Consider the following 53832-nt stretch of genomic DNA (forward strand, 5'->3'; position numbering starts at 1 on the left):
GCGCCGCGGACGACCCGCATGGGCTCAAGCGAAGAAGGAGACACACCATGGCACTCACCCGTCAAACCATGACCGACGAGCAACGCAAGTCGGTGGCGCTCGAATACCTCAAGGCCTACGACAACGGTGGCGTCACCTCCACCGGCGGCTCGATCCTCGACCTGTTCGCGGATGACGCGCAGGTGTACTTCCCCAAATGGGGCCTGGCGAACGGCAAGGAACAGATCGGCAAGCTGTTCGGCGACGTGGGCAGCCGCGGCAAGTCCATCCGGCACGACTACGCGGGCTTCAACTGGATCTTCACGGGCACCGATCTGTTCGCCTGCGAAGGCACGAGCTTCGGCGAGCATGCCGACGGCCCGTGGCGCGCGGGCGTGCCCGAGTGGGGCGCAGGCCGCTGGTGCGACGTCTTCGAGATCCGCGACTTCCTGATTCAGCGCTGCTTCATCTACCTCGACCCGGACTACGCCGGCAAGGACACGGCCCGCTACCCCTGGCTGGCCGGCAAGACCCCATGACCCCAATGACCAACGAAACGACACGGCAGGGAGCCCGTCCATGACCCTCGCAGACATCCAGCAGGCCGCCGGCCTGACATCACCCATCCGCCACCAGCTCTTCATCGACGGCCGCTTCGTCGACGCGGAGTCGGGCGAGACGCTGGCCACGCTGAACCCGCACGACAACTCGACCATCGCCGACGTGGCGCTGGCGGGCAAGGCCGACGTCGACCGCGCGGTGGCCGCGGCGAAGCGCGCCTTTCCGGCCTGGAGCCGCATGGCGGCAGCCGACCGCGGCCGCATCCTGCTCAAGCTCGCCGATCTCATCGAGGCCAACACCGAGGATCTGGCCCGCCTCGAGTCGCTCGACACCGGCCACCCGATCCGTGATTCGCGCAAGCTCGACGTGCCGCGCACCGCGGCCTGCTTCCGCTACTTCGGCGGCATGGCCGACAAGTTCCAGGGCGAGACGATTCCCGTCGAGGCCGGCTTCCTCAACTACACGCTGCGCGAGCCGGTCGGCATCGTCGGCCAGGTGGTGCCGTGGAACTTCCCGCTGATGTTCACGAGCTGGAAGATGGGGCCCGCGCTCGCGGCCGGCAATTGCATCGTGATGAAGCCGGCCGAGATCACGCCGCTGAGCTCGCTCAGGATCGTCGAGCTCATGGCCGAGGCCGGCATGCCCGACGGCGTGGTCAACATGGTGCCCGGTCTCGGCAGCGTCGTGGGCCAGTACATCGCCGAGCACCCCGAGATCGCGAAGATCGCCTTCACCGGCAGCACCGCGACCGGCCGGCGCGTGGTGCAGGCCAGCGCCGGCAACCTCAAGAAGGTGCAGCTCGAGCTCGGCGGCAAGGGGCCCAACATCGTGTTCGAGGACGCCTTCCTGCCGGCCGCCGTCAACGGCAGCGCCTGGGCCATCTTCCACAACCAGGGGCAGGCCTGCATCGCGGGCTCGCGGCTGATGCTGCACGAGAAGATCGCCGACGCCTTCCTCGAGCAGTTCATTCCGCTGGCGCAGTCGATCAGGCTCGGCAACCCGCTCGACGACGCGACCGAGATGGGCCCGCTCACGAGCGCGCTGCACCGCGAGCGCGTGCTGAGCTATGTCGAGGTGGCCAAGGGCGAGGGCGGCGAAGTGCTGGCGGGCGGCCGTTCGCCGGGCGGCGACCTGGCGCGCGGCTGCTATGTCGAGCCGACGGTGGTGCGCGCGAAGTCGTTTCGCGACCGTGTCGCGCAGGAAGAGGTGTTCGGCCCCTTCGTCACGGTGCTCACCTTCAAGAACGACGCGGAGGCGATGGAGATCGCCAACGGCACCGACTACGGCCTGGGCAGCGGCCTGTGGACCCGCGACCTGCAGCGGGCCCACCGCGTCGCGCGCGACCTGCACGCGGGCATGGTCTGGATCAACAGCTACAAGCGCGTGAACCCCGGCTCGCCCTTCGGCGGTGTCGGCCAGAGCGGCTATGGGCGCGAAATGGGTTTCGATGCGATGCGCGAGTACACGCAGGTCAAGAGCGTGTGGGTGAACATCGACGCCCAGATCCCGCCGCACTTCGTGCGCTGACCTTCGAGCGAAAGAGAACATGCCTCCAGTTGCGATCAAGTCTCTCATTGCGTGTGCCATCCTGGCGGGCGCCGCCGTCACGCTCCATGCCCAACAAGCCTGGCCGACCAAGACCGTGCGCGTAGTGGTGGCGTTTCCGCCCGGCGGCATCGTCGACAACGTCGCGCGCCAGTTGCAGCCTCGCCTGCAGGCGGCGCTGGGGCAGCCGGTCATCATCGACAACCGCAGCGGCGCCGGCGGCACCGTGGGCGCGGCAGAGGTGGCCAGGGCCGCGCCCGACGGCTACACCCTGCTCATGGTGTTCGACAGCTATGCGACCTATCCGCTGGTCTATCCCAAGCTGAGCTTCGACATCGCGAAAGACCTGCAGCCGGTGACGCAGATCGCGAGCAATCCGCTGGTGCTGGTCGTGAATCCCAAGGTGCCGGCCAATGACTTCAAGAGCTTCGTCAGTCTGCTCAAGTCCCAGCCCGGCCAGTACAACTACGCGAGCGTCGGACCGGGATCGAGCAACCACCTGACGGCCGAACTCTTCAAGGCACAGACCGGCACCTTCGTCACCCACATCCCTTACCGGGGCGGCGGCCCGGCGCAGCAAGACCTGCTGGGCGGTCAGGTCGAGATGATGTTTCTTTCCGCTGTGCTCGCGCAGCCGCACGTGAAGGCCGGCAAGTTGCGCGCGTTGGCCCAGACCGGCGCGCAGCGCGTCCCCGCCTATGCCGACACGCCGACCGTGGCCGAGAGCGGCTACCGCGGATTCGAAGTCAATTCCTGGGTCGGTCTGCTGGCGCCGGCCGGCACGCCGCGCAGCGTGGTCGATCGGCTGCAAACCGAGGTGCGCAAGATCGTGGCCGATCCGGCCTTCGATCAACGTCTGCGCGAACAGGGGCTGACGGGAATCGCGGGCACGCCCGAGCAGTTCGTCCTCGCGCTGCGCGCCGAACAGGACAAATGGACACGGCTGGTGCGCGAGCGCAGCCTGAGCCTTGAGTAGGACATCGGCGATGCACGACTTCGTCTACACCAGCCATCCGCAGCGCATCGTGTTCGGCGCCGGCTCGCTGCGGCACCTGGCGCGCGAGATCGAGGCGCTGGGCGCGCGGCGCGCGCTCGTGCTCTCGACGCCGGGGCAGCGCGGACAGGCCGAGCGCGTGGCCGACATGCTCGGCGCGCGGGCGGCCGGTATCTTCGACCGCGCCGTGATGCACGTGCCGATCGAGACCGCGCGCGAAGCCCGCGAGGTCGCGCGGCGGCTGGGTGCCGACTGCGCCGTGGCCATCGGCGGCGGCTCGACCACCGGGCTGGGCAAGGCCATCGCGCTCGATTCGGGCTTGCCGATCCTCGCCATCCCGACCACCTACGCCGGCAGCGAGATGACGCCGATCTACGGCCTCACCGAAGCCGGCCTCAAGAAGACCGGCAAGGACCCGCGGGTGCTGCCGCGCACCGTGATCTACGACCCCGAGCTGTCGCGCGGCCTGCCCGCGGGCCTCAGCGTGACCAGCGGCATCAATGCGATTGCGCATGCGGCCGAGGGGCTCTATGCGCAGGACAGCAACCCGGTGATGGACCTGATGGCGCAGGAGGGCATCGCCGCGATCGCGCGGGCCCTGCCGGCGATCCGGCGGCAGCCCGGGGGCATCGAGGCGCGCGCCGACGCGCTCTACGGCGCCTGGCTCTGCGGCAGCGTGCTCGGCAGCGTCGGCATGGCGCTGCACCACAAGCTCTGCCACACGCTGGGCGGCAGCTTCAACCTGCCGCATGCCGAGGTGCACACCGTGGTGCTGCCGCATGCCATCGCCTTCAATGCCGAGGCGGCGCCGCGTGCCATGGAGCGCATCGCGCGGGCGCTGGGCACCGCTTCCGCGGCGCAGGGACTCTACGCGCTCGCACGCGACAACGCGGCACCCGTCGCCCTCAGGGACATCGGCATGCGCGCCGAGGACCTCGACCGTGCGGCCGATCTTGCGGTGAGCAACCCCTACTGGAACCCGAGGCCCTTCGGGCCGGCCGAGCGCGACGCGATCCGCGCGCTGCTCCAACGCGCGTTCGACGGCGACCCGCCCGGCTGACGCTGCCGGCGATTCCTTGTGCAGCAAGAGAAAGAAAAGGAGACAACCATGACATTCAATCGCAGGCAGTTCACCCAGGCCGCGGCCGCACTGGCCGCCGCCGGCGCCGCGCCGCGGGTCTTCGCGGCCGACACGCTCAAGATCGGCTACGTGTCGCCGCAGACCGGCCCGCTCGCGCCGTTCGGCGAAGCGGACAAGTGGGTCATCGACCAGATGAAGATCGCCTTCAAGGACGGCATCGGCGTCGGCGGCAAGAAATACGCGGTGCAGATCGTGCTGAAGGACAGCCAGTCGAACCCGAACCGCGCGGGCGAAGTCGCCAATGACCTGATCCTCAAGGACAAGGTCGCGCTGGTGCTCACCGCCGGCACGCCCGAGACCGCCAACCCGGTGAGCGACGCCTGCGAGCTCAACGAGGTGCCCTGCATCTCCAGCGTGGTGCCGTGGCAGCCGTGGTTCTTCGGCCGCAAGGGCGATCCGGCCAAGGGCTTCGCGTGGACCTACCACCTGTTCTGGGGCCTGGAAGACGTGATCGCGAACTTCACCAGCGGCTGGAAGACGATCCCGACCAACAAGAAGGTCGGCGGCCTCTTCCCCAACGACGGCGACGGCAACGCCTGGGGCGACAAGGAACTCGGCTTCCCGAAGCCGCTCTCGCAGATGGGTTTCACGCTGGTCGACCCGGGCCGCTTCCAGAACGGCACGCAGGACTTCAGCGCCCAGATCGCGGCCTTCAAGAAGGACGGCGTCGAGATCGTCACCGGCGTCGTGATCCCGCCCGATGCCAAGACCTTCCTGACGCAGGCGCGGCAGCAGGGCTTCAGGCCGAAGATCATCACGCTCGGCAAGGCGCTGCTGTTCCCGGGTGCGATCGATGCGCTCGGCGAACTGGGCGACGGCCTGTCGACCGAAGTCTGGTGGAGCCCTTCGCATCCCTTCACCTCCAGCCTGACGAAGCAGAGCGCGAAGGCACTGGCCGAGGCCTACGAGACCGGCGCGAAGAAGCAGTGGACGCAGCCGATCGGCTTTGCGCATGCCCTGTTCGAGGTGGCCGCAGACGCGCTGTCGCGGGCCAAGTCGTCCAAGGCTGCGGATGTGCGCGATGCGGTGGCCGCGACGTCGCTCGCGACCGTGGTCGGGCCGGTCAAGTGGGGCGGCCAGGGTCCCTTCAAGAATGTCAGCAAGACGCCGCTGGTGCTGGGCCAATGGGGCAAGGGCAAGAAGTACAAGTACGAGCTGACCATCGTGAGCAACGAGGCCGCGCCGGACATCCCCGTCGGTGGCGCCCTCAGGCCGATGCCGGGCTGAACGCCATGACCCTGCTCGCGCTCCACGCCGTCAGCAAGTCCTACGGCGCGCTCAAGGTCACCGACGGCATCACGCTCGCGGTGACCGAGGGCGAGACCCTGGGCATCCTCGGGCCGAACGGCGCCGGCAAGACCACGCTGTTCAACCTGATCTCGGGCGACGTGCGGGTGGATGCGGGCAGGGTGGAGTACGAGGGGCGCGACGTGACCACGCTCAAGCCGCACCAGCGCTGCCACGCGGGCATCGGCCGCAGCTACCAGGTGCCGCAGCCCTTCGGCCACATGAGCGTGTTCGAGAACCTGGTGACCGCGGCCTGTTTCGGCGCGCAGGAGCGCGAAAAGGAAGCCTGGCAGACCGCGCACGAAGTCCTCGCGCAGACCGGGCTGATGGCGCGGGCGAACCAGCCGGCCGGCGGCCTCACCCTGCTCGACCGCAAGCGTCTCGAACTGGCCCGCGCGCTCGCCACGCGGCCGAAGCTGCTGCTGCTCGACGAGATCGCGGGCGGGCTGACCGAGCCCGAGGCGCGCCAGCTGGTCGAGGAGTTGCAGCAGATCAAGGCGCGCGGCGTCACGATGATCTGGATCGAGCACGTGGTGCATGCGCTGCTGTCGCTGGCCGACCGGCTGTTCGTCATCAACTTCGGGCAGAAGCTGGCCGAGGGCGAGCCGCGCGCGGTGATGAACGATCCCGAAGTGCGGCGGGTGTACATGGGGATGGAGATATGACGGCACTGCTTTGCGCCGAGGGCCTCCAGGCTTTCTACGGCGATGCCCAGGCCCTGTTCGGCATCGACTTCGAGCTGCACCCCGGCGAGCTGCTGGCGATCATCGGCGCCAACGGGGCCGGCAAGTCGACCTTCCTGAAGTGCCTGACCGGCCTGGTGCGCGCGCCGCGCGAGGCGATCCGGTTCAAGGGCGAGGCGATCGGCGGTTTGCCGCCCGGCGAGATCGTGCGGCGCGGCCTGGCGATGGTGCCCGAGGGCCGGCGCCTGTTCGCCAGCCTCAGCGTCGAAGAGAACCTGTTGATGGGCGCCGCGAGCGGCCGGGCCGGCCCCTGGAGTCTGAAGCGACTGTACGAGATGTTCCCGATCCTTGCGCAGAAGCGGCGCGAGCCCGCGATGGCGCTGTCGGGCGGCCAGCAGCAGATGGTGGCGCTGGGCCGCGCCCTCATGAGCAACCCCGAGGTGCTGCTGTGCGACGAGCTCTCGCTGGGCCTGGCGCCGATCGTGATCCGCGAGATCTATGCCGCCATGCCGCGCATCACGTCCGAGGGCATGACGGTCGTGATCGTCGAGCAGGACGTGGGCATGGCCCAGCAGGTCTCGCAGCGCGTGTACTGCCTGCAGGAGGGGCGGGTGTCGCTGACCGGGCGCTCCCGCGAGCTCACGCGCGAGCAGATCTCGCAGGCGTACTTCGGCCTCGACACGCACGCGGAGGCGGCCGCGCCATGATCGAGACCCTGATCCAGGGCCTGCTGCTCGGCGGCCTCTACACGCTGTTCGCGCTCGGCCTGTCGCTGATGTTCGGCGTGATGCGCCTGACCAATGTCGCGCAGGGCGATTTCATCATCCTGGCGGCCTTCGCCGCCATCGCCGGCGTCTCGCTGACCGGCAGCGCGCCGATCTGGGTGGTGCTGGCGGTGCTGCCGATCGCGTTCGGCTTCGGCTACCTGCTGCAGCGCCACGTGCTCAACCGCACGCTGGGCAAGGATCCGCTGCCCTCGCTGGTCGTGACCTTCGGCCTCTCGATCGTGATCCAGAACCTGCTGCTGGAGCTGTTCTCGGCCGATCCGCGCGCCCTCGAGATCGGCCCGCTGGCCACCCGGTCGCTGCAGCTCACCGATTCGCTGGCGCTCGGCGTGCTTCCGCTGGTCGTGCTGGCCGTCGCGCTGGCGGCCACGGCGGCCATGCAATGGATGTTCGCGCGCACGCCGCTGGGCCGGATCTTCCGCGCCGTCTCGGACGATCGCGAGATCGCCGAGCTGATGGGGCTCAAGGCGAACCAGGTCTACGCGCTGGCCACCGGTATCGCCTTCGTGCTGATCGCGATCGCCGGTGCGCTGCAGGGCATGCGCACCACGGTGTCGCCATCGGACGGGCCGCTCCTGCTGCTGTTTGCCTTCGAGGCGGTGATCATCGGCGGCATGGGCTCGTTCTGGGGCACGCTGGCCGGCGCGATGATCCTCGGCATCACGCAGCAGATCGGCTTCCGGCTCGATCCGGGCTGGGGCATCTGGATGGGCCACCTGGTCTTCCTGGGGGTGCTCGTGCTGCGGCCGCAAGGGCTTTTCCCCAAGACGCGTGGCTGAGGCCCGCAACCATGGAACCGGTCATGACGAACAGGACTTTCGACGTGGTGCGCAGCACCCCTGCGAGCCGCGCGGCGCTGTGGGCAGCGGGCGCGCTGGTGGTGCTGGCGGCCAGCCTGCCGTTCTGGGGCGAGTCGAGCTGGATGCGCGAATTCGTCGAGATCGCCTGCTACTTCATCTTCGCGATGATGTGGAACCTGCTGGCGGGCTACGGCGGCATGGTGAGCATCGGGCAGCAGGCCTTCTTCGGCTTCGGCGGCTACGTGATGCTGATGCTCGGCAACTTCGCGGGGCTGAATCCCTTCCTCGCGATTCCGTTGGGCGCACTGGCGGCGGGCCTGATCGCGGTGCCGGTGTCCTTCGTCGCCTTCCGCCTCTCGGGCGGCTACTTCGCCATCGGCACCTGGGTGATCGCCGAAGTGTTCCGGCTGAGCTTCGCCAACGTGTCGGCGGTGGGCGGCGGCTCGGGCACCACGCTCACGGCCCTGCGCGGCATCGAGCGCGCGACGCGCGAGAGCGTCACCTACTGGATGGCGCTGGCCTGCGTGGTGGCGGCGATCGCGCTGGTCTACCTGTTCCTGCGCAGCAAGCGCGGGCTGGCGCTGCTGGCGATCCGCGACAACGAGGTCGCGGCCGAGTCGCAGGGGATCCCGGTCGTGCGCATGAAGCTCGCGGTGTACGTGGTCGCGGCCTTCGGCGCCGGCCTGGCGGGCGCGCTGTACTTCGTGGGCAACCTGCGCATCAGCCCCGACGCGGCCTTCAGTGTCAACTGGACGGCGTTCGCGATCTTCATGGTGGTGATCGGCGGCATCGGCCGCATCGAAGGACCGATGCTCGGTGCCCTGATCTTCTGGGCGCTCAACAAGTTTCTGAGCGACTACGGCACCTGGTATCTGCTCGGGCTCGGCCTGCTCGCGATCCTGGTCACCATCTTCTTCAAGCAGGGCCTGTGGGGTTTCGCCCAGCAGCGCTGGGGCTGGTCGCTGTTTCCCACCCAGCGCCGGCTGTCGGCCCACCCGGTGGCCCCGAAGCGCTCCCTGCCCGCTGCACGTCCCCCCGAACTGGAGCTCCATCCCCATGCGAAACATCAATGAACACACCATCACCGCCGCCGTGCTCGACCGCATGGCGGGCTGCGAAGACCCGCGGCTCAAGGAGGTGCTCTCGGCGCTGGTGCGCCACCTGCACGACTTCGCGCGCGAGGTGAAACTGACCGAAGCCGAGTGGGCGGCCGGCATCGAGTTCCTGACTGCGACGGGTCAGAAGTGCAGTGACAAGCGGCAGGAGTTCATCCTGCTGTCGGACACGCTGGGCCTGTCGATGCTCACGGTGGCGCTCAATCATGCGAAGAGCGCGCAGGCCACCGAGGCGACCGTGTTCGGCCCCTTCCATGTGCAGGGGGCGCCGCGTCTCGCGCTCGGCGACGACATCTCGGGTGGCGCCAAGGGCGAGCCGCTGTTCGTGCAGGCCACCGTTCGCGGCCGCGACGGCGAGCCCGTCGCCGATGCCGAGGTCGATGTCTGGGAGGCCGACGCCGAGGGTTTCTACGACGTGCAGCGGGCCGGGCTGGACCGGCCGCAGGGCCGGGCCGTCTTCCGCACCGATGCCGAGGGCCGGCTGTGGTTCCGTGGCGTGATGCCGGTGGCCTATCCGATTCCGACCGACGGCCCGGTGGGCGCGATGCTGCGGGCGACCAGGCGCCATCCGTGGCGGCCCGCACACGTCCATTTCATGATCCAGGCGCCGGGCTACGAGACGTTGATCACGCACGTGTTCCGCGATGGCGATATCTACCTCGACAGTGACGCGGTCTTCGGCGTGCGCAGCTCGCTGATCGGCGACTTCGCCTCGCACCCCGAGGGCAGCGCGCCGGACGGCAGCCTGCAGACCCGGCCGTTTCACACGCTGGCCTTCGACTTCGTGCTGGAGCCCGCCACGAACCCCTGAGCTGTGGCCATAATCGCCGATGCAAAGCCACAGCCCGTCGCCCCCTCCGACCGAGGCGCTCGCGCCGCACACGCCGCTGCCGGCCTACTACGGGGACGAGGCCGAGCACCAGCAGTTCCTGCGCCGCATCTTCGACGACACCGCGCCCGACTACGACCGTATCGAGCGGGTGCTCGCGCTCGGCTCGGGGCCGTGGTATCGGCGCAAGGCGCTGGAGCGGGCCGGCCTGGTGGCCGGCGCGCAGGTGCTCGACGTCGGCATCGGCACCGGGTTGGTCGCGCGCGAAGCGCTCACGCTGATCGGCCCGCGCGGGTTGCTGGTGGGGGTCGACCCCAGCCCCGGGATGATGGGGCAGGTCACGCTGCCCGGTGTCGAACTGGTTCGCGGCCGGGCCGAGGCGCTGCCGCGGCCCGACGCCAGCAGCGATTTCATCAGCATGGGCTATGCGCTGCGCCACATCGCCGACGTGAACGCCGCCTTCGCCGAGTTCTTCCGGGTGCTGCGGCCGGGCGGCCGGCTGCTGGTGTTGGAGATCAGCAAGCCTGCGGGGCGAGCCGGCACGGCCGTGCTGAAGGCCTACATGCGCGGCGTGGTGCCGTTGATCGCCCGCGTGGTGGCGCAGGGCCATGACACGGCCGAACTCTGGCGCTACTACTGGGACACGATCGAAGCCTGCATCGCGCCGGAGTCGGTGCTGGCGGCGCTGCGTGCCGCCGGCTTCGAAGGGGTGAAGCGGCACACCGAACTCGGCATCTTCTCCGAGTACAGCGCGATCAAGCCCTCGGCCTGAGGGTCGGCGCGGCCGGCCGGAATGCGGCCAGAATCAGGCTCCCCAACCCAGCCTCCGGCACCCGGCATGAAGTCACCCGCATCGTTCGTCCTGCCCTCCCGCCGCCGCTTGCTGTACTGGATCCTGGGGGTCGCCGTCCTCACCGCCCTGGCGTGGGCGGTCGTGCGCTACGTCAGCCCGGCGCCGCCGCGATCGCTCGTGATGAGCACCGGCGCGGCCGACGGCGCCTACCACCACTTCGGCGAGCGCTATCAGGAGATCCTGCGCGCCAACGGCATACGGCTCGACCTGCGCACGTCGAGCGGCGGCGTCGAGAATCTGCAGCGGCTCAACGACGGCACGGTGTCCGTCGGCTTCGTGCAGGGCGGCATCGGCCTGCTGGCGCAGGACCCCGACGCCCCGCCCGAGTCGACGCCGTTGCGCTCGCTGGCTACCGTCGCCTTCGAACCGGTCTGGATCTTCACCCACACCCTCGACCTGACAAAGGGGCTGGGACCCCTGGCCGGCAGGCGCATCGCCATCGGTGTCCCGGGCAGCGGCAATCACAAGGTCGCGACCGAACTGCTGGCGGCTTACGGCGTGGTCCCCGACGGCCCGCAGGGCACGACCTTCGTGAGCGAAGGCGGCATGGCGGCGGCGGACCTGCTCGCCGGCCGCCAGGTCGATGCCGCGATCATCATCGCCGCGGCGCAGGCCCCGGCGGTGCAGAAGCTGCTCGCGGACGACCGCGTGCGGCTGGCTTCGCTGGACCATGTGGATGGCCTGGCGCGGCGCTTTCCGTACTTCCAGCCCGTGACCCTCAAGCGCGGCTCGGTCGATCCGAGGCGCGACCTGCCGCCCCAGGACATCCACCTGCTTGCCACCACCGCCAACCTGGTGGTGCGCGACGAACTGCATCCGGCGCTGGCCTACCTGCTGCTCGAGGCGGCGCGGCAGGTGCACCGGCCGCCCAGCATCATCGACCGGCCCGGCGATTTTCCGAGTCCCACCGGCACCGATTTCCCGCTCGCGTCCGAAGCCGAGCGCTACTTCAAGAATGGCCGGCCGTTCCTGCAGAGCTACCTGCCCTTCTGGGCCGCGAACTATGTGCAGCGCCTGCTGCTGCTGCTGGTGCCGCTGGCGGCGATCCTGCTGCCGTTGGTCCGCGTGCTGCCCGAGTTCATCGCCTGGCGCCGCCAGAGCGGGCTGTACCGCCGCTACGGCGAACTGAAGTTCCTCGAGCAGGACCTGGCCTCGCGCAAGCTCGATGACCAGGAGCGGCTCGAGGCCCGGGCGAAGCTCGACCGGATCGAGGACGAGGTCGTCCGGACCAAGTTCCCGCTCGATTTCACGGACCGGGTCTACACGCTGCGCCAGCATGTGGACTACGTGCGCGCGCAACTGCAGCGGCAGGCAGAGAGCAAGGGCGGCTAGGGCCTGTTCACACTATTTCTGGCATGCCTTCCCTTCGCGTGGCAACGCGATCCCCGGAAATAGTGTGAACAGGCCCTGGCCTACAGCAGCCGCGAGATCTCCCGCGCCGAGGCCAGCAGTGCCGGCAGCATCGTGTCCTGCATCACCTTGGCACTGGTGCGGTTGGCCTGGCCGCTGATGTTGAGCGCGGCCACGGTGCGGCCCGCGCGATCGACGATCGGCGCGGCGATCGAGATCAGCCCTTCTTCCAGTTCCTGGTTGACCAGGCACCAGCCTTGCCGCCGCGCCTGCGCCACCTTGGCGAGCAAGGCGTCGATGTCGGTCACCGTGTGCTTGGTGAAGGCCTCGCGGGTCGAGGCCGCGAGCCGCGCATGCAGTTCTTCTTCATCGAGGTCGGCCAGCAGCAGCCGCCCCATCGAGGTGCAATAGGCCGGCAGGCGCGAACCGACGCCCAGGTTGATGCGCATGATCTTGTGGGTCGGCACCCGCATCACGTAGACGATGTCGGTGGCGTCGAGTACCGCGGCGGAGCACGACTCCTGCACCTGCCGCACCAAGGCCTCCATGACCGGCTCGGCCCGGTTCCAGATCGGCATCGACGACAGATAGGCGAAGCCCAGGTCGAGGATGCGCGGCGTCAGGCCGAAGTGCTTGCCGTCGCTCGTCACATAACCCAGCGTCTGCAGCGTGAGCAGGATGCGGCGCGCGCCGGCGCGCGTGAGGCCGCTGGCGGCCGCCACCTCGCTGAGCGTCTGGCGCGGCGCGCCGGCGCTGAACGAGCGGATCACCTGCAGCCCGCGCGCGAAGGACTGCACGTAGCTGTCGCCGGGCGCGGGTGCAACGGGTTGTTTCTGCTGGGTTGCCATGGCGTGGTATCGTCCTTAGAATTCATTATACGAACAATTGTTCGACATGCGAACAAATTCCGTGCCCTCGCCGACAGATCGCGGGGCAAGGCGTTCGGCTTCTTCCCCTTCCCGGAGACAGATTCCATGATCAACAAGATCGCACGCTCGGTCGCCGATGCCATGGCCGGCATCAAGGACGGCGCCACGGTGCTGATCGGCGGCTTCGGCACCGCCGGCATTCCCATCGAACTCATCGACGGCCTGATCGAGCAGGGCGCCCGTGACCTCACGGTGGTCAACAACAACGCGGGCAATGGCGAGACCGGCCTGGCCGCGCTGCTCAAGGCCGGCCGCGTGCGCAAGATCATCTGCAGCTTTCCGCGCCAGGCCGACAGCCAGGTGTTCGACGGCCTCTACCGCACCGGCCAGCTCGAGCTCGATCTGGTGCCGCAGGGCAACCTGGCCGAGCGCATCCGCGCCGCCGGCGCGGGCATCGGCGCCTTCTTCTGCCCGACCGGCTTCGGCACGCAACTGGCCGGCGACCGCGAGACGCGCGAGATCGACGGCAAGCCCTACGTGCTGGAGTACCCGATCCGCGGCGACGTCGCACTGATCAAGGCCGAGCAGGGCGACCGCTGGGGCAACCTGGTCTACCGCAAGGCGGCGCGCAACTTCGGCCCGGTCATGGCGATGGCCTCCGACCGCACCATCGCCACCGTGCACGAGATCGTGGAGCTCGGCGCGATGGACCCCGAGCACGTCGTCACGCCGGGCATCTTCGTCCACAGCATCGTCAAGATCGACCGCGTTGCCACCGAGGGCGGCGGCTTCAAGAAGGCAGCATGACCATGAGTACCTACATCCGCCGCACCAAGGACCAGCTCGCCGCGCGGGTCGCCCAGGACATCTTCGACGGCGCCGTCGTCAACCTCGGCATCGGCCAGCCGACGCTGGTCGCGAACCACCTGCCGGCCGGCCGCGAGGTCATCCTGCACAGCGAGAACGGGATCCTCGGCATGGGTCCCGCACCCGCCGCGGGCGCGGAGGACTACGACCTGATCAACGCCGGCAAGCAGCCCGTGACGCTGCTGCCGGGCGGTGCCTTCTTCCACCACGCCGACAGCTTCGCAATGATGCGCGGCGGCCACCTCGACATCTGCGTGCTCGGCGCCTTCCAGGTCTCGGCCACCGGCGACCTCGCGAACTGGAGCACCGGCGAGGAAGGCGCGATCCCCGCGGTCGGCGGCGCCATGGACCTGGCCATCGGCGCCAGGCAGACCTGGGTCATGATGGATCTCCTGACCAAGAAGGGCGAGAGCAAGATCGTCGCGCAATGCAGCTATCCGCTGACCGGCCTCGGTTGCGTGAAGCGGGTGTATTCCGATCTTGCTACCCTCGAATGCACGCCCTCGGGCCTGAAGCTGATCGACAAGGTCGAGGGCCTCGGCCACGCGGAACTGGAACAACTGGTCGGCCTGCCGATCGCCATCTGAACCACAGGAGACTTCACCATGAGCAATCAAGCCTTCATCTGCGACGCCGTTCGCACGCCCTTCGGCCGCTACGGCGGATCGTTGTCCAGTGTGCGCACCGACGACCTCGGCGCGGTGCCGCTCAGGGCGCTGATGGCTCGCAACAAGAACGTCGACTGGCAGGCGGTCAGCGACGTGCTCTACGGCTGCGCCAACCAGGCCGGCGAAGACAACCGCAATGTCGCGCGCATGGCCGCGCTGCTCGCCGGCCTGCCGGTCGAAGTCGGCGGCGGAACCATCAACCGCCTGTGCGGCTCGGGGCTCGATGCGCTCGGCACGGCGGCGCGCGCCATCAAGGCCGGCGAGTCCGGCCTGATGATCGCGGGCGGCGTCGAGAGCATGAGCCGCGCGCCCTTCGTGATGCCCAAGGCCGAGAGCGCCTTCAGCCGCAACAACGCGGTCTACGACACCACCATCGGCTGGCGTTTCGTCAACAAGCTCATGAAGGCGCAGTACGGCGTCGACTCGATGCCCGAGACGGCCGAGAACGTCGCCACCGACTACAAGATCGAGCGCGAGGCGCAGGACCGCATGGCGCTCGCTTCGCAGCAGCGCGCCGTGGCGGCGCAGAAGTCCGGCTTCTTCGATGCCGAGATCGTGCCGGTGAGCGTGGCGCAGAAGAAGGGCGACCCGATCATCGTCGACAAGGACGAGCATCCGCGCGAGACCAGCCTGGAGGCGCTGGCCAAGCTCAAGGGCGTGGTGCGGCCCGACGGCACCGTCACCGCCGGCAATGCCAGCGGCGTGAACGACGGCGCGGTCGCGCTGCTGCTGGCCGACGAGGCCAGCGCGGCGAAGCACGGCCTGACGCCGCGCGCGCGCGTGGTCGGCATGGCGGTGGCGGGCGTGCCGCCGCGCGTCATGGGCATCGGTCCGGCGCCGGCGACCGAGAAGGTGCTGAAGCTCACCGGCCTGAAGCTCGACCAGATCGACGTGATCGAACTCAACGAGGCTTTCGCCGCCCAGGGCCTGGCCGTGCTGCGCCTGCTGGGCCTGAAGGACGACGATGCGCGCGTCAACATCAACGGCGGGGCGATCGCGCTCGGCCATCCGCTGGGTGCCAGCGGGGCGCGACTGGCCACCACCGCGGTGAACCAGCTGCACAAGGGTGGCGGGCGCTATGCGTTGTGCACGATGTGCATCGGCGTCGGCCAGGGCATCGCGCTGATCCTCGAACGCGTCTGAGCGCGTTCCCCCTCGGGCCGCGCCCCTGCGGCCCGCTTTGAAATCTGGAAAGCAAGATGAGTCAACAAGAAGCCGCCCTGGTCACGGGCGGCAGCTCTGGCATTGGCCGGGCCACCTGCGAAGCACTGCTCGCGCAAGGACGCACAGTCGTCAATCTCGATCACAAGAAGCCTGACTGGAGCCACGAGAATCTCGTCTCTTTCCAGGCCGATCTGACGCAGGAAGGGGAAACCCAGGCGATCGCGCAGAGGATCACGTCGACCTACGCCGTCACGGCGCTGGTCAACAACGCCGGCGCCACGCGCCCGGGCACGATCGACAGTGCGACCATGGCCGACCTCGACTACGTCGTCGGGCTGCATTTCAAGGCCAGCATGATCCTGATCCAGGCGGCGCTGCCGGCGTTGCGCGCATCGGGCCGAGGCCGGATCGTGAACGTGTCGTCCCGTGCGGCGCTGGGCAAGCCCGAGCGCATCGTGTACTCGGCCACCAAGGCCGGACTGATCGGCCTCACGCGGACGCTGGCGATGGAACTCGGCGGCGACGGCATCACCGTCAATGCGGTCGCGCCGGGCCCGATCGCGACGGAACTTTTTCGCCAGAGCAACCCCGAAGGGGCACCGCAGACCCGGCGCATCATCGACAGCATCGTCGTGAAGCGCCTGGGCTCGGCGGACGACGTGGCCCGAGCCACGATGTTCTTCCTTTCGCCCGACAACGGATTCGTCACCGGCCAGGTGCTCTACGTCTGCGGCGGCACCACGCTGGGCGTCGCACCGGTCTGATCCGAATGCCGTCCTTTTCGATTCAACTTTCTCCCAGGCTTTCCATGTCACGTTTCCCTTTCCACGCCGCGCCGAAGCGCCGCACCTTCGTCCTCGCCGCTGCAGCCGCAGCCGTGTCGCTGGCGCCCTTCGCCGCTTCGGCGCAGGCCCAGTTTCCCGCCAAGCCCATCACGATCATCGTGCCCTTCTCGGCCGGCGGCACCACCGACATCCTGGCGCGCGTGATCGGCCAGTACATGGGGCGCGACCTCGGCCAGACGGTGGTGGTGGACAACCGCGCCGGTGCCGGCGGCAACATTGGCGGCCAGGCAGCGGCGCGGGCCCCGGCCGATGGCTACACGCTGTTCATGGGCACCGTCGGCACGCACGCCATCAACCAGAGCCTCTACCGGAAGATGCCCTTCGATCCGATCAAGGACTTCGCGCCGCTTTCGCGCGTGGCCATGGTGCCGAACCTGCTGGTGGCCAATCCGTCGCAGCCGTTCAAGAGCGTGAAGGAAATGATCGCCTTCGCCAAGGCCAACCCGGGCAAGATCAACTTCGGCTCATCGGGCAATGGCAGCTCCATTCACCTGTCGGGCGAGCTCTTCAAGCAGATGGCCGGCGTCGACATGCAGCACGTGCCGTACCGCGGCAGCGCGCCTGCGGTGTCGGATCTGCTGGGCGGGCAGATCTCGGTCATGTTCGACAACATGCCTTCCGCCATTCCGCACGTGAAGGGCGGCAAGCTCCGCGCCCTCGCGGTGACCACGGCCAAGCGCTCGCCGGCGCTGCCCGACGTGCCGACCATCGCCGAGGCCGGCGTGCCGGGCTACGAGGCCACCTCGTGGTTCGGCCTGCTGGCGCCGGCCGGCACGCCGGCACCGGTGGTCGCCAAGCTCAATGCATCGATCCTCAAGGCCCTGGCCGACCCGGAAGTGAAGAAGAAACTGGCCGAGCAGGGCGCCGAGCCCCATGGCGAGAAGCCGGAGCAGTTCGCGGCCTTCATCGAGAGCGAGACGGTGAAGTGGGGCAAGGTCGTGAAGGAGTCGGGCGCCAGCCTCGACTAGCCAGCGCAGGCACGCCAGACGAGGGTCGCGGCCGCGAGGTCTTCGAGCGCGCTGCCGACGGCCTTGAAGACCGTGCGCTCGCCCGCGGAGAGGCGGCCCTGCCGTTCGCCCTTGCAGAGCTGTGCCAGCGTCCCCTGGATCGTCTCCAGCGACACCGCACCCGCTGCGATGGCGTCGAGCAGGTCGCCGGCCTTGGTCGGCGCCTCGTCGGTGTCGACGTACACGCGGGCGCCGGCGAAGCAGTCGGCATCGGCCTCTTTCATCGCCGGCGTGAAGCTGCCGATCAGGTCCAGATGGGAGCCCGGCGCCAGCCATTCGCCACGCACCAGTGGCGCGGTCGCGAGCGTGGCGCAGCAGACGATGTCGGCGGCCGCGACCGCCGCCGCGAGATCGCCGACCGCCTGCGCGTTCCAGCCCTGTTGCCGCCATTCGGCGGCCAGCGCCTGCGCGCCTTCGGGGCGATGGTTCCAGACGCGGATCTCGCGGATCGGCCGCACGCTCGCATGGGCCGCCGGCAGCAGGCGTGCCACGCGCCCGGTGCCGAGCACCAGCAGCGTCGACGCTTCGTCGCGGGCGAGGAAGGATGCGCCCAGCGCCGAAGCGGCGGCGGTCCGGTGGGCCGTGATCTCGTTGCCCTCCATCTGCGCCAGCGGCACGCCCGTGTGGGCGTCATAGAGCACGTAGGTCGCATGCAGCCCGGGCAGGCCCCGAGCGCTGTTGCCCGGGAAGATGTTGATGGTCTTGATGCCGAGGAAGCCGGCTTCGCTCCACGCCGGCATGATCAGGACGGTGCCGCGGTCGGCGCCGGCCGCCACCGCATGGACGTGGCGCGGCGGCACCGTCGCATCGCTCGCGAAGGCCGCGCGCAGGGCCGGGACGAGGCGCTCGAAATTCAGCTGGGCACGGGTCTGGTCGGCGTCGAGGATGATCATGGCGGAAGTTGGGATGCGGCGTGGACAATGTAGCGCTCACGCACCCCCGGTTCCCCCGCCTTGAATCTCCCGATCATCACCGACCTGCATTTCTATGCGGTCGCCGTTCCTGCCGTGCTGCTGCTCGGCGTCAGCAAGAGCGGCTTCGGCGCCGGCTTCGGCTCCCTCGCAGTCCCCTTCATGGCCCTGGTGGTGAGCGTGCCGCAGGCGGCGGCCATCCTGATGCCGGTGCTGCTGCTGATGGACCTGCTGGGCCTCGCCGCCTTCCGCCGCGACTTCGATCGCCGGCTGCTGCGCTTCCTGATTCCGTATGGCCTGGCGGGCACGGTGATCGGCGCCCTTCTTTTCAAGGCGCTGCCGGCGGACAAGGTGGCTGGCATCGTCGGCGTCTTCACGCTGCTCTTTCTCGCCCAGCGCCTGCTGTTCCCCCCGCGTCCGGGCGATCCGCCGCCCTCCAGGGCGGGCGGTGCCGTGCTGACCACCCTCAGCGGCTTCACCAGCTTCATCGCCCATGCGGGCGGGCCGCCGGTCAGCGCCTACGTGATTCCGCTGCGGCTCGGGCCCGTGGCCTATACGGCGACCATGGCCTACTTCTTCTTCGTCGTGAACCTGAGCAAATGGGTGCCCTATGCCTGGCTCGGGCTGCTGGACTGGCGCAACATGGCGACCTCGCTGGTGCTGCTGCCGATCGCGCCACTGGGCGTGTGGGTGGGCATTCGCATCGCGCGCCGCATCGATCCGGTCTGGTTCTACCGCTTCGTCTACCTCGGCATGCTGCTGACCGGGCTCAAGCTGAGCTGGGATGCTTTCCTGGGTTGACAGGGCCCCCACGCTCCCCCACTTCGTGTGGGTCGCTGCCCCCCGAGGGGGCCGCAGGCCGCCTTGGGGCGGCCCGGCGCCGGCCTGGCCCCCACGCTCCCCCACTTCGTGGGGGCGCTGCCCCCGGGGCGGCCCGGCGCCGGCCTGAAGCCGGGTGGCGATGTAAGCCAAAGCTATACGATTGCCGCCGGCGTCGGCTGTGGGCAGAATTTCGGTATGCCCGAAACCCCGATGTCGCCCGCCACCTTGCAGGATCAAGAGCTCCAGAGCCTTGCGACGGAGTGGCGAATGCGTGCGATGCAGGGAGACCAGCTGGCCCACCGCATGGCCCAGGCGCTGGAAGCCGAGCAGCGTCGCCGCATTCGCGATTCGGGCCTGCAGCTCCTGGCGCCCGCCTCCTCGCCGATGCGGGGACCCTGGTGGAAGTTCTGGTGAGCCGCGGCGCCGGCGGCATGCCATTCACGGGGCGCTTCTAGCCTTCGTCCGGCCGTCGGTCTCCGCGGGGACGCCCGGCGCCTGGTGGTACACCTTCTGCAGCAGCCGGATCAGCGTCTCGCGCTCGCGCGCCGTCAGGCGGGCGCTGGTTTCGGCTTCGAGCTGCATCACGGTTTGTTCGGCCTCGCGCACCAGTTGTTCGCCGGCCGGCGTCAGGTACAGGCCGATGGCGCGGCCGTCATGCGGATGGGGCCGGCGCTCGATCAATCCGCGAGCATCCATGGCGGCAATCAGGCTCACCAGGTTGGGCGGCAGGATGTCGAGGGTCGAGCACAGCTGGCGCGACGTTGCGCCCGGGTTGTGCGCGAGCAGCGACAGCACCGAGAAGTCCACCTGCTTGAGCCCGTAGACCGCCATGCGCTCGGCAAAGACCTGGCTGACGATCAGCCACGCGCGGCGCGCGTTGTAGCCGACGAAGGTCTCGAGCACCCGCGTGTCGAGACGATCGGACCGCGGCGCCGGGTGGTGCACCGCGGAGGGGGGTTTCTTGTGCAGGATTGCCATGGCGCGAGGGTAACTGCTCGGCGGTCCGTCGTGTGTGGCTCAGGCGGAAACCTGCTGCGCCTCGCAGGCCCGCTTGACGATGCCGAGCCGCATCTCGAACTCCGGCAGCACCCAGCGGCGGAAGGCCGCTTCGGGGGCCGACCCGCGTGCGGGGTCGGGCGAAGTGCGCCCGATGCGCGCCCAGGCCCAGGCCAGCAGCGCGAGCATGACCACCCGCAGGTAGTCGTCGGCGACCTCGAAGGGCAGGGCGGCGTTGGCCTGCGAAGCCATGGCGACGGTGGTCGTGAGGTAGCGCAACTGTGCCAGGCGGCGCTGAACGTCGGCATCGATGTCGCGCGCGGCGTCGAGCTCGTCGCGCAGCTCGATCAAGAGGCCCGACATGCCGGCGCCGCCATCGGCCAGCACCTTGCGCACCAGCAGGTCGATCGCCTGGATCTCGTTGGTGCCTTCGTAGATCATGGTCACGCGCGAGTCGCGCACCACCTGCTCGATGCCCCATTCGCGCACATAGCCATGGCCGCCGAAGACCTGCAGGCACTCGCTGGCGCCGTGGAAAGCCTGCTGCGTGCAGGCCGCCTTGAGCACCGGCGTGACCAGCGCGCACCAGCGCTGCGCGCGTTCCCGCGCCTTTGGATCGCTGTCGTGGCGCGCCACGTCGAGCTGGATGGCCGTGCGGTAGGCGATCACGCGGGCGCCGTCGATCCAGGCGCGCTGCGTGTCGAGGATGCGGCGGATCGCCGGATGCTCGGCCACCAGGTCGGCGGCCTCGCTGCCCCGGCTCGCCGGTGCCGGGCCGGGGGCGCGCATCTGGCGCCGTTCGTGCGCATAGGCGTCGGCCTTCTGCCAGGCGGCGTCGAGCAGGCCGATGCCCTGCAGCGCCACGTGCAGCCGGGCCGCGTTCATCATCACGAACATCGCCGCCAGCCCGCGGTTCGGCTCGCCGATCAGCCAGCCGGTGGCGTCGTCGAAGCGCATCACGCAGGTCGAGCTGCCATGCAGGCCCATCTTTTCCTCGATGCGCTCACAGTGCACCGCGTTGCGCGCGCCGTCGGGCAGCCGCTTGGGCACCAGCACCAGCGACAGGCCCTTGGGCCCGGCCGGTGCGTCGGGCATCCGGCACAGCACCAGGTGCACGATGTTGTCGCTGAGGTCGTGCTCGCCGCCCGAGATGAAGATCTTGCCGCCCGCGACGCGCAAGCTGCCGTCGGCCTGCGCCACGGCGCGCGTGCGCACCTGGCCCAGGTCGCTGCCGGCATGGGCTTCGGTCAGGCACATGGTGGCCAGCCATTCGCCGGTGGCGATCTTCGACAGGTAGCGCTGCTTGAGCTCGTCGCTGCCGTAGTGCCGCAGGCACTCGTAGGCGCCGTGCAGCAGGCCCGGCGCCATCGTGAGCCCGTGGTTGGCGGCGCTGAGCCATTCGAAGAGCACCGCCTCCAGCACGGCGGGCAGGCCCTGGCCGCCGTCTTCGGGCGCGGCCGAGAGGGCGGGCCATCCGCCATCGACGAAGGCCCGGTAGGCCTCGCGGAAACCCGGCGGCGTGATGACCTCGCCGTCGACGAAGCGGCAGCCGATCTCGTCGCCGTCGCGGTTCGGCGGCGCGATGACTTCGGCGACGAACTTGCCGGCCTCGTCGAGCACCTGGGCCTGCAGCGCCTCGTCGACATCGGCGAAGGGCGCCAGTGCGCGCAGGCGTGGCGTGGCGCCGAGCACGGTGTTCAACACGAAGCGCACGTCGTCGGGGCGGGGCTGGTAGTTCATCGCAAACAGACTCAGGTTGCGCGGCAGGCGAAGCTGGCCGCGCTTTCGGTGTCGCCGCCGGTGTAGACCGCGACCTTCGGATAGGGGCATAGCGGGCGCGTGCGCCGCGCCGACCAGCTGGCGGGGACTTCGGCATTGACGCTCGCCGCGCCCGGACCGCGGGCATTCGCGGCCACGGACTCGGGCGCCTGGCCCTGCTCGACCCAGCCGACCAGCGCACTGAGCATGTCGAACTGGTCGGTGGCCGGACCGCCCGAGCAATGGTTCATGCCGGGCACCGGGAAGTAGCGGGCGAAGCGCGCGGCGTCGCCGCCGTTCGCGCCTTGCAGTCGCTCGTACCAGGCGGCCGTGTCGTCGGACGAGAACACCGGATCGCTGGTGCCGTGGTAGACCAGCATCTTGCCGCCGCGATCGCGCAGCACGGCCAGGTTCGCCGCGTCGGGCGGCGCCATGAAGCCCATCGCCGATTCGCGGTAGACGCCGTCGGTGGCGTCGATCAGCGGCGCGTCCCGGTCCATGTCGAAGCCGAGCGCGAAGGCCAGGCCGCCGGGCCGGCCGGCCAGTGGCGGCGAGGTGAAGATGAAGCCGACGGCGCCGGTGTCGCGGGTCTGCGAGCTGCTGAACTTCCACTCGCGCCAGTTGGCGCCGCCGATGCCGGCATCGAATGGGAAGCTGCTGTAGATCGGCTTGCCGGCGCTGTTGCGTGCGCCGGCGAAGACATTGGCGAGCGCCGTCTTCTGCGGCGCCGTCAGGCACTGGCCGTCGCGAGCGCCAGCGCAGGTCGGCAGGTCGCGCTGCAGGTCGAAGCGTGCCTGGCAGGTCTTCACGTCGGAGACGATGCCGTCCGCCAGGCCGTCGATCGCATCGCAGCGCGCGAGCACGCGATCGGACACGAGCTTGAGCTCGGCCGGCGTGAACGCGCTTTGCAGGTCGGGCTGGCCGGCGCTGGTGGTCGCGCTCGCCACCCTGGCGTACTGCTGCGCGCCATAGAGCTGCGCCACGGCGGCGCGCGGCAGGTTGTAGCCGGGGTTGCCGGCGAGGATGCCGTCGTACTGGCCGGGCGAGCGCGCCGCCGCCGCCATCGCGTGCCGGCCGCCGTTCGAGCAGCCGCCGATGTACGAGCGGTCGGGACCGCGGCCGTAGGCCTTGGCGATCAGGTTCTTGGCTATCGGCGTGAGCTGCGCGACCGCGTTGTAGCCGTAGTCGAGCCGTGCCTGCGGATCGATGCCGAACAGCGGGCCGAGCGAGCCCGCGTGGCCGGCGTCGGAGCTGATGACGGCGAAGCCCATCTGCAGGGCGCTGCTGGCCGGCGCGCCGCCGCCGATGCCGCCCAGCGCGGGAACCACGGCGCCGTCCAGGCCGCCGTTCGCCTGGTAGAAGAAGCGGCCGTTCCATTCCGCCGGAAGGCGCATCTCGAAACCGATCGCGTAGCTCTTGCCGTCGACCGCACTGACGCGCTCGTTCATGCGGCCCTGCACCAGGCAGTGGGCCGGCGCCGGCATGCTCGCATTGCCCAGGGTGACCGGGCCGGCCGCCACCGATTCGATGCGGGTGTATGCCGTGCCCGCGACCGCCGCCTTGGCCGCCAGGTCGGCGCAAGACAGCAGCGGGCCGGGACGGGCGGCGGCCAGGCGCGGCGGCGCCGAGCCCGGACCCGTCGACGTGCACGCCGCGAGGCCGATCGCCACCGACAGGCCCAGCGAGCCGCGGATGGCCGCGGTCCGGATCTTGTTGCGCATGCGCGCCTCCTAGGACTCTGCCGTGAACCCGATCTTCTTGACCAGCGGACCCCAGCGCTCGTACTCGCTCTGGATCGATTTCTTCATCTCTTCGGGCGTGGAGCCTTGCGCGACCAGGCCGACCGAGAACAGGCCTTCGACGATCGCCGGGTCCTTGAGGGCGGCGGTGATCGCCGCGTTGGCGGCCTTGATCACGTCCGGCGGGGTCTTCGCGGGCGCGATGAAGCCGAACCACTCCTCGGCCACGATCTCGGGGAAGCCCTGCTCGGCGAAAGTCGGCACGTCCGGCAGATAGGGCGCCCGCGTGTTGCCCGAGGTCGCCAGCACGCGCAGCTTGCCGGCCTTGGCGAAGGGCAGGTAGTCGCCGGCGGGCGTCATGCTCGACGCGATCTGTCCGCCGACCACGTCGTTGACCGCCGGCAGCGAGCCGCGGTAGGGGATGTGCTTGAGATCGGTGCCGCTGTTGAGGCCCAGCAGCGCGCCGAGGAAGTGAGGCGTGGAGCCGGCGCCCGGCGAGCCGTAGCTGGCTTCCTTCGGATTGGCCTTGGCCCAGGCGATGTAGTCCTTCAGCGTCTTCACGCTCGCCGGCACCATCGGGCCGACCGCCAGGCCGTGAGTCATGACCGCGCCGATCGAGATCGGTGCGAAATCGGCGATCGCGTAGTTGAGCTTGCTGTAGATGTGCGGATAGGTCGACAGGGCCGAAGCCTGGCAGACCGCCAGCACCGAGCCGTCGGCCGGCGAAGTCTTGAGGGCCTCGAGCGCGATGCGGCCGCCGGCGCCGGGCCGGTTGTCGACCACCGCGGCGTTCTTGGTGAAGGCGCTGCCGCCAAGCTTGTCGCCGACGCGGCGGGCCACGCTGTCGCCGGCGCTGCCGGCCGGGAAGCCGTAGAAGATCTTGACCTGGTTGAGCGCTTCGGCCGCGAGGGCGGCGAGCGGATGCAGCGCGCCGAGCGCGGCGCTGCCGGCCAGGGCCTGGACGAAGAGGCGTCGTTGGATCATGTGCTTGTCTCCTTGGGTTGTGTTCTTGTTCAGCGCGGCGCCATGCGCAGGGCGCCGTCGAGGCGGATCACCTCGCCGTTGAGGTGGCCGTTGGTGACGATGTGGCAGGCCAGCGCGGCGAACTCGGCCGGATCGCCCAGGCGCGGCGGGAACGGGATCGAGGCGGCCAGCGACTGCTGGATCGGCTCCGGCAGGGTCTTCAGCAGCGGCGTCGCGAACAGCCCCGGCGCGATCGTGCAGACGCGGATGCCGTGCTGCGCGAGGTCGCGCGCCATCGGCAGCGTCATGCCCACCAGCCCGCCCTTCGAGGCGCTGTAGGCCTGCTGGCCGACCTGGCCGTCGAAGGCCGCGACCGAGGCGGTGAACAGCATCACGCCGCGTTCGCCGCCTTCGTTCGGAGCCAGCTTGGCGCAGCGCGCCGCATAGAGGCGGCTGACGTTGTAGGCGCCGACCAGGTTGATGTTGACCACCCGCACGAAGTCCTCGAGCGGCGCGGCCTGGCCGTCCTTGCCGACGATCCGCTTGGCGCTGCCGATGCCGGCCACGTTCATGAGGATGCGGGCCGGGCCGTGCGCGGCCTCGGCCTTGTCGAGCGCGGCGTTGACGCTGTCGGTGTCGGTGATGTCGCAGACGCAGGCGACGCCGCCGATCTCGGCCGCGACCTTCTCCGCCAGGCCGGCATTGACGTCGAGCACCGCCACCTTGGCGCCGAGGCGCGCGAGTTCGCGCGCCGTGGCTTCGCCGAGGCCGGATGCGCCGCCGGTCACGAGTGCGGCTTGTCCCTGGATGTTCATGCTTTGTCTCCTTGGTGGGTTGGGTCTCAATGGGGTTTGAGCGTGAAGGGCAGCGTCCCCGCATGCAGGGCGTCGGCCAGCGCGGCGCGGTGCTTGAGCACGGCGCGCTGGTTGATCGAGCCCTTGTCGGTCACTTCGCCCTTGTCGATCGAGGGCGGCTCGGAAACGATGTAGGCGCGCGCGATGCGGTTGGCGCTGCCGGTGCTGGCGGCCGCGAGCGTGTCCAGCAGGTGCTGCAGCCAGGCTTGCACCGGCGCGCTCTCGGCCACCTGCTGCAGGGTCGCGTCGGGCGCCAGGCCGGCCAGCGTCCGCAGCGCCGGGGTCGGGAAGATCAGCGCGCCGACTTCCTTCAGGTTGATGCCGGTCAGCACCGCGTCGTGCACGTAGGGGGCGCCGGCGGTGTTGATCTTCGCGCGCAGCGGGCCGACGCTCACGAAGGTCCCGGTGGCGAGCTTGAAGTCCTCGGCAATGCGGCCGTCGAAGCGCAGGCCGCGGTGGATGTCGGCGTCGTCGATCCATCGCACGGCATCGCCGGTGCACAGGAAGCCCTCTTCGTCGAAGGCTTCGCGCGTGGCTTCCGGCGAGCGCCAGTAGCCTGGCGTGACGTTGGGGCCGCGGTAGCGCACCTCGACCTTGCCGTCGACATCGATCAGCTTGAGCGTCATGCCGGGCGTCGGCACGCCGACGTCGCCGGCGCGCACGTCCGGGCTGTTGATGAACATCGCCGAGGGGCCCGACTCGGTCATGCCGAGGCCGGTCGCCATCACGATGCGCTCGCCGATCTCGGCCTCCTGGATCTGGTGCAGCAGGTCCCAGATCGGTTGCGCCAGCGCGGCGCCGGAGTAGAAGAACATGCGCACGCGCGACAGCAGCGTCCTGCGCAGCAGTGCATCGGTCTGCATGGCCTGTGCGATGGCCTCGAAGCCGGTCGGCACGTTGAAGTACACGGTCGGCGCGATCTCGCGCAGGTTGCGCAGCGTCTCGCCCATCAGCGCCGGTGTTGGCTTGCCGTCGTCGATGTAGAGCGTGCCGCCGTGGTAGATCGTGATGCCGACGTTGTGGTTGCTGCCGAAGGTGTGGTTCCAGGGCAGCCAGTCGACCAGCACCGGCGGCTCCTCCGCGAGGGCTGGCATCGACTGCGCGATCTGCACCTGGTTGGCGCACCACATGCGCTGGGTGTTGACGACCGCCTTGGGCATCTTGGTCGAGCCCGAGGTGAACAGGAACTTGGTGATCGTGTCCGGCCCAGTGGCTGCCATGGCAGCATCGACCGCGTGGGTGGCGGGCGTGGCGAGCAGGCTGTCGAAGGGGGTGAGGGCGCGGCCGGCCAGCTCGGGCGCGGGCGTGCCCGGGTCGCCGGCCCCGCCGTGGCCGCGCTGCAGCACCACCTCGACATCGGCCGGAACCACCGCGGCGATGGCGCGGCCGAAGCGCGCGGCGTCGCTCGCGAACACCAGGCCGGGGGTCAGCGTGTCGACGATGTGGCGCAGCTTCTCGTAATCCTGGCTGACGGTCGAGTAGGCGGGCGACGCCGGGCAGTACGGAACGCCGGCGTAGATGCAGCCGAGCGCCAGCTGGGCATGCTCGAGGCTGTTCTCGCTCAGGATCATGACCGGCCGCTCGGCGTCGAGGCCGCGGTTGAGCAGCGCCTGGCCGATGCGGCGTGCGTCCTGCAGCGCGCGGGCGTAGCTCAGGTGCTGCCACTCGCCGGTGCTGCCGTCGGGCAACTGTTCGCGCCGTGCCATGAAGCTGCGGTCGGGTGCCGTCTCGGCCCAGTGCATGAAGCGATCGGTGATGCGCTCGGCGTAGCTCTGGAGCGGCTCGGCCGCCTCGAGGTAGCGCACGCCCGCCGCGCCGTCGCGCACGTTGACGCGGCGCACGCCGAAAGTCACGGGTCGATAGCGTGGCGTCTGGGTCGTCGGACGGGGGGCTTGCATGGGAAATCCTCGGTTTGTCTCAGCTCTTCTGGACCTTGGCCGCCTTGCCGTCCAGGAAGGCGCGCACGCGTTCCTTGGCGTCGGGCGCGGCCTGCGCGATGCCGGCCATCAGCGCCTCGGTGAAGAAGCCGTGGTCGGCCGGCTGTTCGGCGATGCGCGGCAGCGCATGCATCAGCGCGTAGTTGGTCAGCGGCGCGTTGGTCGCCACGCGCTTTGCGAGTTCCACCGCCTTGTCGAAAGCGCTGCCCTCGGGCACCAGGTACTGGGCGAAACCGGCGCGCTCGCCGTCCTCGGCGTTGTAGACCCGGCCGGTCATCATCATGTCGGTCATGCGGGCGGCGCCGATCAGCTTGGGGATGCGAACCGAGCCGCCACCGCCGACGAAGATGCCGCGCGAGCCTTCGGGCAGCGCATAGAAGGTGCTGCTGTCGGCGACGCGGATGTGGCAGGCGCTCGCCAGTTCGAGCCCGCCGCCGACCACCGCGCCGTGCAGCGCCGCGATCACCGGCACCGGGCCGAATTGCACGAGGTCGAGCGCCGCGTGCCACATGCGCGAGTGCTGCAGGCCCTGGCCGGCATCGCGCTCCTGGAGTTCGGACAGATCGAGGCCGGCACAGAAGTGCGGGCCCTCGCCATCGATGACGGCCGCGCGCACCGATGCGGGCAGGTTCTCGAAGGTGTTGCGCAGTGCCAGGATCAGCGCATCCGACAGCGCATTGCGCTTGGCGCCGCGCGTCAGGCGGACGATGGCGATGTCGCCCTGGAGTTCGAGGTGGAGATCGGGGTGGGTCATGATTGCATTCCGGAGTACGATCGATTATGGTTATGAAAAATAACCAATTCAAGCCGCTGAAGGGGATGCGGCATAAGGATTTACCCTAGGACTCGAACCGTTCGGAGACAACGCCATGGACCATCAGAACCTGATCGCGATCGACACTCACACGCACGCCGAGGTGAGTTGCTGGAACCCCTTCGACAACTACGGCGAGGAGTACGACCGCGCCGCCGACAAGTACTTCAAGTCGGGCCGCCGCCCGACCATCCAGGAGAGCGTCGACTACTACCGCGAGCGCAAGATCGGCCTGGTGATGTTCATGGTCGATGCGGAGTCGAACATGGGCCGTCGCCGCATTCCGAACGAGGAGATCGCCGAGGCCGCGCAGAAGAACTCGGACATCATGATCGCCTTCGCCAGCATCGACCCGCACAAGGGCAAGATGGGCGCGCGCGAAGCCCGCCGCCTGATCGAGGAATACGGCGTCAAGGGCTTCAAGTTCCACCCCACGGTGCAGGGCTACCACCCGTACGACAAGATGGCCTGGCCGATCTACGAGGTGATCAACGAATACGGCCTGCCGGCGGTGTTCCACACCGGCCACAGCGGCATCGGCTCGGGCATGCGCTGCGGCGGGGGCTTGCGGCTCGAGTACAGCAACCCGATGCACCTGGACGACGTCGCGATCGACTTTCCCGACATGCAGATCGTGATGGCGCACCCGAGCTTCCCGTGGCAGGACGAGGCGCTCAGCGTGGCGACCCACAAGCCCAACGTCTGGATCGACCTGTCGGGCTGGAGCCCCAAGTACTTTCCGAAGCAGCTGGTGCAATACGCCAACACGCTGCTGAAGGACCGCGTGCTGTTCGCGAGCGACTATCCGCTGATCACGCCCGACCGCTGGCTCAAGGATTTCGAGGACGCCGGCTTCAAGCCCGAGGTGATGCCCGGCATCCTGAAGGGCAACGCGGTGCGGTTGCTGAAGCTCGATCAGTAGCCCCGCCCGGGCTCAGGGAAGCTGTTCCTTTTCGGTTCTCTCCGGGTCCCAGTTGGGCCCGGAGCGCCGGCGCCGCTCCTCGCGCTCGCGTGCCATCTGTTCCTGGAACTGCTGCCGGCCCTTCTTCGCGACCGCGATCAGCTTGGCCCGGTCGCCCTTGTAGTGCGGGTAGGTCTCGTGCATCAACTGGATGTTCCGGAAGCGGAAGCGCATCGCGGTCTCGCGCGCCTCGTGCGCCGGCCAGCCCAGCACCTCGAGCACCGAGCGCGCGCTGCGCAATGACGACTCGAAGACCTCGCGTTCGATGAACTCCACCTTGCGATCCAGCAACTGGTAGAGGTGCGTGATGTTGCGCGCGCGCACCACCAGCCGGGCCTGCGGGAAATGCTCCTGTGCCAGGTCGACGATCTTCAGCGACTGCTCCATGTCGTCGACCGCCACCACCAGCACCTTGGCGGCGCCGGCGCCGGCGGTGCGCAGCAGGTCCAGCCGCGTGGCGTCGCCATAGAAGACCCGGAAGCCGAACTCGCGCAGGCTCTCGATGGTGTCGGGGTCGTGGTCGAGCACCGTGACATCGAGGTTCTGCGCAAACAGCATGCGGCCCATGATCTGGCCATAGCGGCCGAAGCCGCAGATCACCACCTTGGCATCCTGCTGCTCGGAGATCTCCTCCATCGTGGTCGGCGCATGCGCGCTGTAGCGCGGCAGCACCCACTTGTCGATCACCACCAGCAACAGCGGCGAGACCAGCATCGAGAGCGCCACCGCGGCGATCAGGAAGGAGGCCACGCCATGCGGAAGCACGTTCGGCCCGGCGGCCTGGAACACCACGAAGGCGAACTCGCCACCCTGCGCCAGCAGCAGCGTGAACACCGGCCGCTGCTGGTAGGGCACCGCCATCGCCTTGGCCAGGGCGTAGATGACGCCGAACTTGATCAGCAGGAAGCCGATCACCACCAGCGCCATGAGGCCGGGCCGCTCGAGCAGAACGCCGAAGTCGATGCTCATGCCGACCGCGATGAAGAAGAGGCCGAGCAGCAGCCCCTTGAAGGGCTCGATGTCGGTCTCGAGCTCGCGCCGGTACTCGCTTTCGGCGAGCAGCACGCCGGCCAGGAAGGCGCCGAGCGCCATCGACAGGCCGATGAACTGCATCAGCGCGGCGATCGCCACCACCAGCAGCAGCGAGGTGGCGGTGAAGATCTCGGGCGTGTTGCTGCGCGCGATCCATCGCAGCAGCGGCCGCAAGGCCAGCCGGCCGCCGACCACGATGGCGGCGATCACGCCCACGATCTTCAGCCCCTCGAGCGTCCGGTCCCATCCGGTCATGGCCGGTCCGGCGTCGGAGCCGACGGCCAGCAGCGGCAGCAGCGCCAGGATCGGGATCGCCGCGACGTCCTGGAACAGCAGGATCGAGAAGCCGGCCTGGCCGCTCGGCGTCAGGAGCAGGTTGCGCTCGCCGAACACCTGCAGCGCGATCGCGGTCGACGACAGTGCCAGCCCGAGTGCCGCCACCAGCGACACGCGCCAGCTCGCGCCGGCGGCCCAGCCGGCCAGGAACAGCACCGCGGCGCAGCCCAGGACCTGGGCCGAGCCCCAGCCGAAGATCGGCCGGCGCAGGCTCCAGAGGCGTTTGGGCTCCAGTTCGAGGCCGACCAGGAACAGCATCAGCACGACGCCGAATTCGGCGAAATGCAGGATGTCCTCGACGTTGGTGACCAGGCCCAGGCCCCAGGGCCCGATCGCGATGCCGGCCACCAGGTAGCCGATGATCGAGCCCAGCCCCAGGGCCTTCGACAGCGGCACCACGAGCACGGCGGCGCCCAGATAGATCAGCGAGTTGACGAGCCAGGCCGGTGCGTGCTCCATGCTCAGGCCTCCTCGTGGCCGGCCGGCCGGTCGGTTTCGGGCACCGGGCAGCTGATGCAGGCGTCGAGCTCCTCGAGTTCCGGCCAGTCGGGGTAGCTCAGCAGCCGCTGCTTGAAGACCTCGACGTGCGCCCCCAGCTCGTCCTCCGACGCACGGCGCGCGCCATGGAACATCAGCGGCGGCAGGAAGCGCATGCCGCACAGCGCGGCGGTCTGCTCGTAGGGCGGCAGGAAGGCGTCGAAGAAGTAGCGGTTGTAGCTCTGTGGGTGGTAGCTGCCCTCGGGCCCGCCGGTGGTCGCGACCAGCCAGCAGTCCTTGCCCTGCAGCGCTTGGCCGCCGGTGCCGTAGGCCCAGCCGTAGTCCAGCACCTCGTCGATCCAGAGCTTCTGCAGCGCCGGCATCGAATACCACTGGATCGGATGCAGCAGCACCAGCAGGTCGGCACGGGCCAGGCGGGCCTGCTCGGCCTTGACGTTGATCGCGTAGTCGGGATAGCTGTTGTAGAGGTCGTTCACCTCGACCCCGGGCGTGGCCTGGGCCGCCTTCAGCAACTGGCGGTTGACGCGCGATTCGCGCCAGTGCGGATGGGCGGCGATCACGTAGACGCGCGCCGAGCTGTTGTTGTTCGTTGGAGTCGACATGGCGCGAACATTAGCGCACTCCGGCGCGCTCCGCGCGCGGCTACCATGGCGCCTTTGTTCAGCCTGTCGGAGCTTCATATGCCGGTAGTCCTGGTCGCCAATCCCAAGGGCGGGGTCGGAAAATCCACGCTCGCCACCCATATCGCGGGCTATTTCGCCAGTCGCGGACACCCGGTGATGCTGGGCGACATCGATCGCCAGCAGTCGTCGCGGCTCTGGCTCGGGCTGCGCGCTCCCGAGGCGCGCGAGATCCGCAGCTGGGAAGCGTCGGAGGACGGCAGCGTGGTGCGGCCGCCGCGCGGTACCACCCATGCCGTCATCGATACCCCGGCCGGGCTGCACGGATCGCGCTTCAAGGAGGTGCTGGCGCTGGCCGACAAGGTGCTGGTGCCGTTGCAGCCCAGCATCTTCGACATCTACGCCACGCGGGACTTCCTCGACAAGCTGCTCGCGAACCGCCATGCGGCCAAGGCGGAGATCGCCCTGGTGGGCATGCGGGTCGACGCCCGCACCCTGGCCGCTGACCGATTGCGCGAGTTCGTCGCCGGACTCGACGTGCCGGTGCTCGGCGAGCTGCGCGACACCCAGAACTACGTGCAGCTCGCGGCCCGTGGGCTCACGCTGTTCGACATCGCGCCGGGCCGGGTGCAGCGCGACCTCGAGCAATGGCAGCCGATCACCCGATGGCTGGACGCCTGAGCCCGTGTTTACCCCGAGCCTCCATGTCACGACGTGGACAGGAGCAGCGCCGGCGCGCCGCTAAAGTGACACGATGAAAAAGACCTTCCAGACCCTTCAGGATCTCGTCGCGTGCGTCGGCCAGGAAGTCGCCGTGAGCGACTGGATCACCATCACCCAGGCCCAGGTCAACCAGTTCGCCGAGGCGACCGGCGACCACCAGTGGATCCATGTGGACGTCGAGCGCGCCAAGGCCGGCCCGTTCGGCGGACCGATCGCGCATGGCTTCCTGACCCTGTCGCTGCTGCCGCGCTTCTACGAGACGGCCTTCGAGGTCGCCGAATCGCGCATGGGCGTGAATTACGGCCTGAACCGCGTGCGTTTCATGTCGCCGGTGCCAGTCGGCGGCCGGGTGCGCGGCCGCATGAAGCTGCTGAGCTCGGAGCCGATCCCCAACGACGGGCTGCAGATGACCTGGGAGACGACCATCGAACTCGAAGGCTCGCCGAAGCCGGCCTGCGTCGCCGAGTCGGTCGTTCGTCGGTACAGGTAGCTCGCCCCCAGGTTGCCCGCACTTCGTGTCGGGCGCCCACCCCCTACCGGGGGCAACACCAGCGGCCTGGCAAAGCCAGTTCCGCGGTGTCACTGTTGCTCGCCCCCAGGTTGGGCTCACTTCGTGTAGCCCGCCCACCCCCTACCGGGGGCAACACCAGCGGCCTGGCAAAGCCAGTTCCGCGGTGTTTCACGAAGAGGACCGGGCTTCGCCGGTCCTCTCTGATCACGTGAAATCGTTCTGGCGCCATGCCTCGAACACGGTCACCGCGACGGCGTTCGACAGGTTGAGGCTGCGCTGGCCTTCCCGCATCGGCAGGCGCAGCCGCTGCGGGGGCGCGAAACTCTCGCGCAGCTCGGGCGCCAGTCCGCGCGTTTCCGAACCGAACACCAGCCAGTCGCCGGGGCGGAAAGCCACGTCGTGCACCCGGCGCGTGCCGCGCGTCGTGAGCGCGAACATCCGATCGGCCGGTGGTTGCTGGCTATCGAGAAGCGCTTGCCAATTGGCATGGCGCAACAGCGTCGCGTATTCGTGATAGTCCAGCCCGGCGCGCCGCAGCAGGCGGTCGTCCATCGAAAAACCCAGCGGTTCGACCAGGTGCAAGGTGCAGCCGGTGTTGGCGGCCAGGCGGATCACATTGCCGGTGTTCGGCGGGATCTCGGGCTCGACGAGGACGATATGGAACATCGCGCGATTGTCGGTCGCATGCGCCTTGCGTTCAGGCCGGTGGGTCCGTGCGGGCCAGCACGATCGCCGTGATGTGGGCGGCGCCTGCCGCGCGCAGCACGCGGGCCGCTGTGAACAGCGAGGCGCCGCTGGTCATCACGTCGTCGACCAGGACCAGGCGCCGACCGTGCAGCGCCGCGGCGCGCAGCGGTTCCACGGCGAAGGCGTCGCGCAGGCTGCGCAGCCTCTGCTTGCGATCGAGACCGCTTTGCGGCGGCGTCTCGCGCGTGCGCAGCAGCAGGCCGGGGGCGCATTTGGCCGGGTCCAGCCGCCGCGCCAGTTCGTGCGCCTGGTTGAAGCCGCGTTCGCGCAGCCGGACAGGCGCCAGCGGCATCGGAAGCACCAGGTCGGCCCGTTCGAGCGCCGGCTCGACCCAGGGCGCGTTGCGCAGCAGGGTGGCCAGCGGCGCGGCGCGCCCCGCGTCGCCGCGGAACTTGAATTCGGCAATGCACTCCGGCCACGGCCAGGCATAGGCGCAGGCGGCCAGGCAGGCGTCGAGCGGCGGCGGGTGCAGCAGGCAGTCGCCGCACAGCGCGGTGCCCGGCGCGACCGGCAGCGCGCAGGTCCGGCAGCGCGGGACCGGCGGCGCGAAGCGCGCGACGCAGGCCTCGCACACCGGCTCCGCGGGCCAGGCGCGGCAGACCACGCACTCGCTCGGCAGGCGGGCAAGCAACGACGAGAAAGGCCGTCCGGTCCAGGGCTTGAACATCCCTCAATATACTGAGCGGCCCATGCCCACCGACCCCGCACAGCGCCCGCCGACCGTCGATGCCATGGCGGCCGACCGTTGGAGCCGGCTCGCGCCGGCTTCGGAATCGCCCTGGCTGCACGAGGAAATCGGTCGTCGCATGGAGGACCGTCTGCAGTGGATCAAGGCGCGGCCGCGCCACTGGGCCGACTGGGCGCCCCTGCGCGGCGGCCTCGAAGCGCATGCCCTGGTCGCGCGCCGCTACCGCGACGCCGCGCCCTTCGTGATCGAGCCCCGGCCCGCGCTGGCCGCCGCGACCGCCCGGTCGCTGACCGCACCGTGGTGGACCGCGCGGCGCTGGCAAGGCGCCCAGCCCAGCTTCGAGCCGCCGCCGGAAGACGGTGTCGACCTGCTCTGGGCCAACATGGCGCTGCACATGGCGGCCGATCCGCAGGCGCTGATCGCGCGCTGGCACCGGCTGGTCGCGACCGACGGCTTCCTGATGTTCTCCTGCTTCGGGCCCGACACCCTGCGCGAGCTGCGCGCCCTGCACCGGCAGCTCGGCTGGCCGCCCGCCAGCCACGAGTTCACCGACATGCACGACTGGGGCGACATGCTGGTCGGCGCCGGCTTCGCGGAGCCGGTGATGGACATGGAGCGCATCGTGCTCACCTGGGCCAGCGCCGATGCCGCCCTGGCCGAGCTGCGCACGCTGGGGCGCAACCTGCATCCGGGGCGTTTCCCAGCGCTGCGCGGCAAGGCCTGGCGGCGTGCCCTGGGCGCGTCCCTGCCCGAACTCGCGCCGGCCGAGGACGGCGGCGGGCGGATCGCGCTGACCTTCGAGATCATCTACGGCCACGCCTTCAAACCCGCGCCGCGGGTCGCGCTGTCCGCAGAAAGTGCAGTTTCCTTGCGCGAAATGCGTTCCATGCTCCAGCGCGGTCGTGTAAGCAACTGAGTCTGCCCCGGCCGACCCGCTACAATCCGGCGCTGCGTGAACTCCCGGGTATTGTCCCGTGATCGAGGCCTGTCCGACCCCTGTTTGGCAGCGCATCGACGCACCGATTTGCAGAACTCGCCCGTGTCGAATTCCGTGTTTCGTTTTGCCACTGTTTCTGGCCAGAGCATCCACTGGTTCCTGAAGCGCAACTGCTCGGTCACGCCGAGCCAGCTCGGCTGGCTCTACGCGTCGCTCAGCGTGGTGTCGCTCGGTATCGGGACGGTCTTCTGGCTGAACGGCGCGCGGCTCGTGTTGCCGTTCGCATGGCTCGAACTCGCCGCGGTCGGGTTTGCGTTCGTGCTCTATGCGCGGCATGCGACCGACGGCGAGAAGATCGCCTTGCAGGGCGGCAGGCTGGTGGTCGAGCTCGAGAGCGGTGGGCACTATGAGCGCACGGAATTCTTGCCGCACCAGGTGCGGGTCGAGCCGCAGGACAGCGATCGTTCGCTGATCGAGGTTTCGGGTCAGGGTCGTTCGGTCAGGGTGGGGCGCTATGTGCGCCCGGAGTTGCGTGCGGCGCTGGCGCGCGAGATTCGCATGGCATTGCGCAGCGCCTGAGGGGGCGAGCGCGGTGTCGCACCGTGGGGACCGGTGGGGTTAACAGGAAATGAAGAAGTGAACACGATGAAGAGCAATTGGCGCAACAAGATCTGGCCGGCGAATCTGCTGCTGGCGGCCGGCGCGGCTTTCAGCGGCGCGGCACATGCGGTCAACGACCTGCCCGGCGGCCCGTCGGTGCGCCAGTTGAACCTGCCCCTGGGCGTCACCAAAATCTCGCAAGAGCAGCACTTCCTGCACAACGTGATGATGGTGCTGTGCACGGTCATCTTCGTGGCCGTGTTCGCGGTCATGTTCTATTCGATCTGGAAGCATCGCAAGTCGGTCGGCCACAAGTCGGCCAACTTCCATGAATCGGTGGTGGTCGAGGTGATCTGGACCATCGTGCCCTTCCTCATCGTGATCCTGATGGCGCTGCCGGCGACCAAGGTGCTGGTGGCCCAGAAGGACACCACCAATTCCGATCTCACGATCAAGACCACCGGCTACCAGTGGAAGTGGGGCTACGACTACCTGAAGGGCGAAGGCGAGGGCCTTTCCTTCATCTCGACGCTCGACAGCTCGCAGCGCGCCATGTCCAACGCCGGCGCCCGTGGCGAGATTCCGGACGACTACCTGTTCAAGGTCGACAACCCGCTGGTGGTGCCGGTCAACGCCAAGGTGCGCATCATCACCACGGCCAACGACGTGATCCACGCCTTCGCGGTGCCGCAGCTCGGCGTCAAGCAGGACGCGATCCCCGGTTTCGTGCGCGACACCTGGTTCCGGGCCGACAAGGTCGGCGACTACTACGGCCAGTGCCAGGAGCTCTGCGGCAAGGAGCACGCCTACATGCCGATCCACGTGAAGGTGCTCGCGGCGGCCGACTACACCGCCTGGGTCGACGGCAAGCGCAAGGAAGCCGCGGCCAAGCAGGACGATCCGACCAAGGTCTGGGCCCTGCCCGAACTGCTGGCGCGCGGCGAGAAGGTCTACGCCGCCAACTGCGCGGCCTGCCATCAGGCCAACGGCCGTGGCGCCGGCCCGATCAAGGCCCTCGACGGCTCGCCGACCGTGCTCGACGCCGATCACCAGAAGCAGGTTCATGTGGTGCTCTTCGGGCAGAACAACGGCGCCATGCCGGCCTGGAAGCAGTTGAGCGACACCGACATCGCAGCCGTGGTGAGCTTCACCAAGAACAGCTGGTCGAACAAGACGGGTCAGTTGGTGCAGCCGTCCGAAGTGCTGGCCGAGCGCGCCAAGCAATAAGCCGGCGCCCACGACGAAGAGTTTGCAAGGAATACCAAGATGAGCGCAGTCCTCGACCCCCACGGCCACGCACACGGTCACGACGACCACCATCACGATGACCACCACGGCGCACCGGCCGGCTGGCGTCGGTGGGTGTTCGCGACCAACCACAAGGACATCGGCACGCTGTACCTGCTGTTCTCGTTCACCATGCTGATGGTCGGCGGCGTGCTCGCACTGCTGATCCGCGCCGAGCTGTTCCAGCCCGGCCTGCAGCTGGTGAACCCCGAACTGTTCAACCAGTTCACCACCATGCACGGCCTGATCATGGTGTTCGGCGCCATCATGCCGGCCTTCGTGGGCTTCGCGAACTGGATGATCCCGCTGCAGATCGGCGCCTCCGACATGGCGTTCGCGCGCATGAACAACTTCAGCTTCTGGCTGCTGATCCCGGCGGCGCTGATGCTGGTCGGTTCGTTCTTCATGCCCGGCGGCGCACCCGCCGCGGGCTGGACGCTCTACGCGCCGCTGACGCTGCAGATGGGCCCCTCGATGGACGCCGGCATCTTCGCGATGCACATCATGGGCGCCTCGTCGATCATGGGCTCGATCAACATCATCGTGACCATCCTCAACATGCGCGCCCCCGGCATGACGCTGATGAAGATGCCGATGTTCTGCTGGACCTGGCTCATCACCGCCTACCTGCTGATCGCCGTGATGCCGGTGCTCGCCGGCGCCATCACGATGACGCTGACCGACCGCCACTTCGGCACCAGCTTCTTCAACCCCGCCGGCGGCGGCGACCCGGTGATGTACCAGCACATCTTCTGGTTCTTCGGCCACCCCGAGGTCTACATCATGATCTTGCCGGCCTTCGGCATCATCAGCCAGATCGTCCCGGCCTTCTCGCGCAAGAAGCTGTTCGGCTACGCCTCGATGGTGTACGCCACCTCGTCGATCGCGATCCTGTCGTTCATCGTCTGGGCGCACCACATGTTCACGACCGGCATGCCGCTCACCGGCCAGCTGTTCTTCATGTACGCGACCATGTTGATCGCCGTGCCCACGGCCGTGAAGATCTTCAACTGGGTCGCCACCATGTGGCAGGGCTCGATGACCTTCGAGACGCCGATGCTGTTCGCGGTCGGCTTCATCTTCGTGTTCACCATGGGCGGCTTCACCGGCCTGATCCTGGCCGTCGCTCCGATCGACACCCAGCTGCAGGACACCTACTACGTCGTCGCCCACTTCCACTACGTGCTGGTGGCCGGCTCGCTGTACGCGATGTTCGCGGGCTACTACTACTGGGCGCCCAAGTGGACCGGCGTGATGTACAACGAGACCCGCGGCAAGGTCCACTTCTGGTGGTCGCTGATCTCCTTCAACATCACCTTCTTCCCGATGCACTTCCTGGGCCTGGCGGGCATGCCGCGCCGCTATGCCGACTACCCGATGCAGTTCGCCGACTTCAATGCGGTGGCCAGCGTCGGCGCCTTCGCCTTCGGTCTCGCGCAGGTCTATTTCTTCTTCTTCATCGTCCTGCCGACGATGATGGGCAAGGGCGAGAAGGCCCCGCAGAAGCCGTGGGAAGCCGCCGAAGGCCTCGAGTGGGAAGTGCCGTCGCCGGCGCCGTTCCACACCTTCGAGACCCCGCCCAAGCTGGACGCGACCGCCACCCGCGTGATCGGCTGAACCTCGAGCGCTCCATGACACCCGAACAGAAGAGGAACAACCGCCGCATGGGGCTCACGCTGGCCTCCATTGCCGTGCTGTTCTTCATCGGCTTCATTGTCCGCATGGTCTGGATAGGCCGCTAGAGGCAGTATGGGCATCGGCCAACGCATCCGCCGCGAGAACGTCCGCATGGTCGGCAAGCTGGCCGTCGTCGCGGCCGGCATGTTCGCCTTCGGCTATGGGCTGGTGCCCATGTACCGCGCCATCTGCGAGATGACCGGCATCAACATCCTGGCCCTGTCCGAGCTGCAGGTCCCGGGCGGTGCGACCGGCGGCGACAAGGTGCGTGTGCCCGACAACACCCAGGTCGACATGAGCCGCACCATCACGGTCGAGTTCGACGCCAACGTGCGCGGCCTCTGGGATTTCAAGCCCGCGCAGCGTTCGATGGAGGTCCATCCGGGCCAGCTCAACACCGTGATGTACGAGTTCCAGAACGTGCAGAACCGCCGCATGGCGGCGCAGGCGATCCCGAGCTACGCGCCGCAGCAGGCCGCGCCCTACTTCAACAAGCTCGAGTGCTTCTGCTTCAACCAGTACACGCTCGACGCCGGCGAGAAGAAGCAGTGGCCGGTGGCGTTCGTGATCGACCCCAAGATCTCCAAGGACGTGAAGACCATCACGCTGTCCTACACCTTCTTCGAGGTCGGCGGCAAGACTCCGCCGGCACCGGTGGCGGCCAATGGCGCCGTCGTCATGGAGCCACGCTCGTGAGCGCCTCCGATGTCGCGCACAAGGGGTCGCTGTGGCGGACGGTGAGGGCCGTCTGCTGGTCGTTCTTCGGCGTCCGCAAGAAGAGCGGCTACCAGGACGACCTCGCCAAGCTCAATCCGCTGCACATCATCGCGGTCGCCTTCGTCGCCGTCGCACTGTTCGTGACCGGGCTGATCCTGCTGGTGCGCTGGGTGGCCGCGACCTGAACACACACATCCCACAGAATTCGAATCGAGAGAAGAAAGCCAGGATCTGATATGAGCTCAACCACCCACGGCACCACGCCTTACTACTTCGTGCCCGGGCCATCGGCCTACCCGGTCATGGCCGCGACCGGCCTGCTCTTCGTCATCCTGGGCGCGGCCCAGTGGATCAATGGCCACCAGTGGGGCGCCTGGTCGCTGCTGGCGGGCATGATCGTCTGGCTCGGCACGCTCTACGTCTGGTTCAGCGCCTCGATCCGCGAAAGCGAAGGCGGCCTGTACGGCCACAAGGTCGACCTCTCGTTCCGCTGGAGCATGAGCTGGTTCATCTTCTCCGAAGTGATGTTCTTCGGCGCCTTCTTCACCGCACTGTGGTGGGCGCGCACCCATGCGCTGCCCTCGCTGGGCAGCCTCGACAACGCGCTGCTGTGGCCCGACTTCAAGGCTGTGTGGCCCACGGCGGCGGTCGGCGTGACCGGTTCGCCGGCCGGCATCGTCGAGCCCTTCCAGACCGTCGGCCCGTTCTGGCTGCCGACCATCAACACCGCGCTGCTGCTGAGCTCCGGCGTCACGCTGACGATCGCCCACCACGCGCTGCGTGCCGGCCATCGCGCGCAGACCATTCGCTTCATGTGGCTGACCGTGCTGCTGGGCTTCAGCTTCCTGAGCGTCCAGGGCTACGAGTACTACCACCTGTACACCGAGCTGAACCTCAAGCTCAGCTCCGGCGCCTACGGATCGACCTTCTTCATGCTCACGGGCTTCCACGGTCTGCACGTGTTCATCGGCATGCTGATGCTGTTCTTCATCACGCTGCGCCTGCGCAGCGGCCACTTCACGCCCGAGCGGCACTTCGGTTTCGAGGGCGCCGCCTGGTACTGGCACTTCGTCGACGTCGTGTGGCTCGGCCTGTACTTCCTGGTCTATTGGCTTTGAGCTTCAGCGACGGCAAAAAAAGAAAGCGCCGCGAGGCGCTTTTTTCATGGTTTTCATGGAACGAACATCACCTACTTGCCGATCGGGAGGCCCCCCGGCTGGATGTAGCCGAATTTCCACGCCAGCAGGACGCAGAGGAACAAAACGACCGAAAGTCCGATCCGAACCGTGAGCGCGCGCGCCATGCCGCTGCTCTTGGCGCGGCCGTCGCGCCCGTCCCTCAACATGAAGAACAGCGCCACCGCGAGACTGCCCAGGATGCCCAGGAAGGCGAGGGCGACAAGGTATTTCATGACCCACATTATCGGCCGTCGGCGCCGCCCGCGGCCTTGAACGCGGATGCCCCGGACACGGTTCGCGGCCCGCGCACCGGCCGCTTCTGGCTCGTCACCGCCGTCGCCTTGCTGACCCTCGCGGCCACGGTCTCGCTGGGTCGCTGGCAGCTGTCGCGGGCGGCGCAGAAAGAAGCGCTGCAGGCCGAGATCGACGCCCGGAACAACCTGCCGCCGCTCGACCAGGAGGCCTTCCTGGCGCTCGGCGATGCGGCCGCCCAGATGCACCGGCCGGTTCGGCTGCACGGTCTCTGGCTGACGCCGCACACGGTCTACCTCGACAACCGCCAGATGCATGGCGTGCCCGGCTTCTACGTGCTGACGCCCTTCGCGCTCGAAGGCAGCGACCAGACCCTGCTGATCCAGCGCGGCTGGATCCAGCGCAACTTCACCGACCGGACCCGGCTCGAGGCGATCGAGACGCCGGCCGGCCTGGTCGAAGTGACCGCCAGGATCGCCCCGCCACCGGCTCATCTGCTGGAACTGGGCAAGGCCGATTCCGCCGCGACGACGCCAGCGCCCGCGGGGTCTTCGCTCATCCGGCAGAATCTCGGTCTTGAAGCGTTCCGCGCCGAAACCGGTCTGCCCCTGCGGACCGACGTCTCCCTGCAGCAGACCGGCCCGGCATCCGAGGGCCTGCAGCGCGACTGGCCGGCCCCTGCGCTGGGTGTCGAAAAGCACTACGGTTATGCATTCCAGTGGTTCGGCCTCTCGGCCCTCGTGGTATTCCTCTATGTCTGGTTCCAATTCATTGCCCCCTTCCGCCGCGCACGCCTTGCCCGCCGTGGCTGACGAGCCGCTCGGCCTGACCGTGCACTCGATGCCGTCGCCGCGCCAGGCGCTTGCGGGCGCCGAAGGCCGGCGCACGGTCCAGGGCCGCTGGAAGATGATCTTCGTGCTGCTGTGCTGCGCGGCACCGGTGGTCGCCTCCTATTTCACCTACTACGTGGTGCGTCCCGAGGGCCGCAGCGTCTACGGCGAGCTGATCGATCCGCAGCGGCCGCTGCCGAACATCGAGGGCACGCAGCCGGACGGCAAGACGGTCCGGCTGCCGTCGCTCAAGGGCCAGTGGCTGCTGTTGACCGTGGCCGATGCGGCCTGCGACGCCCTGTGCGAACAGCAGCTCTACCTGCAGCGCCAACTGCGCGAGAGCCTGGGGCGCGAAAAAGACCGGCTCGACCGCGTCTGGCTGGTCAGCGATGCGCAACCGCTGCCCGAACGCCTGGCCAACGGCCTGCGCGGCGCGACCGTGCTGCGCCTGCCGGCCGCCGAGATCGCGAAGTGGCTGCCCGCGAGCGCGGGCCACGCGCCGGCGGAGCACCTCTTCGTGGTCGACCCGCTGGGCAACCTGATGATGCGCTTTCCGGCCCGCATGGACGCCGCCGGCGCCAGCCGCGGCAAGCGCGACCTCGACCGGCTGCTGCGCGCCTCCTCGTCCTGGGACGACGCAGGCCGCTGATCCCGCCATGGACACGACCTCGCTCTACGACCTCAAGCCGATCGCCTGGCTGCTGGCGGTCGGCGTGCTGCTGGCCCTGGGGCCCTTGATCTGGGTCTGGCGGCGCAACGCGGGCGCCGGTGCCGCGCGCCGGCTGCATGCCTTGACCGTGCTCGCCTTGTTCCTGACCTTCGACCTGACGCTGTTCGGCGCCTTCACCCGGCTGAGCGACTCGGGCCTGGGCTGCCCCGACTGGCCCGGCTGCTACGGCAACGCCAGCCCGCTCGGCGCGCGCCACGACATCGCGATGGCGCAAGCCGCGCAGCCGACCGGGCCGGTGACGCACAGCAAGGCCTGGGTCGAGATGGTCCATCGCTACCTGGCCACCGGGGTCGGCTTCCTGATCCTGGTGCTGGCGATCGCGACCTGGGTCGCGCGCCGGCGGCAGCGCCTGCCCGACCACCGCGGCGAGCGCGCGCTGAGCGCCTGGTGGCCCGCCGCCACGCTGGCCTGGGTCTGCCTGCAAGGTGCCTTCGGCGCGATGACCGTGACCTGGAAGCTCTTCCCCGCCATCGTCACGCTGCACCTGCTGGGCGCCGTGGTGCTGCTGGCGCTGCTCTGCATCCAGGCCGTGCGCTACCAGCAGGCGGCGCTGCAGCGCCTGCCCACGGCCCTCCCGTGGGCGTTGCGCACGCTGCTGATCGCCACCACCGCGCTGCTGGGCCTGCAGATCGCCCTGGGCGGCTGGGTCAGCACCAACTATGCGGTGCTGGCCTGCACCCAGTTCCCGACCTGCCAGGACAGCTGGTGGCCGCCCATGGACTTCGCCCAGGGCTTCGAGATCTGGCGCCATCTCGGCGAGACCGCCGCCGGCGCCCCGATCGACTTTGCCGCGCTCACCGCCATCCACTACGCGCACCGCCTGATGGCCTACCTCGTGTTCGCCGCCATCGGCCTGCTGGCCTGGCGTCTGTATCGCATCGAGCCGCTTCGGGCCCAGGCGCGCTGGCTCGCTGTGCTGGCGCTGCTGCAACTCGCCAGCGGCCTCGGCAACGTGCTGCTCGGTTGGCCGCTCGCGGCGGCACTGCTGCACACCGGCGGCGCCGCGGCGCTCGCGGTGGTGCTGACCTGGACCTTGTGCGAAAGCCGTCGCGAGGGCGCCCGCAGTGCGGCCGGCGCCGGCGCCCGTGTTCCCAAAATGGAGGTGGCCCGATGAGCGCCCCCGTGTCTGTTCCCGTCCCGACCACCGCCAGCGTGCTGCGCCAGTTCTATGCGCTGACCAAGCCGCGCGTGGTGCAACTGATCGTCTTCTGTGCCCTGATCGGCATGGTGCTCGCGGTCCCCGGCGTGCCGACCTTGGCCGACCTGCGGCAGGGCGCGCTGGCCTGCCTCGGCATCTGGCTGGTCGCCGGTGCGGCGGCGGCCTTCAATTGCCTGGTCGAGAAGGGCATCGATGCCAAGATGAAGCGCACCGCCTGGCGGCCGACGGCCCGCGGCCAGCTCAGCGACCGGCAGGCGCTGATCTTCTCCGCGGCGCTGTGCGCGGCGGGCTCGGCCCTGCTGTGGTTCACGGTCAACCCGCTGACCATGTGGCTCACCTTCGCGACCTTCGTCGGCTACGCGGTGATCTACACCGTGATCCTGAAGCCGCTGACGCCGCAGAACATCGTGATCGGCGGCGCCTCGGGCGCGATGCCGCCGGTGCTGGGCTGGGCCGCGATGACGGGCGACGTCGGCCCCGAGGCGCTGATCCTGTTCCTGATCATCTTCCTGTGGACGCCGCCGCACTTCTGGGCCCTGGCCCTCTACCGGGTCGAGGACTACCGCAAGGCGGGGCTGCCGATGCTGCCCGTGACCCACGGCAACGAGTTCACGCGGCTGCAGGTGCTGCTCTACACCTTCATCCTGTTCGCCGCCTGCCTGATGCCCTTCATCTACGGGATGAGCGGCTGGCTCTACCTGGTGGTCGCGATCGGCGTCAGCATCGGCTTCACCGGCTATGCCTTCGCGCTGTGGCGCCACTATTCCGACGCGCTCGCACGCAAGACCTTTCGCTTTTCGCTGATCCACCTGAGCGTGCTGTTCGCGGCGCTGCTGGTCGACCACTACCTCCGATGATCGAACCCATGAACAAGCGGCAATTGCTCCAAACCCTGGCCTGGACCGGCGTCGCCGCGGTCGCGGGCGTCCAGCTCGCGGGTTGCTCCGAAGCCAAGCCCAGCTTCCATGCGGTCGACATCACGGGCGCCGACTACGCCAGGGATTTCTCGCTGGCCGATGCCGACGGCAAGACTCGCACGCTGGCCGACTTCAAGGGCAAGGCGGTGGTGCTGTTCTTCGGCTATGCCCAGTGCCCGGATGTCTGCCCGACCACCATGAGCGAGATGGCGCAGGTCAAGCAGCAATTGGGTGCCAATGGCGACAAGCTGCAGGTGCTGTTCGTCACCGTCGACCCGGCGCGCGACACGCCGGAAGTGATGAAGGCCTACATGGGCGCCTTCGACCCTTCCTTCGTCGCCTTGATCCCGACGCCCGGCCAGCTCGCGGCGCTCGCGAAGGACTTCAAGGTCTACTTCAAGAAGGTCGACGGCAAGACTCCGACCAGCTATTCGATGGACCACTCGGCGGCCAGCTTCGTCTACGACCCGCAGGGCCGGCTGCGGCTCTACGCGCGCTACGGCGCCGGCGTGGCGCCGATGGTGGCGGACCTCCAGGCCCTGCTCAAGTCCTGAGCGCCGTGGCCTCGGTCGATCACCTGCTGCAGCGCAAGGGCGCCTTCCGCATGGCGCTGATCCCGCCCGAGGTGCTGGAGGCACTCAACGACGGCCTGCTCGAGACCGTCAATCTCAACGAATTCATGGCGCTGGAGCTGCCGAGGCTGGCGCGCAGCGTGGCCGCGCAGATCGGGCTCGATGCGGCCAGCGAACGCCTGGGCGACACCTTCGCAATGCTGGCCGCCTTCAAGCCGATGCAGCGCCACGGCCACATCGCGCGGGCGCTCTACGACCTCACGGCCGCGCATCCCGAGCGCGACGCGGTGGCCCATCGGCTGGCCACCCATCCGAGCGACGTGGCGCGTTGCTGGGCGACGCAGTGGATCCCGATGTCGGGCCTGTCGCTGGCCGGGCAACTGGAGGCCACCCGGCGCTTTGCGGCCGATCCGCATTTCGGCGTGCGCGAGATGGCGTGGATGGCGGTGCGCGACGCGACCATCCGCTCGCTCGACGAGGCCCTGGAGCGGTTGCAGCCCTGGACGGCGGACCCGGACCCGAACATCCGCCGCTTCGCCAGCGAACTGACTCGGCCGCGCGGCGTCTGGTGCGCCCAGATCGAGCGCCTCAAGGCCGAGCCCTGGCTCGGCCTGCCGCTGCTGGAGCCGCTCAGGTCGGACCCCAGCCGCTATGTCCAGAACTCGGTCGCCAACTGGCTCAACGACGCGAGCCGCACGCAATCGGACTGGGTCAAAGCCACCTGCGACCGTTGGCTGGCCGAGAGCGATTCGGCCGAAACCGGCTACATCGTGCGCCGGGCGTCGAGGACGCTGGCGAAGCGGGCGCCCGAGGCGGCCTGAAAAAGAAAAGCCCGGCACGGGGCCGGGCTTGATGCGAGGGAGAAGGGCGCTTCAGGCGTATTCGGCCAAGGCCTTCTTCATCTTCTTCATCGCTGCCACCTCGATCTGGCGAATGCGCTCGGCGCTCACGCCGTAGACCGCAGCCAGGTCGTGCAGCGTCATTCCGCCCGAGCCGTCGTCGTTGACCTTGAGCCAGCGCTCCTCGACGATGCGGCGGCTGCGCTCGTCCAGGGCTTCCAGCGCGGTCGAGATGCCGTCGGTCGACAGCCGGTCGCGCTGCCGCGATTCGAGCTGTGCGGTCGGCTCCTGCGTGGCGTCGGCCAGGTAGGCGATCGGGCCGAAGCCATCGTCGCCGTCGTCGGACGGGCTCGGATCGAGCAGCACGTCGCCGCCCGAGAGCCGGGTTTCCATCTCGAGCACTTCCTCGGGCTTCACGTTCAGCCGCGTGGCCATCTGCGACACCTCGTCCGGGCTCAGCGTCTCGCGGTGGGTGCCACCGTCGGCGGCGGCCGAATCGGCCTTGAAACCCTGCTTCATCGAGCGCAGGTTGAAGAACAGCTTGCGCTGGGCCTTGGTCGTCGCGACCTTGACCATGCGCCAGTTCTTCAGGATGTACTCGTGGATCTCGGCCTTGATCCAGTGCATGGCGTAGCTCACCAGCCGGACGCCCTGGTCGGGATCGAAGCGCTTGACGGCCTTCATGAGGCCGACATTGCCTTCCTGGATCAGGTCGCCGTGCGGCAGGCCGTAGCCCAGGTATTGGCGGGAGATGGAGACGACAAGGCGCAGATGCGACAAGATGAGCGCACCGGCGGCTTCGAGATCATTGTCGTCGCGCAGCTTGCGCGCGAAGCCCTGCTCTTCTTCGAGCGTCAGCAAAGGCAGGCGGTTGGCTGCCGAGATGTAGGCGTCCAAGTTACCCAGCGGCGGCACCATCGACCAGGGGTTGGCGACGGCGAGCTGGTTGGCAGAGGCTCCAGACAGTGTTGTCATTCGGGAAACTCCTTCTTTCATGACCATATTAGCACTCGGTTAGAGGGAGTGCTAAGGTAAGGGTTCCCCCTTATTTTCTATGGGGTCGATAGCCTGGGTTGCACGCCCCCACCCCTGGCCTACCAGCGGAGGCCGAGACGCTCGAAAAGCCTGGACAGCACGAACAGCGGGCCGACCCAGAGCTATTGGATGTCCTCGAAGAAGGAAGGTTTCCGGCCTTCGATCTTGTGGCCGATGAACTGGAAGATCCAGGCCACCACGAAGATGACGGCGGACACCGGCAAAACAAGATCGCCCATCGCGTGCTCCAGCGCCAGCAGGGCCACCGTGCCGACCAGCATGGTCGCGAGGAAGGCCGGGGAGCGCAGCGTCGCGTAATAGACCAGGCTGGCCGCCACCGAAGGCCGCTGGAGCGCTATCCGAGCAATGCCTGGGCGAATTCGCGGGCGTCGAAGGTTTCCAGGTCTTCGAGCTTCTCGCCGACGCCGATGAAATAGACCGGGATCGGCCGCTCGCGTGCGATCGCGCACAGCACGCCGCCCTTGGCGGTGCCGTCGAGCTTGGTCACGACCAGCCCGGTCAGGCCCAGCGCCTCGTCGAAGGACTTGACCTGCGCCAGCGCGTTCTGGCCGGTGTTGCCGTCGATCACCAGCAGCACCTCGTGCGGCGCCGTGGGGTCGGCCCGATTGACGACCCGCTTGATCTTCTTGAGTTCGTCCATCAGGTGGATCTGGGTCGGCAGCCGGCCGGCGGTGTCGACCAGCACCACGTCCTTGCCGCGCGCCTTGCCGGCGTTGACCGCGTCGAAGCTCACGGCGGCCGGGTCGCCGCCTTCCTGGCTCACGATCTCGACCGTGTTGCGGTCGGCCCAGACCAGCAATTGCTCGCGCGCCGCGGCCCGGAAAGTGTCGGCCGCGGCCAGCAGCACCGAGGCGCCTTCGTTGGCCAGGTGCTTGGTGAGCTTGCCGATCGAGGTGGTCTTGCCGGCGCCGTTGACGCCGGCGACCATGATCACGGTCGGCGTGTGCTCGCCGATCACCAGCGATTTCTCGAGCGGCCGCAGCAGGTCGGTGATCGCGTCGGCCAGCAGCAGCTTGACCTGCGCGGCGTCGGTCGCCATCTGGCTCTTGACGCGGCGGCGCAGGTCCTCGAGCAGGTGCTCGGTGGCCTTGACGCCGGTATCGGCCATCAGCAGCGCCTCTTCCAGTTCCTCGTAGAGCGCATCGTCGATCTGCGCATTGACGAAGGCGGCGGTGATGCTGTTGCCGGTCTTGCGCAGGCCGTTGCGCAGCTTGCCGAGCCAGCCGCTGCGCTCGGGAGGGGGCGCAGGCGTCGGGGCCGGCGCCGGAAGCGGCGCCGGTGCGGGGGGAGGAGGGGGCACCGGCACTTCCACCGGTGCAGGGGCGGGGGCCATCGGCGTTGGCGTTGGCGTTGGCGCGGCCACGGGTGCCGCTGCAGGTGCAGGCGAAGGCGCAGGTACAGGTGCAGGTGCAGGTGCAGGTGCAGGTGCAGGCGCCGCCACGGGTGCCGGCGCAGCCGCCGGCTTGCCGCCGAACCAGCTGGAGGGCGAAAAGACCGATTTCGGGGCTGCCGCAGGCATTTCGGCCGGCGGGGCCGCAGGCTCGGGAACCGGCGCCGGGCTCTCGGCCGCAGGTTTTTTCTTGAAGAAACTGAACATTGGGCGCTTTTTACAATCCGAGCCATTCTATGAAACACCCCTTGCCACGCCGCGCTGCGTCGGGTGCGGTGCTGGCTTCGGTGCTGATGGCGCTGGCTGGCCTGCCCGCCCTGGCCCAGAACGCCCCCGCGCCTGCCGATCCCGCCACCACTGCGACCGCCGCCACAGCGCCGGTCCCGGCCCAGCAGTTCACGCTCTCCAATGGCATGACCCTGATCGTCAAGCCCGACCGGCGGGCCCCGACCGCGGTCCAGATGCTCTGGGTCCGGGTCGGGTCGATGGACGAGGTCGACGGCACCTCGGGCGTCGCGCACGTGCTCGAGCACATGATGTTCAAGGGCAGCAAGAACCTGAAGCCCGGCGAGTTCTCGCGCCGCGTGGCCGCGTTGGGCGGGCGCGAGAACGCCTTCACCACCCGCGACTACACCGGCTACTACCAGCAGATCCCGGCGGAGCAACTCGAGCAGGTCATGAAGCTGGAATCCGACCGCTTCGCCAACAACCAGTGGCCCGACGACGAGTTCAAGCGCGAGATCGAGGTCGTCAAGGAAGAGCGCCGCATGCGCACCGACGACCAGCCGCGCGCGCTGCTCGGCGAGCAGCAGAACGCCGCGATCTTCACCGCCTCGCCGTACCACCGCCCGGTGGTCGGCTGGATGAGCGACCTGGAGTCGATGACGCCGGCCGACGCCCGCGCTTTCTTCCAGGCCTGGTACGTTCCATCCAACGCGGCGATCGTCGTCGCGGGCGACGTCGATGTCGCCAAGGTGCGAGCCCTGGCCGAGAAGTACTACGGCTCGATCCCGGCGCGTGCCGTGCCGCAGCGCAAGCCGCGCACCGAGCCCGCGCAGCGCGGCGTGCGCCGCGTCGAATTCAAGGCGCCGGCCGAGCAGGCCTACGTGTCGCTGGCGTTCCGAACTCCGCAGATCGGGACCGGCGACACCTTCGAAAGCGCCGGGGAAAGCGACACCTATGCGCTGGTGGTGCTGTCGGCCCTGCTCGACGGCTATCCCGGCGCCCGGCTCGACCGCGCGCTGACGCAGGGACCGGACCGCGTGGCCGATTCGGCCGGTGCCTACGGGGGCTTCGTCGGCCGCGGGCCGCAGCTGTTCGTGCTCGACGGCGTCCCGGCGGCGGGCAAGACCCCCGAGGCGGTCGAGGCCGCGCTGCGCGCGGAGGTCGCGAAGGTGGCGCGCCAAGGCGTCGGCGCTGCCGAACTCGCCCGCGTCAAGACCCAGTGGGTGGCCAGCGAAACCTACAAGCTCGATTCGGTGATGGCGCAGGCGCGCGAACTCGGCAGCAACTGGGTGCAGGGCCTGCCGCTGGACGCCAGCGAACGGATCATCGCCCGGCTCCAGGCGGTCACGGCCGAGCAGGTGCAGGCGGTGGCTGCGAAGTACTTCGGCGACGACCAGATGACGGCCGCCACCCTGCGGCCCCTGCCGCCCGAACCGAACCGCCGCCCGCGCGGTTTTGCAGCGCCTGCGGGCGAGCTGCGTTGAAAGAAGGCTGCATGTCCATGTTCGATTCCCGAGACCTCGCCCTGCGCACCTTGCTGGCTGGCGCCGCCATCTTCTTCGGCACCGCCGCCCAGGCCGCCATCCCGATCCAGCACTGGAGCCTGCCCAGCGGCGCCAAGGTCTACCTGGCCGCCACCAACGCCCTGCCGATCGTCGACGTCCAGGTCGACTTCGACGCCGGCGGCAGGCGCGACCCGCCGGCCCAGGCCGGTCTGGCCTCGGTGACCGCGGCGATGGTCGAGAAGGGCATTCGGGCCCATGGGAGTCCCGCCGCCGGGCCGCCCCAAGGGGTCCATGAACCGGCACTGGACCAGAATGCGCTGGGCGAGGCCTGGGCCGACCTCGGCGCCAGCTTCGACGCCGGCGCCGGCTCCGACCGCACCAGCTTCACCCTGCGCACGCTGTCCGACCCGATGCTGCTCGACAAGGCGGTGCGGCTCGCGGCGCGCGAGATTGGCGAGCCGGCGTTTCCGGAAGACGTGTGGAAGCGCGAACGCGAGCGCCTCGGCGCGTCGATTCGCGAGGCCAATACCAAGCCCTCGACCCGGGTCGAACGGGCCTTCGCGCAAGGCGTCTACGGCTCGCACCCCTATGGTCTCGAGACCACCGAAGCCACGCTGGCGCAGATCGACGTCGCGGCCATGCGCGCGCGCTACGAGCGCCTGATCGTGCCCTGCCGCGCCAAGGTCAGCATCGTCGGCGCGGTCACGCGCGCACAGGCCGACGGCATCGCGACCACGCTGCTGTCGCGGCTGCCCGCGGGGGGCGCCTGCGCCGAACTGCCGACCGTGCTCGAGGTGCAGCCGCTGGCGGCGCCGAAGGACGAGCGCATTCCCTTCGATTCGGCCCAGGCGCACGTGCTGATCGGCCAGCCCGGCTACCGCCGCGCCGACCCGGACCACTTCGCGCTCACGCTCGGCAACTACGTGCTCGGCGGCGGCGGCTTCGTCTCGCGCCTGACCGAGCAGGTGCGCGAGAAGCGCGGGCTGGCCTACAGCGTCTACAGCACCTTCTCGCCGGCGCTGCACGCGGGCGCATTCCGCATCGGCTTCCAGACCCGGCCCGATCAGGCCGCCGAAGCAGTGAAGGTCTCGAGCGACGTGCTGGCGAAGTTCGTCGCCGAGGGCCCGACCGCGGCCGAACTCAAAGCCGCCAAGGACAACCTGATTGGCGGCTTTCCGCTGCTGCTGGACAGCAACCGCAAGCTGCTGGGCAATGTCGCGAACATCGCCTGGAACGACCTGCCGCTCGACTATCTCGACACCTGGACCGCGCGCATGAACGCGATCACCCAGTCCGACATCCAGGCCGCGTTCGCCCGCAAACTGCAGCCGGAGAAGATGGTGACCGTGGTCGTGGGCGGGCGGTAGCCGTTAAGCTCCCGGGGGTGAAACCGAAGCCCAGAACACCCGCCCCCACCGCGCCTGCCAAGCCGAGCAATCTCGCCAAGGCGCCCCATTTCGTCCGCATCATCGGCGGCCAGTGGAAGCGAACCCGCCTCGCGGTCGCCGACAAGCCGGGCCTCCGGCCGACACCCGACCGGGTGCGCGAAACCCTCTTCAACTGGCTCGCCAGCCTGGCCGGCGTGGGCGGCGGCGAACTGCCGGGCTGGCAGTGCGTCGACGCCTTTGCGGGCACCGGCGCGATCGGCCTCGAGGCCGCTTCACGCGGCGCCGGCTCGGTGCTTCTGTGCGAGCAGGACCCGGCCCTCGTCGCCCAGCTGCTGGCCTCGAAGACCAAGCTCGGCGCCGACGCGGTGCGTGTCGAGCGCGGCAACGGCGTCACGACGCTCGAGCGCGTGCCCGCCGGCAGCCTGCATGCGGTGTTCCTGGACCCCCCGTTCGAGAACCCGGCCCTGTACGAACCGGCCCTGCGCGCGGCCGTGCGGGCCCTGCGCCCCGAGGGCGTGGTCTATCTCGAGGCGGCGCGGCGTTGGAGCGATGACGAACTCGCCGCGCTCGGCCTGGTGCCCTACCGCTACCTGAAGGCCGGCGCGGTGCATGCCCATCTTCTCCGGCCCGCGGCGAGTGCCGCTGCATAATCCGCCGGACCGAGCCACCAGCGGCCGAATCAAGGAGGAAGCAACCATGTCCAACAACGTGATCGCGGTATACCCGGGCACCTTCGACCCCATGACACTGGGCCACGAGGACGTGGTGCGGCGGGCCACCCAATTGTTCTCGCGGGTCATCGTCGCCGTGGCGGCGGGACACCACAAGAAGGCGCTGTTCACGCTGCAGGAGCGCATCGACATGGCGCGCGATGCGGTCAAGCCCTACAGCGACCAGGTGACGGTCGAGAGCTTTTCGGGCCTCTTGCGCGACTTCGTGGTTGCCCGCGGCGGCAAGGCGATGGTGCGCGGCCTGCGCGCCGTGACCGACTTCGACTACGAGTTCCAGCTCGCCGGCATGAACCGCTCGCTGATGCCCGAGGTCGAGACCGTGTTCCTGACGCCTAGCGACAAGTACCAGTTCATCTCGAGCACCTTCGTGCGCGAGATCGCGATGCTCGGCGGCGAAGTGGACAAGTTCGTCTCGCCCAACGTCCAGGACAGCCTGCTCGCCAAGGTCCGCAGCCTCGGCCGCGAATGAGCGAGGCGCCGCCGCCCCGGCTGCATGCGCTGGGCGAAGCGGCGCTGCTGTGCGAGCTGCCGCCGCCGGCGACGCTGGCGCAGCAGCAGCGCATCTGGGCGCTGGCGACGGAGGCCTTGCAGTGGCACGGCGTGCACGAGGTGCTGCCCGGCATGAACAACCTGAGCCTGTTGTTCGATCCGGCACAGATCGATGCGGTCGAGCTCGAGATGCAGGTGCTGTCGGCCTGGCCGCAACTGGCCGCGGCCGGGATCCAGGGGCGGCGCATCGAGATTCCGGTCGCCTACGGCGGCGAGGCCGGACCCGATCTGGGCGAGGTCGCCAGGCACACGGGCCTCTCTCCGGCCGAGGTCGTCCGACGCCATAGCGCGGGCGACTATGTGGTCTACCTGCTCGGTTTCCTGCCCGGTTTCGCGTTCATGGGCGGCCTCGCGCCCGAGCTGGCGACGCCGCGGCGTGCCGAACCGCGGGTCGCGGTGCCGGCGCGATCGGTCGGCATCGGCGGCGAGCAAACCGGAATCTATCCGCTGGTCTCTCCGGGCGGCTGGCAACTGATCGGCCGCACCTCGCTCGAGATGTTCGACCCGCGCGCCGCCGAGCCGACCTTGCTGCGGCCTGGCGACCGGGTGCGCTTCGTGGTCGAAAGCATGGAGGCCTGATGGCGGTCAGCGCTGGGCTCACGGTCCTGCGGCCGGGGATGCTGGCCTCGGTGCAGGACCTCGGCCGTCCTGGCCATCGGCAGCTCGGCATCTGCCCGGGCGGAGCGCTCGACACCCTGGCGCTGACACTCGCCAACCGGCTGGTCGGCAACCCGGACGGCGCGGCCGGGCTCGAACTCACGATGGGCAGTTGCGAGATCCGCTTCGAGGCCGCGACGCGCATCGCGATCGCCGGCGACGACTTCGGCGCCGCGCTCGATGGCGTGCCGCTGTGGCCTTGCTGGAGCGTGCCGGTGGCTGCGGGGCAGGTGCTCAAGCTGGCGGGCGCCAATCGATCGAGCCTCAAGAAGGGGCTGCGCACCTGGCTGGCGGTCGCCGGGGGCATCGATGTGCCGGTGATTCTCGGTTCGCGCAGCACCGACCTCAAGGCCGGCTTCGGCGGCCACCAGGGGCGGGCGCTCA

General features: G+C 69.0%; 58 protein-coding genes and 1 pseudogene (1 of these 59 cut by a window edge). 42 read left to right on the plus strand and 17 right to left on the minus strand.

Annotated elements, in window-relative coordinates; all coding sequences use genetic code 11:
- Positions 1 to 47 precede the first annotated feature (47 nt).
- The 12 genes from AC1DYK_RS13320 to AC1DYK_RS13375 all read left to right on the plus strand — a co-directional run bounded on the left by AC1DYK_RS13320 (position 48) and on the right by AC1DYK_RS13375 (position 11904).
- Entirely contained in the window at positions 48 to 518 is a 471-nt protein-coding gene (locus AC1DYK_RS13320; protein ID WP_478166746.1) for a nuclear transport factor 2 family protein, read from the plus strand.
- 85 nt (positions 519 to 603) lie between these two features.
- The gene (locus tag AC1DYK_RS13325) at positions 604 to 2067 is read left to right on the plus strand and encodes an aldehyde dehydrogenase family protein (RefSeq protein ID WP_478166811.1); all 1464 of its coding nucleotides are present in this window, start codon (positions 604 to 606) and stop codon (positions 2065 to 2067) included.
- A gap of 19 nt (positions 2068 to 2086) precedes the next feature.
- Entirely contained in the window at positions 2087 to 3061 is a 975-nt protein-coding gene (locus AC1DYK_RS13330) for a Bug family tripartite tricarboxylate transporter substrate binding protein (RefSeq protein WP_478166747.1), read from the plus strand.
- Positions 3062 to 3071: 10 nt separating this feature from the next.
- Positions 3072 to 4139: a maleylacetate reductase gene (locus tag AC1DYK_RS13335; protein WP_478166748.1), complete on the plus strand. Its 1068-nt coding sequence runs from the start codon at positions 3072 to 3074 to the stop codon at positions 4137 to 4139.
- A gap of 48 nt (positions 4140 to 4187) precedes the next feature.
- On the plus strand, positions 4188 to 5447 hold the full coding sequence (locus AC1DYK_RS13340; protein ID WP_478166749.1) for an ABC transporter substrate-binding protein: 1260 nt from the start codon (positions 4188 to 4190) through the stop codon (positions 5445 to 5447).
- Between the two features lie 5 nt (positions 5448 to 5452).
- Positions 5453 to 6172, plus strand: coding sequence for an ABC transporter ATP-binding protein (locus AC1DYK_RS13345; protein WP_478166750.1), 720 nt, complete (start codon positions 5453 to 5455; stop codon positions 6170 to 6172).
- Complete coding sequence (locus AC1DYK_RS13350) at positions 6169 to 6897, plus strand: ABC transporter ATP-binding protein (RefSeq protein WP_478166751.1); 729 nt, start codon at positions 6169 to 6171, stop codon at positions 6895 to 6897. Before AC1DYK_RS13345 ends, AC1DYK_RS13350 begins: the two co-directional genes overlap by 4 nt.
- Entirely contained in the window at positions 6894 to 7754 is an 861-nt protein-coding gene (locus AC1DYK_RS13355; protein WP_478166752.1) for a branched-chain amino acid ABC transporter permease, read from the plus strand. The genes AC1DYK_RS13350 and AC1DYK_RS13355 overlap by 4 nt, the downstream gene beginning before the upstream one ends.
- A gap of 23 nt (positions 7755 to 7777) precedes the next feature.
- On the plus strand, positions 7778 to 8848 hold the full coding sequence (locus AC1DYK_RS13360; protein ID WP_478166753.1) for a branched-chain amino acid ABC transporter permease: 1071 nt from the start codon (positions 7778 to 7780) through the stop codon (positions 8846 to 8848).
- Entirely contained in the window at positions 8832 to 9701 is an 870-nt protein-coding gene (locus AC1DYK_RS13365; RefSeq protein WP_478166754.1) for an intradiol ring-cleavage dioxygenase, read from the plus strand. The genes AC1DYK_RS13360 and AC1DYK_RS13365 overlap by 17 nt, the downstream gene beginning before the upstream one ends.
- Before the next feature lie 19 nt (positions 9702 to 9720).
- Positions 9721 to 10491: a class I SAM-dependent methyltransferase gene (locus AC1DYK_RS13370; RefSeq protein WP_478166755.1), complete on the plus strand. Its 771-nt coding sequence runs from the start codon at positions 9721 to 9723 to the stop codon at positions 10489 to 10491.
- Between the two features lie 66 nt (positions 10492 to 10557).
- On the plus strand, positions 10558 to 11904 hold the full coding sequence (locus tag AC1DYK_RS13375; RefSeq protein ID WP_478166756.1) for a TAXI family TRAP transporter solute-binding subunit: 1347 nt from the start codon (positions 10558 to 10560) through the stop codon (positions 11902 to 11904).
- 80 nt (positions 11905 to 11984) lie between these two features.
- Here AC1DYK_RS13375 and AC1DYK_RS13380 read toward each other — a convergent pair whose 3' ends face one another.
- Positions 11985 to 12770, minus strand: a complete 786-nt coding sequence (locus AC1DYK_RS13380) for an IclR family transcriptional regulator (RefSeq protein ID WP_478166757.1) — start codon at positions 12768 to 12770, stop codon at positions 11985 to 11987.
- Positions 12771 to 12896: 126 nt separating this feature from the next.
- Here AC1DYK_RS13380 and AC1DYK_RS13385 point away from each other — a divergent pair, with 126 nt between their 5' ends.
- Genes AC1DYK_RS13385 through AC1DYK_RS13405 form a run of 5 tightly spaced genes read left to right on the plus strand, consistent with a single transcriptional unit; the run spans position 12897 to position 17303 of the window.
- A complete protein-coding gene (locus tag AC1DYK_RS13385) occupies positions 12897 to 13598 on the plus strand; it encodes a 3-oxoacid CoA-transferase subunit A (RefSeq protein ID WP_478166758.1) in 702 nt (233 codons plus the stop codon).
- Complete coding sequence (locus AC1DYK_RS13390) at positions 13595 to 14245, plus strand: 3-oxoacid CoA-transferase subunit B (protein ID WP_478166759.1); 651 nt, start codon at positions 13595 to 13597, stop codon at positions 14243 to 14245. Before AC1DYK_RS13385 ends, AC1DYK_RS13390 begins: the two co-directional genes overlap by 4 nt.
- An 18-nt stretch (positions 14246 to 14263) precedes the next feature.
- Complete coding sequence (gene pcaF, locus AC1DYK_RS13395; RefSeq protein ID WP_478166760.1) at positions 14264 to 15469, plus strand: 3-oxoadipyl-CoA thiolase; 1206 nt, start codon at positions 14264 to 14266, stop codon at positions 15467 to 15469.
- 56 nt (positions 15470 to 15525) lie between these two features.
- Entirely contained in the window at positions 15526 to 16254 is a 729-nt protein-coding gene (locus AC1DYK_RS13400; RefSeq protein ID WP_478166761.1) for an SDR family NAD(P)-dependent oxidoreductase, read from the plus strand.
- A 44-nt stretch (positions 16255 to 16298) separates the two neighbouring features.
- Positions 16299 to 17303 (plus strand): Bug family tripartite tricarboxylate transporter substrate binding protein, encoded by a 1005-nt coding sequence (locus tag AC1DYK_RS13405; protein WP_478166762.1) that lies wholly within the window; start codon positions 16299 to 16301, stop codon positions 17301 to 17303.
- Here AC1DYK_RS13405 and lhpI read toward each other — a convergent pair.
- Complete coding sequence (gene lhpI, locus AC1DYK_RS13410; protein WP_478166763.1) at positions 17300 to 18235, minus strand: bifunctional Delta(1)-pyrroline-2-carboxylate/Delta(1)-piperideine-2-carboxylate reductase; 936 nt, start codon at positions 18233 to 18235, stop codon at positions 17300 to 17302. The genes AC1DYK_RS13405 and lhpI overlap by 4 nt on opposite strands.
- Before the next feature lie 60 nt (positions 18236 to 18295).
- Here lhpI and AC1DYK_RS13415 point away from each other — a divergent pair, with 60 nt between their 5' ends.
- Positions 18296 to 19054 carry a sulfite exporter TauE/SafE family protein gene (locus tag AC1DYK_RS13415; RefSeq protein WP_478166764.1) on the plus strand — a complete coding sequence of 253 codons (759 nt, stop codon included), beginning with the start codon at positions 18296 to 18298 and terminating at the stop codon, positions 19052 to 19054.
- A gap of 288 nt (positions 19055 to 19342) precedes the next feature.
- Positions 19343 to 19489, plus strand: a complete 147-nt coding sequence (locus AC1DYK_RS13420; RefSeq protein ID WP_478166765.1) for a hypothetical protein — start codon at positions 19343 to 19345, stop codon at positions 19487 to 19489.
- A gap of 24 nt (positions 19490 to 19513) precedes the next feature.
- On the opposite strand, the gene AC1DYK_RS13425 is transcribed toward AC1DYK_RS13420, so the two are convergent.
- Genes AC1DYK_RS13425 through AC1DYK_RS13455 form a run of 7 tightly spaced genes read right to left on the minus strand, consistent with a single transcriptional unit; the run spans position 19514 to position 28076 of the window.
- Positions 19514 to 20053, minus strand: coding sequence for a MarR family winged helix-turn-helix transcriptional regulator (locus AC1DYK_RS13425; protein ID WP_478166766.1), 540 nt, complete (start codon positions 20051 to 20053; stop codon positions 19514 to 19516).
- Positions 20054 to 20092: 39 nt separating this feature from the next.
- On the minus strand, positions 20093 to 21811 hold the full coding sequence (locus AC1DYK_RS13430; protein ID WP_478166767.1) for an acyl-CoA dehydrogenase family protein: 1719 nt from the start codon (positions 21809 to 21811) through the stop codon (positions 20093 to 20095).
- Positions 21812 to 21822: 11 nt separating this feature from the next.
- Positions 21823 to 23550 (minus strand): tannase/feruloyl esterase family alpha/beta hydrolase, encoded by a 1728-nt coding sequence (locus AC1DYK_RS13435; protein ID WP_478166768.1) that lies wholly within the window; start codon positions 23548 to 23550, stop codon positions 21823 to 21825.
- A 9-nt stretch (positions 23551 to 23559) separates the two neighbouring features.
- Complete coding sequence (locus AC1DYK_RS13440; RefSeq protein WP_478166769.1) at positions 23560 to 24552, minus strand: Bug family tripartite tricarboxylate transporter substrate binding protein; 993 nt, start codon at positions 24550 to 24552, stop codon at positions 23560 to 23562.
- Between the two features lie 29 nt (positions 24553 to 24581).
- Positions 24582 to 25346, minus strand: coding sequence for an SDR family NAD(P)-dependent oxidoreductase (locus AC1DYK_RS13445; protein ID WP_478166770.1), 765 nt, complete (start codon positions 25344 to 25346; stop codon positions 24582 to 24584).
- Positions 25347 to 25372: 26 nt separating this feature from the next.
- Positions 25373 to 27283, minus strand: coding sequence for a feruloyl-CoA synthase (locus AC1DYK_RS13450; RefSeq protein WP_478166771.1), 1911 nt, complete (start codon positions 27281 to 27283; stop codon positions 25373 to 25375).
- A gap of 19 nt (positions 27284 to 27302) precedes the next feature.
- Positions 27303 to 28076, minus strand: a complete 774-nt coding sequence (locus tag AC1DYK_RS13455; protein WP_478166772.1) for a crotonase/enoyl-CoA hydratase family protein — start codon at positions 28074 to 28076, stop codon at positions 27303 to 27305.
- A gap of 115 nt (positions 28077 to 28191) precedes the next feature.
- Here AC1DYK_RS13455 and AC1DYK_RS13460 point away from each other — a divergent pair, with 115 nt between their 5' ends.
- Entirely contained in the window at positions 28192 to 29058 is an 867-nt protein-coding gene (locus AC1DYK_RS13460) for an amidohydrolase family protein (RefSeq protein WP_478166773.1), read from the plus strand.
- Between the two features lie 12 nt (positions 29059 to 29070).
- Here AC1DYK_RS13460 and kefC read toward each other — a convergent pair whose 3' ends face one another.
- Both kefC and kefF read right to left on the minus strand, forming a co-directional pair.
- The gene (gene kefC, locus AC1DYK_RS13465) at positions 29071 to 30924 is read right to left on the minus strand and encodes a glutathione-regulated potassium-efflux system protein KefC (protein WP_478166774.1); all 1854 of its coding nucleotides are present in this window, start codon (positions 30922 to 30924) and stop codon (positions 29071 to 29073) included.
- A 2-nt stretch (positions 30925 to 30926) separates the two neighbouring features.
- Entirely contained in the window at positions 30927 to 31565 is a 639-nt protein-coding gene (kefF, locus tag AC1DYK_RS13470; RefSeq protein WP_478166775.1) for a glutathione-regulated potassium-efflux system oxidoreductase KefF, read from the minus strand.
- Between the two features lie 78 nt (positions 31566 to 31643).
- On the opposite strand from kefF, the gene AC1DYK_RS13475 reads away from it, so the two are divergent.
- Positions 31644 to 32264 (plus strand): ParA family protein, encoded by a 621-nt coding sequence (locus AC1DYK_RS13475; RefSeq protein WP_478166776.1) that lies wholly within the window; start codon positions 31644 to 31646, stop codon positions 32262 to 32264.
- Between the two features lie 73 nt (positions 32265 to 32337).
- Complete coding sequence (locus AC1DYK_RS13480) at positions 32338 to 32796, plus strand: MaoC family dehydratase (RefSeq protein WP_478166777.1); 459 nt, start codon at positions 32338 to 32340, stop codon at positions 32794 to 32796.
- Between the two features lie 225 nt (positions 32797 to 33021).
- On the opposite strand, the gene AC1DYK_RS13485 is transcribed toward AC1DYK_RS13480, so the two are convergent.
- Positions 33022 to 33483 (minus strand): tRNA (cytidine(34)-2'-O)-methyltransferase, encoded by a 462-nt coding sequence (locus tag AC1DYK_RS13485; protein ID WP_478166778.1) that lies wholly within the window; start codon positions 33481 to 33483, stop codon positions 33022 to 33024.
- Positions 33484 to 33514: 31 nt separating this feature from the next.
- Complete coding sequence (locus tag AC1DYK_RS13490) at positions 33515 to 34231, minus strand: phosphoribosyltransferase family protein (protein ID WP_478166779.1); 717 nt, start codon at positions 34229 to 34231, stop codon at positions 33515 to 33517.
- Positions 34232 to 34253: 22 nt separating this feature from the next.
- On the opposite strand from AC1DYK_RS13490, the gene AC1DYK_RS13495 reads away from it, so the two are divergent.
- The 8 genes from AC1DYK_RS13495 to AC1DYK_RS13530 all read left to right on the plus strand — a co-directional run bounded on the left by AC1DYK_RS13495 (position 34254) and on the right by AC1DYK_RS13530 (position 40588).
- Positions 34254 to 35168, plus strand: coding sequence for a biotin synthase (locus AC1DYK_RS13495; protein ID WP_478166780.1), 915 nt, complete (start codon positions 34254 to 34256; stop codon positions 35166 to 35168).
- Between the two features lie 123 nt (positions 35169 to 35291).
- Positions 35292 to 35768 (plus strand): DUF2244 domain-containing protein, encoded by a 477-nt coding sequence (locus AC1DYK_RS13500; RefSeq protein ID WP_478166812.1) that lies wholly within the window; start codon positions 35292 to 35294, stop codon positions 35766 to 35768.
- Positions 35769 to 35834: 66 nt separating this feature from the next.
- Entirely contained in the window at positions 35835 to 37016 is a 1182-nt protein-coding gene (gene coxB, locus AC1DYK_RS13505; RefSeq protein ID WP_478166781.1) for a cytochrome c oxidase subunit II, read from the plus strand.
- Between the two features lie 39 nt (positions 37017 to 37055).
- On the plus strand, positions 37056 to 38693 hold the full coding sequence (gene ctaD / locus AC1DYK_RS13510; protein WP_478157043.1) for a cytochrome c oxidase subunit I: 1638 nt from the start codon (positions 37056 to 37058) through the stop codon (positions 38691 to 38693).
- Positions 38694 to 38707: 14 nt separating this feature from the next.
- Positions 38708 to 38818, plus strand: coding sequence for a cytochrome oxidase small assembly protein (locus AC1DYK_RS13515; RefSeq protein ID WP_286539281.1), 111 nt, complete (start codon positions 38708 to 38710; stop codon positions 38816 to 38818).
- A gap of 7 nt (positions 38819 to 38825) precedes the next feature.
- On the plus strand, positions 38826 to 39449 hold the full coding sequence (locus AC1DYK_RS13520) for a cytochrome c oxidase assembly protein (RefSeq protein WP_478086582.1): 624 nt from the start codon (positions 38826 to 38828) through the stop codon (positions 39447 to 39449).
- Positions 39446 to 39655, plus strand: a complete 210-nt coding sequence (locus tag AC1DYK_RS13525; protein WP_442283734.1) for a DUF2970 domain-containing protein — start codon at positions 39446 to 39448, stop codon at positions 39653 to 39655. Before AC1DYK_RS13520 ends, AC1DYK_RS13525 begins: the two co-directional genes overlap by 4 nt.
- A 51-nt stretch (positions 39656 to 39706) precedes the next feature.
- Positions 39707 to 40588, plus strand: a complete 882-nt coding sequence (locus AC1DYK_RS13530; protein ID WP_478166782.1) for a cytochrome c oxidase subunit 3 — start codon at positions 39707 to 39709, stop codon at positions 40586 to 40588.
- A 71-nt stretch (positions 40589 to 40659) separates the two neighbouring features.
- On the opposite strand, the gene AC1DYK_RS13535 is transcribed toward AC1DYK_RS13530, so the two are convergent.
- Entirely contained in the window at positions 40660 to 40881 is a 222-nt protein-coding gene (locus AC1DYK_RS13535; RefSeq protein ID WP_478166783.1) for a twin transmembrane helix small protein, read from the minus strand.
- A gap of 36 nt (positions 40882 to 40917) precedes the next feature.
- Between AC1DYK_RS13535 and AC1DYK_RS13540 the strand changes: the two genes are divergently transcribed.
- Genes AC1DYK_RS13540 through AC1DYK_RS13565 form a run of 6 tightly spaced genes read left to right on the plus strand, consistent with a single transcriptional unit; the run spans position 40918 to position 45929 of the window.
- A complete protein-coding gene (locus tag AC1DYK_RS13540; RefSeq protein WP_478166784.1) occupies positions 40918 to 41712 on the plus strand; it encodes an SURF1 family protein in 795 nt (264 codons plus the stop codon).
- Complete coding sequence (locus AC1DYK_RS13545) at positions 41654 to 42379, plus strand: SCO family protein (protein ID WP_478166785.1); 726 nt, start codon at positions 41654 to 41656, stop codon at positions 42377 to 42379. Before AC1DYK_RS13540 ends, AC1DYK_RS13545 begins: the two co-directional genes overlap by 59 nt.
- 7 nt (positions 42380 to 42386) lie before the next feature.
- Complete coding sequence (locus AC1DYK_RS13550; protein ID WP_478166786.1) at positions 42387 to 43574, plus strand: COX15/CtaA family protein; 1188 nt, start codon at positions 42387 to 42389, stop codon at positions 43572 to 43574.
- The gene (cyoE, locus tag AC1DYK_RS13555) at positions 43571 to 44476 is read left to right on the plus strand and encodes a heme o synthase (protein ID WP_478166787.1); all 906 of its coding nucleotides are present in this window, start codon (positions 43571 to 43573) and stop codon (positions 44474 to 44476) included. The genes AC1DYK_RS13550 and cyoE overlap by 4 nt, the downstream gene beginning before the upstream one ends.
- An 8-nt stretch (positions 44477 to 44484) precedes the next feature.
- Positions 44485 to 45090: an SCO family protein gene (locus AC1DYK_RS13560; RefSeq protein ID WP_478166788.1), complete on the plus strand. Its 606-nt coding sequence runs from the start codon at positions 44485 to 44487 to the stop codon at positions 45088 to 45090.
- A gap of 5 nt (positions 45091 to 45095) precedes the next feature.
- Positions 45096 to 45929 (plus strand): DNA alkylation repair protein, encoded by an 834-nt coding sequence (locus AC1DYK_RS13565; protein ID WP_478166789.1) that lies wholly within the window; start codon positions 45096 to 45098, stop codon positions 45927 to 45929.
- Positions 45930 to 45980: 51 nt separating this feature from the next.
- Here the strand turns inward: AC1DYK_RS13565 and rpoH are convergent, their stop codons facing one another.
- The 3 genes and pseudogenes from rpoH to ftsY all read right to left on the minus strand — a co-directional run bounded on the left by rpoH (position 45981) and on the right by ftsY (position 48600).
- Positions 45981 to 46922 (minus strand): RNA polymerase sigma factor RpoH, encoded by a 942-nt coding sequence (rpoH, locus tag AC1DYK_RS13570; RefSeq protein WP_478086568.1) that lies wholly within the window; start codon positions 46920 to 46922, stop codon positions 45981 to 45983.
- 119 nt (positions 46923 to 47041) lie between these two features.
- A pseudogene (locus tag AC1DYK_RS13575) lies at positions 47042 to 47320 on the minus strand (Mpo1-like protein); the annotation flags it as partial.
- A 17-nt stretch (positions 47321 to 47337) separates the two neighbouring features.
- The gene (gene ftsY, locus AC1DYK_RS13580) at positions 47338 to 48600 is read right to left on the minus strand and encodes a signal recognition particle-docking protein FtsY (protein WP_478166790.1); all 1263 of its coding nucleotides are present in this window, start codon (positions 48598 to 48600) and stop codon (positions 47338 to 47340) included.
- 29 nt (positions 48601 to 48629) lie between these two features.
- On the opposite strand from ftsY, the gene AC1DYK_RS13585 reads away from it, so the two are divergent.
- The 6 genes in view from AC1DYK_RS13585 to AC1DYK_RS13610 are tightly spaced (at most 46 nt apart) and all read left to right on the plus strand, a layout consistent with a single transcriptional unit that may run on beyond the window.
- Positions 48630 to 50102, plus strand: a complete 1473-nt coding sequence (locus AC1DYK_RS13585) for a M16 family metallopeptidase (RefSeq protein ID WP_478166791.1) — start codon at positions 48630 to 48632, stop codon at positions 50100 to 50102.
- Between the two features lie 17 nt (positions 50103 to 50119).
- Complete coding sequence (locus AC1DYK_RS13590) at positions 50120 to 51490, plus strand: M16 family metallopeptidase (protein ID WP_478166792.1); 1371 nt, start codon at positions 50120 to 50122, stop codon at positions 51488 to 51490.
- Positions 51491 to 51507: 17 nt separating this feature from the next.
- The gene (locus AC1DYK_RS13595; RefSeq protein ID WP_478166793.1) at positions 51508 to 52161 is read left to right on the plus strand and encodes an RsmD family RNA methyltransferase; all 654 of its coding nucleotides are present in this window, start codon (positions 51508 to 51510) and stop codon (positions 52159 to 52161) included.
- A 46-nt stretch (positions 52162 to 52207) separates the two neighbouring features.
- Positions 52208 to 52711 carry a pantetheine-phosphate adenylyltransferase gene (gene coaD, locus AC1DYK_RS13600; protein ID WP_478086561.1) on the plus strand — a complete coding sequence of 168 codons (504 nt, stop codon included), beginning with the start codon at positions 52208 to 52210 and terminating at the stop codon, positions 52709 to 52711.
- A complete protein-coding gene (gene pxpB, locus AC1DYK_RS13605) occupies positions 52708 to 53370 on the plus strand; it encodes a 5-oxoprolinase subunit PxpB (protein ID WP_478166794.1) in 663 nt (220 codons plus the stop codon). The genes coaD and pxpB overlap by 4 nt, the downstream gene beginning before the upstream one ends.
- On the plus strand, positions 53370 to 53832 hold the start of the coding sequence (locus tag AC1DYK_RS13610; RefSeq protein WP_478166795.1) for a 5-oxoprolinase subunit C family protein. Its footprint extends 581 nt past the window's final position; 463 of the gene's 1044 nt are visible here — the first part of the coding sequence; its start codon is at positions 53370 to 53372; its stop codon lies off the right edge, out of view. The genes pxpB and AC1DYK_RS13610 overlap by 1 nt, the downstream gene beginning before the upstream one ends.

It is taken from the genome of Variovorax sp. P2_H12, from assembly GCF_056403395.1.

Excerpts from the sequence above, each read along its gene's own strand:
- AC1DYK_RS13320 (WP_478166746.1), top strand. The coding sequence starts at position 48 with ATGGCACTCACCCGTCAAACCATGACCGACGAGCAACGCAAGTCGGTG.
- AC1DYK_RS13330 (WP_478166747.1), top strand. The coding sequence starts at position 2,087 with ATGCCTCCAGTTGCGATCAAGTCTCTCATTGCGTGTGCCATCCTGGCG.
- AC1DYK_RS13335 (WP_478166748.1), top strand. The coding sequence starts at position 3,072 with ATGCACGACTTCGTCTACACCAGCCATCCGCAGCGCATCGTGTTCGGC.
- AC1DYK_RS13340 (WP_478166749.1), top strand. The coding sequence starts at position 4,188 with ATGACATTCAATCGCAGGCAGTTCACCCAGGCCGCGGCCGCACTGGCC.
- AC1DYK_RS13345 (WP_478166750.1), top strand. The coding sequence starts at position 5,453 with ATGACCCTGCTCGCGCTCCACGCCGTCAGCAAGTCCTACGGCGCGCTC.
- AC1DYK_RS13350 (WP_478166751.1), top strand. The coding sequence starts at position 6,169 with ATGACGGCACTGCTTTGCGCCGAGGGCCTCCAGGCTTTCTACGGCGAT.
- AC1DYK_RS13355 (WP_478166752.1), top strand. The coding sequence starts at position 6,894 with ATGATCGAGACCCTGATCCAGGGCCTGCTGCTCGGCGGCCTCTACACG.
- AC1DYK_RS13360 (WP_478166753.1), top strand. The coding sequence starts at position 7,778 with ATGACGAACAGGACTTTCGACGTGGTGCGCAGCACCCCTGCGAGCCGC.
- AC1DYK_RS13365 (WP_478166754.1), top strand. The coding sequence starts at position 8,832 with ATGCGAAACATCAATGAACACACCATCACCGCCGCCGTGCTCGACCGC.
- AC1DYK_RS13370 (WP_478166755.1), top strand. The coding sequence starts at position 9,721 with ATGCAAAGCCACAGCCCGTCGCCCCCTCCGACCGAGGCGCTCGCGCCG.
- AC1DYK_RS13375 (WP_478166756.1), top strand. The coding sequence starts at position 10,558 with ATGAAGTCACCCGCATCGTTCGTCCTGCCCTCCCGCCGCCGCTTGCTG.
- AC1DYK_RS13380 (WP_478166757.1), bottom strand. The coding sequence starts at position 12,770 with ATGGCAACCCAGCAGAAACAACCCGTTGCACCCGCGCCCGGCGACAGC.
- AC1DYK_RS13385 (WP_478166758.1), top strand. The coding sequence starts at position 12,897 with ATGATCAACAAGATCGCACGCTCGGTCGCCGATGCCATGGCCGGCATC.
- AC1DYK_RS13390 (WP_478166759.1), top strand. The coding sequence starts at position 13,595 with ATGACCATGAGTACCTACATCCGCCGCACCAAGGACCAGCTCGCCGCG.
- pcaF (WP_478166760.1), top strand. The coding sequence starts at position 14,264 with ATGAGCAATCAAGCCTTCATCTGCGACGCCGTTCGCACGCCCTTCGGC.
- AC1DYK_RS13400 (WP_478166761.1), top strand. The coding sequence starts at position 15,526 with ATGAGTCAACAAGAAGCCGCCCTGGTCACGGGCGGCAGCTCTGGCATT.
- AC1DYK_RS13405 (WP_478166762.1), top strand. The coding sequence starts at position 16,299 with ATGTCACGTTTCCCTTTCCACGCCGCGCCGAAGCGCCGCACCTTCGTC.
- lhpI (WP_478166763.1), bottom strand. The coding sequence starts at position 18,235 with ATGATCATCCTCGACGCCGACCAGACCCGTGCCCAGCTGAATTTCGAG.
- AC1DYK_RS13420 (WP_478166765.1), top strand. The coding sequence starts at position 19,343 with ATGCGTGCGATGCAGGGAGACCAGCTGGCCCACCGCATGGCCCAGGCG.
- AC1DYK_RS13425 (WP_478166766.1), bottom strand. The coding sequence starts at position 20,053 with ATGGCAATCCTGCACAAGAAACCCCCCTCCGCGGTGCACCACCCGGCG.
- AC1DYK_RS13430 (WP_478166767.1), bottom strand. The coding sequence starts at position 21,811 with ATGAACTACCAGCCCCGCCCCGACGACGTGCGCTTCGTGTTGAACACC.
- AC1DYK_RS13435 (WP_478166768.1), bottom strand. The coding sequence starts at position 23,550 with ATGCGCAACAAGATCCGGACCGCGGCCATCCGCGGCTCGCTGGGCCTG.
- AC1DYK_RS13440 (WP_478166769.1), bottom strand. The coding sequence starts at position 24,552 with ATGATCCAACGACGCCTCTTCGTCCAGGCCCTGGCCGGCAGCGCCGCG.
- AC1DYK_RS13445 (WP_478166770.1), bottom strand. The coding sequence starts at position 25,346 with ATGAACATCCAGGGACAAGCCGCACTCGTGACCGGCGGCGCATCCGGC.
- AC1DYK_RS13450 (WP_478166771.1), bottom strand. The coding sequence starts at position 27,283 with ATGCAAGCCCCCCGTCCGACGACCCAGACGCCACGCTATCGACCCGTG.
- AC1DYK_RS13455 (WP_478166772.1), bottom strand. The coding sequence starts at position 28,076 with ATGACCCACCCCGATCTCCACCTCGAACTCCAGGGCGACATCGCCATC.
- AC1DYK_RS13460 (WP_478166773.1), top strand. The coding sequence starts at position 28,192 with ATGGACCATCAGAACCTGATCGCGATCGACACTCACACGCACGCCGAG.
- kefC (WP_478166774.1), bottom strand. The coding sequence starts at position 30,924 with ATGGAGCACGCACCGGCCTGGCTCGTCAACTCGCTGATCTATCTGGGC.
- kefF (WP_478166775.1), bottom strand. The coding sequence starts at position 31,565 with ATGTCGACTCCAACGAACAACAACAGCTCGGCGCGCGTCTACGTGATC.
- AC1DYK_RS13475 (WP_478166776.1), top strand. The coding sequence starts at position 31,644 with ATGCCGGTAGTCCTGGTCGCCAATCCCAAGGGCGGGGTCGGAAAATCC.
- AC1DYK_RS13480 (WP_478166777.1), top strand. The coding sequence starts at position 32,338 with ATGAAAAAGACCTTCCAGACCCTTCAGGATCTCGTCGCGTGCGTCGGC.
- AC1DYK_RS13485 (WP_478166778.1), bottom strand. The coding sequence starts at position 33,483 with ATGTTCCATATCGTCCTCGTCGAGCCCGAGATCCCGCCGAACACCGGC.
- AC1DYK_RS13490 (WP_478166779.1), bottom strand. The coding sequence starts at position 34,231 with ATGTTCAAGCCCTGGACCGGACGGCCTTTCTCGTCGTTGCTTGCCCGC.
- AC1DYK_RS13495 (WP_478166780.1), top strand. The coding sequence starts at position 34,254 with ATGCCCACCGACCCCGCACAGCGCCCGCCGACCGTCGATGCCATGGCG.
- coxB (WP_478166781.1), top strand. The coding sequence starts at position 35,835 with ATGAAGAGCAATTGGCGCAACAAGATCTGGCCGGCGAATCTGCTGCTG.
- ctaD (WP_478157043.1), top strand. The coding sequence starts at position 37,056 with ATGAGCGCAGTCCTCGACCCCCACGGCCACGCACACGGTCACGACGAC.
- AC1DYK_RS13515 (WP_286539281.1), top strand. The coding sequence starts at position 38,708 with ATGACACCCGAACAGAAGAGGAACAACCGCCGCATGGGGCTCACGCTG.
- AC1DYK_RS13520 (WP_478086582.1), top strand. The coding sequence starts at position 38,826 with ATGGGCATCGGCCAACGCATCCGCCGCGAGAACGTCCGCATGGTCGGC.
- AC1DYK_RS13530 (WP_478166782.1), top strand. The coding sequence starts at position 39,707 with ATGAGCTCAACCACCCACGGCACCACGCCTTACTACTTCGTGCCCGGG.
- AC1DYK_RS13535 (WP_478166783.1), bottom strand. The coding sequence starts at position 40,881 with ATGAAATACCTTGTCGCCCTCGCCTTCCTGGGCATCCTGGGCAGTCTC.
- AC1DYK_RS13545 (WP_478166785.1), top strand. The coding sequence starts at position 41,654 with ATGTCTGGTTCCAATTCATTGCCCCCTTCCGCCGCGCACGCCTTGCCC.
- AC1DYK_RS13550 (WP_478166786.1), top strand. The coding sequence starts at position 42,387 with ATGGACACGACCTCGCTCTACGACCTCAAGCCGATCGCCTGGCTGCTG.
- cyoE (WP_478166787.1), top strand. The coding sequence starts at position 43,571 with ATGAGCGCCCCCGTGTCTGTTCCCGTCCCGACCACCGCCAGCGTGCTG.
- AC1DYK_RS13560 (WP_478166788.1), top strand. The coding sequence starts at position 44,485 with ATGAACAAGCGGCAATTGCTCCAAACCCTGGCCTGGACCGGCGTCGCC.
- rpoH (WP_478086568.1), bottom strand. The coding sequence starts at position 46,922 with ATGACAACACTGTCTGGAGCCTCTGCCAACCAGCTCGCCGTCGCCAAC.
- ftsY (WP_478166790.1), bottom strand. The coding sequence starts at position 48,600 with ATGTTCAGTTTCTTCAAGAAAAAACCTGCGGCCGAGAGCCCGGCGCCG.
- AC1DYK_RS13585 (WP_478166791.1), top strand. The coding sequence starts at position 48,630 with ATGAAACACCCCTTGCCACGCCGCGCTGCGTCGGGTGCGGTGCTGGCT.
- AC1DYK_RS13590 (WP_478166792.1), top strand. The coding sequence starts at position 50,120 with ATGTTCGATTCCCGAGACCTCGCCCTGCGCACCTTGCTGGCTGGCGCC.
- coaD (WP_478086561.1), top strand. The coding sequence starts at position 52,208 with ATGTCCAACAACGTGATCGCGGTATACCCGGGCACCTTCGACCCCATG.
- pxpB (WP_478166794.1), top strand. The coding sequence starts at position 52,708 with ATGAGCGAGGCGCCGCCGCCCCGGCTGCATGCGCTGGGCGAAGCGGCG.